At 59.7% G+C, this 56,763-nt stretch carries 52 protein-coding genes and 1 tRNA gene (2 of these 53 only partly in view); 31 read left to right on the top strand and 22 right to left on the bottom strand.

Translation table 11 applies throughout. The features are described 5' to 3' along the window. Positions 1 to 151 carry the 3' portion of a hypothetical protein gene (locus KGB25_RS10930; protein ID WP_223434937.1) on the top strand. It extends 446 nt beyond the left edge of the window, so only the last 151 of its 597 coding nucleotides appear in the window; the start codon falls outside the window, past its left edge; the stop codon is at positions 149 to 151. A gap of 20 nt (positions 152 to 171) precedes the next feature. Continuing rightward, a complete protein-coding gene (locus tag KGB25_RS10925) occupies positions 172 to 438 on the top strand; it encodes a hypothetical protein (RefSeq protein ID WP_223434936.1) in 267 nt (88 codons plus the stop codon). A gap of 81 nt (positions 439 to 519) precedes the next feature. Here KGB25_RS10925 and KGB25_RS10920 read toward each other — a convergent pair. Next, positions 520 to 596, bottom strand: a tRNA-Arg gene (locus KGB25_RS10920). Between the two features lie 348 nt (positions 597 to 944). Between KGB25_RS10920 and gabD the strand changes: the two genes are divergently transcribed. From gabD to KGB25_RS10905, 3 genes are all read left to right on the top strand, one after another. Next, positions 945 to 2,387 (top strand): NADP-dependent succinate-semialdehyde dehydrogenase, encoded by a 1,443-nt coding sequence (gene gabD, locus KGB25_RS10915; protein ID WP_008034642.1) that lies wholly within the window; start codon positions 945 to 947, stop codon positions 2,385 to 2,387. A gap of 197 nt (positions 2,388 to 2,584) precedes the next feature. Further along, positions 2,585 to 3,862, top strand: coding sequence for a 4-aminobutyrate--2-oxoglutarate transaminase (gabT, locus tag KGB25_RS10910; protein ID WP_008039680.1), 1,278 nt, complete (start codon positions 2,585 to 2,587; stop codon positions 3,860 to 3,862). 127 nt (positions 3,863 to 3,989) lie between these two features. Further along, positions 3,990 to 5,204: a response regulator gene (locus KGB25_RS10905; protein WP_223434935.1), complete on the top strand. Its 1,215-nt coding sequence runs from the start codon at positions 3,990 to 3,992 to the stop codon at positions 5,202 to 5,204. Positions 5,205 to 5,330: 126 nt separating this feature from the next. Here the strand turns inward: KGB25_RS10905 and KGB25_RS10900 are convergent, their stop codons facing one another. After that, entirely contained in the window at positions 5,331 to 6,320 is a 990-nt protein-coding gene (locus KGB25_RS10900; protein WP_008039684.1) for a GGDEF domain-containing protein, read from the bottom strand. Between the two features lie 143 nt (positions 6,321 to 6,463). Next, positions 6,464 to 7,651: a delta-9 fatty acid desaturase DesA gene (desA, locus tag KGB25_RS10895; RefSeq protein ID WP_008034081.1), complete on the bottom strand. Its 1,188-nt coding sequence runs from the start codon at positions 7,649 to 7,651 to the stop codon at positions 6,464 to 6,466. Positions 7,652 to 7,798: 147 nt separating this feature from the next. On the opposite strand from desA, the gene dibA reads away from it, so the two are divergent. The 6 genes from dibA (at position 7,799) to KGB25_RS10865 (ending at position 14,045) form a co-directional block, all read left to right on the top strand. Further along, positions 7,799 to 9,718: a phosphodiesterase DibA gene (dibA, locus tag KGB25_RS10890; protein WP_223434934.1), complete on the top strand. Its 1,920-nt coding sequence runs from the start codon at positions 7,799 to 7,801 to the stop codon at positions 9,716 to 9,718. Positions 9,719 to 10,015: 297 nt separating this feature from the next. Further along, the gene (gene oscA, locus KGB25_RS10885; RefSeq protein WP_008034086.1) at positions 10,016 to 10,198 is read left to right on the top strand and encodes a sulfur starvation response protein OscA; all 183 of its coding nucleotides are present in this window, start codon (positions 10,016 to 10,018) and stop codon (positions 10,196 to 10,198) included. Between the two features lie 69 nt (positions 10,199 to 10,267). After that, positions 10,268 to 11,281 carry a sulfate ABC transporter substrate-binding protein gene (locus KGB25_RS10880; RefSeq protein ID WP_008034089.1) on the top strand — a complete coding sequence of 338 codons (1,014 nt, stop codon included), beginning with the start codon at positions 10,268 to 10,270 and terminating at the stop codon, positions 11,279 to 11,281. A gap of 70 nt (positions 11,282 to 11,351) precedes the next feature. Next, complete coding sequence (gene cysT, locus KGB25_RS10875; RefSeq protein ID WP_007899634.1) at positions 11,352 to 12,170, top strand: sulfate ABC transporter permease subunit CysT; 819 nt, start codon at positions 11,352 to 11,354, stop codon at positions 12,168 to 12,170. 12 nt (positions 12,171 to 12,182) lie between these two features. Continuing rightward, on the top strand, positions 12,183 to 13,052 hold the full coding sequence (cysW, locus tag KGB25_RS10870; protein ID WP_008034093.1) for a sulfate ABC transporter permease subunit CysW: 870 nt from the start codon (positions 12,183 to 12,185) through the stop codon (positions 13,050 to 13,052). Positions 13,053 to 13,055: 3 nt separating this feature from the next. Further along, positions 13,056 to 14,045 (top strand): sulfate/molybdate ABC transporter ATP-binding protein, encoded by a 990-nt coding sequence (locus tag KGB25_RS10865; RefSeq protein WP_008034095.1) that lies wholly within the window; start codon positions 13,056 to 13,058, stop codon positions 14,043 to 14,045. Positions 14,046 to 14,152: 107 nt separating this feature from the next. Here the strand turns inward: KGB25_RS10865 and KGB25_RS10860 are convergent, their stop codons facing one another. After that, a complete protein-coding gene (locus KGB25_RS10860) occupies positions 14,153 to 14,671 on the bottom strand; it encodes a DUF962 domain-containing protein (protein WP_223434933.1) in 519 nt (172 codons plus the stop codon). Between the two features lie 84 nt (positions 14,672 to 14,755). Here KGB25_RS10860 and KGB25_RS10855 point away from each other — a divergent pair, with 84 nt between their 5' ends. Together KGB25_RS10855 and KGB25_RS10850 are read left to right on the top strand one after the other, a co-directional pair. Then, positions 14,756 to 15,442, top strand: coding sequence for a Crp/Fnr family transcriptional regulator (locus KGB25_RS10855; RefSeq protein ID WP_008034098.1), 687 nt, complete (start codon positions 14,756 to 14,758; stop codon positions 15,440 to 15,442). 1,023 nt (positions 15,443 to 16,465) lie between these two features. After that, positions 16,466 to 16,831 (top strand): response regulator, encoded by a 366-nt coding sequence (locus KGB25_RS10850; RefSeq protein ID WP_008034388.1) that lies wholly within the window; start codon positions 16,466 to 16,468, stop codon positions 16,829 to 16,831. A gap of 155 nt (positions 16,832 to 16,986) precedes the next feature. On the opposite strand, the gene KGB25_RS10845 is transcribed toward KGB25_RS10850, so the two are convergent. Then, the gene (locus tag KGB25_RS10845) at positions 16,987 to 17,991 is read right to left on the bottom strand and encodes an AraC family transcriptional regulator (protein ID WP_008034389.1); all 1,005 of its coding nucleotides are present in this window, start codon (positions 17,989 to 17,991) and stop codon (positions 16,987 to 16,989) included. A 100-nt stretch (positions 17,992 to 18,091) separates the two neighbouring features. Between KGB25_RS10845 and KGB25_RS10840 the strand changes: the two genes are divergently transcribed. Further along, positions 18,092 to 19,165: a fatty acid desaturase gene (locus KGB25_RS10840; protein ID WP_223434932.1), complete on the top strand. Its 1,074-nt coding sequence runs from the start codon at positions 18,092 to 18,094 to the stop codon at positions 19,163 to 19,165. A gap of 66 nt (positions 19,166 to 19,231) precedes the next feature. Here the strand turns inward: KGB25_RS10840 and KGB25_RS10835 are convergent, their stop codons facing one another. Beyond that, on the bottom strand, positions 19,232 to 20,152 hold the full coding sequence (locus tag KGB25_RS10835; protein ID WP_223434931.1) for a LysR family transcriptional regulator: 921 nt from the start codon (positions 20,150 to 20,152) through the stop codon (positions 19,232 to 19,234). Positions 20,153 to 20,351: 199 nt separating this feature from the next. Between KGB25_RS10835 and KGB25_RS30385 the strand changes: the two genes are divergently transcribed. From KGB25_RS30385 to KGB25_RS10785, 11 genes are all read left to right on the top strand, one after another. Then, positions 20,352 to 20,477: a hypothetical protein gene (locus KGB25_RS30385; protein WP_263286185.1), complete on the top strand. Its 126-nt coding sequence runs from the start codon at positions 20,352 to 20,354 to the stop codon at positions 20,475 to 20,477. 120 nt (positions 20,478 to 20,597) lie between these two features. Next, positions 20,598 to 21,407 carry an energy transducer TonB gene (locus tag KGB25_RS10830; RefSeq protein WP_223434930.1) on the top strand — a complete coding sequence of 270 codons (810 nt, stop codon included), beginning with the start codon at positions 20,598 to 20,600 and terminating at the stop codon, positions 21,405 to 21,407. 44 nt (positions 21,408 to 21,451) lie between these two features. Continuing rightward, entirely contained in the window at positions 21,452 to 22,177 is a 726-nt protein-coding gene (locus tag KGB25_RS10825) for a MotA/TolQ/ExbB proton channel family protein (RefSeq protein ID WP_008045247.1), read from the top strand. Position 22,178: 1 nt separating this feature from the next. Continuing rightward, a complete protein-coding gene (locus tag KGB25_RS10820; protein ID WP_003220570.1) occupies positions 22,179 to 22,580 on the top strand; it encodes an ExbD/TolR family protein in 402 nt (133 codons plus the stop codon). 285 nt (positions 22,581 to 22,865) lie between these two features. Then, positions 22,866 to 23,447, top strand: a complete 582-nt coding sequence (locus KGB25_RS10815; protein WP_223434929.1) for an alpha/beta hydrolase — start codon at positions 22,866 to 22,868, stop codon at positions 23,445 to 23,447. Positions 23,448 to 23,506: 59 nt separating this feature from the next. Beyond that, complete coding sequence (locus KGB25_RS10810) at positions 23,507 to 24,436, top strand: sigma 54-interacting transcriptional regulator (RefSeq protein ID WP_192226693.1); 930 nt, start codon at positions 23,507 to 23,509, stop codon at positions 24,434 to 24,436. 480 nt (positions 24,437 to 24,916) lie between these two features. Next, positions 24,917 to 25,699 carry a MetQ/NlpA family ABC transporter substrate-binding protein gene (locus KGB25_RS10805; protein ID WP_008040224.1) on the top strand — a complete coding sequence of 261 codons (783 nt, stop codon included), beginning with the start codon at positions 24,917 to 24,919 and terminating at the stop codon, positions 25,697 to 25,699. A gap of 584 nt (positions 25,700 to 26,283) precedes the next feature. Further along, entirely contained in the window at positions 26,284 to 26,949 is a 666-nt protein-coding gene (locus KGB25_RS10800; protein ID WP_008032519.1) for an amino acid ABC transporter permease, read from the top strand. Beyond that, the gene (locus tag KGB25_RS10795) at positions 26,930 to 27,589 is read left to right on the top strand and encodes an amino acid ABC transporter permease (protein WP_223434928.1); all 660 of its coding nucleotides are present in this window, start codon (positions 26,930 to 26,932) and stop codon (positions 27,587 to 27,589) included. Before KGB25_RS10800 ends, KGB25_RS10795 begins: the two co-directional genes overlap by 20 nt. Continuing rightward, entirely contained in the window at positions 27,586 to 28,368 is a 783-nt protein-coding gene (locus KGB25_RS10790) for an amino acid ABC transporter ATP-binding protein (protein WP_008032517.1), read from the top strand. Before KGB25_RS10795 ends, KGB25_RS10790 begins: the two co-directional genes overlap by 4 nt. Next, positions 28,365 to 29,246 (top strand): transporter substrate-binding domain-containing protein, encoded by an 882-nt coding sequence (locus KGB25_RS10785; RefSeq protein WP_008040217.1) that lies wholly within the window; start codon positions 28,365 to 28,367, stop codon positions 29,244 to 29,246. The genes KGB25_RS10790 and KGB25_RS10785 overlap by 4 nt, the downstream gene beginning before the upstream one ends. A gap of 133 nt (positions 29,247 to 29,379) precedes the next feature. Here the strand turns inward: KGB25_RS10785 and KGB25_RS10780 are convergent, their stop codons facing one another. Continuing rightward, entirely contained in the window at positions 29,380 to 30,576 is a 1,197-nt protein-coding gene (locus KGB25_RS10780) for an AAA family ATPase (protein WP_008032511.1), read from the bottom strand. Positions 30,577 to 30,688: 112 nt separating this feature from the next. Between KGB25_RS10780 and KGB25_RS10775 the strand changes: the two genes are divergently transcribed. The 3 genes from KGB25_RS10775 to KGB25_RS10765 are packed head-to-tail and all read left to right on the top strand — an operon-like array spanning position 30,689 to position 35,906. Next, positions 30,689 to 31,792 carry an efflux RND transporter periplasmic adaptor subunit gene (locus KGB25_RS10775; protein ID WP_207285573.1) on the top strand — a complete coding sequence of 368 codons (1,104 nt, stop codon included), beginning with the start codon at positions 30,689 to 30,691 and terminating at the stop codon, positions 31,790 to 31,792. After that, complete coding sequence (locus KGB25_RS10770) at positions 31,789 to 32,856, top strand: efflux RND transporter periplasmic adaptor subunit (RefSeq protein WP_008032507.1); 1,068 nt, start codon at positions 31,789 to 31,791, stop codon at positions 32,854 to 32,856. Before KGB25_RS10775 ends, KGB25_RS10770 begins: the two co-directional genes overlap by 4 nt. Continuing rightward, positions 32,853 to 35,906 carry an efflux RND transporter permease subunit gene (locus KGB25_RS10765; RefSeq protein WP_223434927.1) on the top strand — a complete coding sequence of 1,018 codons (3,054 nt, stop codon included), beginning with the start codon at positions 32,853 to 32,855 and terminating at the stop codon, positions 35,904 to 35,906. The genes KGB25_RS10770 and KGB25_RS10765 overlap by 4 nt, the downstream gene beginning before the upstream one ends. A gap of 114 nt (positions 35,907 to 36,020) precedes the next feature. Here the strand turns inward: KGB25_RS10765 and KGB25_RS10760 are convergent, their stop codons facing one another. After that, the gene (locus KGB25_RS10760; RefSeq protein WP_223434926.1) at positions 36,021 to 36,650 is read right to left on the bottom strand and encodes a class I SAM-dependent methyltransferase; all 630 of its coding nucleotides are present in this window, start codon (positions 36,648 to 36,650) and stop codon (positions 36,021 to 36,023) included. A 155-nt stretch (positions 36,651 to 36,805) separates the two neighbouring features. Continuing rightward, entirely contained in the window at positions 36,806 to 37,171 is a 366-nt protein-coding gene (locus KGB25_RS10755; RefSeq protein WP_008032502.1) for a DUF6124 family protein, read from the bottom strand. 509 nt (positions 37,172 to 37,680) lie between these two features. Between KGB25_RS10755 and KGB25_RS10750 the strand changes: the two genes are divergently transcribed. After that, positions 37,681 to 40,470: an RHS repeat-associated core domain-containing protein gene (locus KGB25_RS10750; protein ID WP_223434925.1), complete on the top strand. Its 2,790-nt coding sequence runs from the start codon at positions 37,681 to 37,683 to the stop codon at positions 40,468 to 40,470. A gap of 77 nt (positions 40,471 to 40,547) precedes the next feature. Here KGB25_RS10750 and KGB25_RS10745 read toward each other — a convergent pair whose 3' ends face one another. From KGB25_RS10745 to KGB25_RS10695, 11 genes are all read right to left on the bottom strand, one after another. Then, complete coding sequence (locus KGB25_RS10745; RefSeq protein ID WP_008032501.1) at positions 40,548 to 41,192, bottom strand: methionine ABC transporter permease; 645 nt, start codon at positions 41,190 to 41,192, stop codon at positions 40,548 to 40,550. After that, positions 41,182 to 42,303, bottom strand: coding sequence for a methionine ABC transporter ATP-binding protein (locus KGB25_RS10740; RefSeq protein ID WP_223434924.1), 1,122 nt, complete (start codon positions 42,301 to 42,303; stop codon positions 41,182 to 41,184). Before KGB25_RS10740 ends, KGB25_RS10745 begins: the two co-directional genes overlap by 11 nt. Positions 42,304 to 42,305: 2 nt before the next feature. Further along, positions 42,306 to 43,115: a MetQ/NlpA family ABC transporter substrate-binding protein gene (locus KGB25_RS10735; RefSeq protein ID WP_008040184.1), complete on the bottom strand. Its 810-nt coding sequence runs from the start codon at positions 43,113 to 43,115 to the stop codon at positions 42,306 to 42,308. A gap of 118 nt (positions 43,116 to 43,233) precedes the next feature. Next, positions 43,234 to 44,592, bottom strand: coding sequence for an LLM class flavin-dependent oxidoreductase (locus tag KGB25_RS10730; protein WP_207285576.1), 1,359 nt, complete (start codon positions 44,590 to 44,592; stop codon positions 43,234 to 43,236). Further along, on the bottom strand, positions 44,592 to 45,785 hold the full coding sequence (locus KGB25_RS10725; RefSeq protein ID WP_223415274.1) for an SfnB family sulfur acquisition oxidoreductase: 1,194 nt from the start codon (positions 45,783 to 45,785) through the stop codon (positions 44,592 to 44,594). The genes KGB25_RS10730 and KGB25_RS10725 overlap by 1 nt, the downstream gene beginning before the upstream one ends. Positions 45,786 to 45,808: 23 nt before the next feature. Next, positions 45,809 to 47,050 carry an SfnB family sulfur acquisition oxidoreductase gene (locus tag KGB25_RS10720; protein ID WP_192417251.1) on the bottom strand — a complete coding sequence of 414 codons (1,242 nt, stop codon included), beginning with the start codon at positions 47,048 to 47,050 and terminating at the stop codon, positions 45,809 to 45,811. A gap of 389 nt (positions 47,051 to 47,439) precedes the next feature. Next, on the bottom strand, positions 47,440 to 48,204 hold the full coding sequence (locus tag KGB25_RS10715; protein WP_223434923.1) for a hypothetical protein: 765 nt from the start codon (positions 48,202 to 48,204) through the stop codon (positions 47,440 to 47,442). 475 nt (positions 48,205 to 48,679) lie between these two features. Further along, entirely contained in the window at positions 48,680 to 49,435 is a 756-nt protein-coding gene (tcyN, locus tag KGB25_RS10710; protein WP_008040171.1) for an L-cystine ABC transporter ATP-binding protein TcyN, read from the bottom strand. A gap of 4 nt (positions 49,436 to 49,439) precedes the next feature. Then, the gene (gene tcyL, locus KGB25_RS10705) at positions 49,440 to 50,105 is read right to left on the bottom strand and encodes a cystine ABC transporter permease (RefSeq protein WP_008032482.1); all 666 of its coding nucleotides are present in this window, start codon (positions 50,103 to 50,105) and stop codon (positions 49,440 to 49,442) included. Next, positions 50,105 to 50,905 carry a cystine ABC transporter substrate-binding protein gene (tcyJ, locus tag KGB25_RS10700; RefSeq protein ID WP_008040169.1) on the bottom strand — a complete coding sequence of 267 codons (801 nt, stop codon included), beginning with the start codon at positions 50,903 to 50,905 and terminating at the stop codon, positions 50,105 to 50,107. Before tcyJ ends, tcyL begins: the two co-directional genes overlap by 1 nt. Before the next feature lie 307 nt (positions 50,906 to 51,212). Further along, positions 51,213 to 52,205, bottom strand: coding sequence for a D-cysteine desulfhydrase (locus KGB25_RS10695; RefSeq protein WP_008032477.1), 993 nt, complete (start codon positions 52,203 to 52,205; stop codon positions 51,213 to 51,215). 192 nt (positions 52,206 to 52,397) lie between these two features. Between KGB25_RS10695 and epsC the strand changes: the two genes are divergently transcribed. Both epsC and betT read left to right on the top strand, forming a co-directional pair. Further along, positions 52,398 to 53,324 (top strand): serine O-acetyltransferase EpsC, encoded by a 927-nt coding sequence (epsC, locus tag KGB25_RS10690; RefSeq protein ID WP_008032476.1) that lies wholly within the window; start codon positions 52,398 to 52,400, stop codon positions 53,322 to 53,324. A gap of 425 nt (positions 53,325 to 53,749) precedes the next feature. Further along, entirely contained in the window at positions 53,750 to 55,705 is a 1,956-nt protein-coding gene (betT, locus tag KGB25_RS10685; protein WP_177318179.1) for a choline transporter BetT, read from the top strand. Between the two features lie 2 nt (positions 55,706 to 55,707). Here the strand turns inward: betT and KGB25_RS10680 are convergent, their stop codons facing one another. Together KGB25_RS10680 and KGB25_RS10675 are read right to left on the bottom strand one after the other, a co-directional pair. Then, on the bottom strand, positions 55,708 to 55,968 hold the full coding sequence (locus KGB25_RS10680) for a hypothetical protein (protein ID WP_223434922.1): 261 nt from the start codon (positions 55,966 to 55,968) through the stop codon (positions 55,708 to 55,710). Between the two features lie 134 nt (positions 55,969 to 56,102). Then, on the bottom strand, positions 56,103 to 56,763 hold the 3' portion of the coding sequence (locus KGB25_RS10675) for an SDR family oxidoreductase (RefSeq protein ID WP_207285580.1). Its footprint extends 80 nt past the window's final position; the window shows 661 of its 741 coding nt (coding positions 81-741); the start codon falls outside the window, past its right edge — the gene reads right to left on this strand; it ends in the stop codon at positions 56,103 to 56,105.

Raw genomic sequence — 56,763 nt, 5'->3', positions numbered from 1 at the left:
GGTGAAAACCCTGGATGAGCAGTTGCTTGAAGTGGTTCGCCTGCAGAACGCCGGTCAGGCACGTGAGGCGGATGAATTGTTGGCGACATTACACAAACGCTTTCCCAAGGAAAATCTCGCGGCCCGGCTTAAGGAATTGAAGAAAAACTGAGGACGGCGGTGCTCTGCGATTTGGCATCCACCCCCGAAAGCGCGCACTATCGGCCTATAGCCGATGCGTTGGAGGATGCCGTGGCAAAAAAAATCGACCGCATCGCCCAAATGCTCAACTGCCCCGTCAAGGGCGAGGAACTGCGGCGAGCAGTGACCGAGAGTCGTAAGGAATTTCTTCTGGCCAAGCAGGCAGAAGAGGTTCTGGAGGAGGACGTCCTAGATGAAGAAGAGTTTGAGGACGACGAAGACGATGATTACGACGAGTTTGACTGGACGACTGAATGAAAAAACCGCTTGGGCGGTTTTTCATGGCCCACAAAAAAGCCCCAGACCCTACGGCCTGAGGCTTTCTCGTTTCTACTAATATGGTGCACCAGGCGGGATTCGAACCCACGACCCCTGCCTTCGGAGGGCAGTACTCTATCCAGCTGAGCTACTGGTGCAAGCGGGCGCCATGATACTCATATGCACTGCGGGCGTCCATGCTGCTGAATCGACTGCGCTTTTTCAAAGCGTAACCTGCGTTTGCTACGTTGATCAGAAAAATTGAGCAAATGCGGCGTTTTCGTTCTTTTTTTCGAACAGCCTATTGTCCTTTACCCCCTTTGATCCTAGGATTCGTTTGAGATTTCAAACGCTCTTGTCTGGGTGCTGAACCGCACGAGTACATTCCGTGCGCTATTTATGTGCTTCAGCCCGGTGAATGATTTCCCTGACGGCAGCCTTTGAGGCGCCTTTCTACAATCATAATTTGCTCCGCGCGTGCCGCGGTGCTGTTAAGGAAAGCCGACATGCAGCTTAAAGACACCCAGTTGTTCCGCCAGCAAGCCTTCATCGATGGCGCTTGGGTTGATGCGGACAATGGTCAGACGATCAAGGTCAACAACCCGGCAACGGGCGAAATTCTGGGCACCGTGCCGAAAATGGGCGCTGCCGAAACCCGCCGTGCGATCGAAGCTGCTGACAAGGCGCTGCCGGCCTGGCGTGCACTGACCGCCAAGGACCGCGCCAACAAGCTGCGTCGCTGGTTCGAGCTGATCATCGAGAACCAGGACGACCTGGCTCGCCTGATGACCCTGGAGCAGGGCAAGCCATTGGCCGAAGCCAAGGGCGAAATCGTTTACGCCGCTTCCTTTATCGAGTGGTTCGCCGAAGAAGCCAAGCGCGTCTACGGTGACGTGATTCCGGGCCACCAGCCAGACAAGCGCCTGATCGTGATCAAGCAGCCAATCGGCGTGACCGCTGCAATCACCCCGTGGAACTTCCCGGCTGCGATGATCACCCGTAAAGCCGGCCCGGCCCTGGCCGCCGGTTGCACCATGGTGCTCAAGCCTGCTTCGCAAACTCCGTTTTCCGCTTTCGCCCTGGCTGAACTGGCCCAGCGTGCCGGCATTCCTGCGGGCGTGTTCAGCGTTGTTTCCGGCAGCGCCGGCGACATCGGCAGCGAGCTGACCAGCAACCCGATCGTGCGTAAATTGTCCTTCACTGGTTCGACCGAAATCGGTCGTCAGTTGATGGCCGAATGCGCCAAGGACATCAAGAAAGTGTCCCTGGAACTGGGCGGTAACGCGCCGTTCATCGTGTTCGACGACGCGGATCTGGATAAGGCCGTCGAAGGCGCGATCATCTCCAAATACCGCAACAACGGCCAGACCTGCGTCTGCGCCAACCGCCTGTACATTCAGGATTCGGTCTACGATGCGTTCGCCGAAAAACTGAAAGTGGCTGTGGCCAAACTCAAGATCGGCAACGGTCTGGAAGTGGGCACCACCACTGGCCCGCTGATCGACGAAAAAGCCGTGGCCAAGGTGCAAGAGCACATCGCTGACGCCATTTCCAAAGGCGCAACTGTTCTGGCTGGCGGCAAGTCGATGGAAGGCAACTTCTTCGAGCCGACCATCCTGACCAACGTGCCGAACAACGCAGCCGTGGCCAAGGAAGAAACCTTCGGTCCATTGGCGCCGCTGTTCCGCTTCAAAGACGAAGCCGACGTGATCGCGATGTCCAACGACACCGAATTCGGTCTGGCCTCGTACTTCTATGCTCGCGACCTGGGTCGTGTGTTCCGTGTGGCGGAAGCCCTGGAATACGGCATGGTTGGCGTCAACACCGGGTTGATCTCCAACGAAGTCGCGCCGTTCGGCGGCATCAAGGCGTCGGGCCTGGGCCGTGAAGGCTCCAAGTACGGCATCGAAGATTACCTGGAAATCAAATACCTCTGCCTGGGCATCTAAGCTCGAGGGCATAAGCCCGGCAAGGCATTGCTTCAAACGCAAAGGGCACGAGAGCGCTGACCCTTTGCGTGCTTCAACCGGAATTTTCTCTGTGGCCGGGAACGCTGTGGCAGTCGATCATCGCATGCTGCCTCAGTTGCCTCCCCGCCGCATTTTCCTTGAACCACGCCGCCCGATGAGCGGTGAATGAGGACTTTATGAGCAAGACTAACGCTTCCCTGATGAAACGCCGCGAAGCCGCTGTACCACGCGGTGTTGGCCAGATTCACCCGATCTTCGCCGAGTCCGCGAAGAACGCCACCGTGACCGACGTTGAAGGTCGCGAGTTCATCGACTTCGCCGGCGGTATCGCCGTGCTGAACACCGGCCACGTGCACCCGAAAATCATCGCCGCCGTGACCGAGCAGCTGAACAAGCTGACCCACACCTGCTTCCAGGTACTGGCCTACGAGCCGTACGTAGAAGTGTGCGAAAAAATCAACGCCAAGGTGCCAGGTGATTTCGCCAAGAAAACCCTGCTGGTGACCACCGGTTCCGAAGCCGTTGAAAACTCCATCAAGATCGCCCGTGCCGCCACTGGCCGTGCCGGCGTGATCGCGTTCACCGGCGCTTACCACGGTCGCACCATGATGACCCTGGGCCTGACCGGTAAAGTCGTGCCTTACTCGGCCGGCATGGGCCTGATGCCAGGCGGCATCTTCCGCGCGCTGTACCCGAACGAACTGCACGGTGTGAGCATCGACGATTCGATCGCCAGCATCGAACGCATCTTCAAGAACGACGCCGAGCCGCGTGACATCGCTGCCATCATCATCGAGCCGGTTCAGGGCGAAGGCGGTTTCTACGTCGCGCCTAAAGAGTTCATGAAGCGCCTGCGTGCCCTGTGCGACCAGCACGGCATCCTGCTGATCGCTGACGAAGTGCAGACTGGCGCCGGCCGTACCGGCACCTTCTTCGCCATGGAACAGATGGGTGTTGCCGCCGACCTGACTACCTTCGCCAAATCCATCGCTGGCGGCTTCCCGCTGGCCGGTGTGTGCGGCAAGGCCGAATACATGGACGCCATCGCTCCAGGCGGCCTGGGCGGCACCTACGCCGGTAGCCCGATCGCTTGCGCCGCGGCCCTGGCCGTGATGGAAGTGTTCGAAGAAGAGCACCTGCTGGACCGCTGCAAGGCAGTCGGCGAGCGTCTGGTCACTGGCCTGAAAGCCATCCAGGCCAAGTACCCGGTAATCGGCGAAGTCCGTGCCCTGGGCGCGATGATCGCAGTCGAGCTGTTCGTCGATGGCGACAGCCACAAGCCGAACGCTCCAGCGGTCGCTGCTGTCGTGGCCAAGGCTCGTGAAAAAGGCCTGATCCTGCTGTCCTGCGGCACCTACGGCAACGTTCTGCGCGTCCTGGTACCGCTGACCTCGCCGGACGAGCAACTGGACAAAGGCCTGGCGATCATCGAAGAGTGCTTCGCCGAGCTCTGATCACCGAGTGTGACCTGATCGACAAAAAACCCGCTTCGGCGGGTTTTTTCGTGACTGCAGAACCTGCCGCACTTTTTCAAATGGCCCGCATTGACTAAGGTGCAAGCAGTGCAAATGGAGTATGCAGATGACCGCTGTAGTTTTGCCCGCCGTACCGCGTGTGCTGATTGCCGAAGCTGACCCCTGGTCCCGCGACTTGCTCAAGCAGGTGCTGTTGAAAGTGCGCTGTGACGCGCGGCTGGATCTTTGTGCCGACGGTCAACAGGCGTTGGAGCTGCTGGCGGAAAATCCGTATGACTTGGTGATCGTCGACTGGGAATTGCCCGGTGTCGATGGTTTGAATGTCTTGCGCAACGTCCGCCAGCGCAAACGCAATCCGCCGTTGCCTTTTATTCTGATGAGCACCCGCAACGACAGCGCCAGCGTGCGCGAAGCCTTGCCCCTGGCGCCCTCGGCGTACCTGACCAAACCCCTGAACATGGAAAGCCTGACCCACCGTCTGCAGGATCTGCTGCTGAACGCTGGGGAACAGGTCTCGTGTGAGGTGCCGGCGTTGGCGCCGGGCATGAGCTTGTCGGCGTACCTGGAGTGTCGTCGTGAGTTTACCGATGGTGCGCCGCTGATGACCGACGTGGAACTGGCGGTCAAGCGCAGCCTTAATCCCAACGGTCTTGACCTGAAGTTGCTCGAAGATGAAATCCGCGTTGATCCACAGATCACTGCCGTCCTGATCGCCGCCGCCAACAGTGCAGCCCAGCATCACGGCGCTGCGGTACAAACCCTGTCCCAGGCGCTGCATCGGCTGGGCACTGGGCAGAGCATGAATTTGATTTTGGGGTTGGCGCTCAAGCGCAGTGCGCGGCTCAGCGATCCGCTGCTGGCCGATTATGCCGAGCGCTACTGGAACCTCTCGCTGCACACCGCTGAATACGCCCGGACATTGGCACGCTTGCTGGATCTGGACCAGGAGCGCTGTTACTGCGCCGGCATGCTGCATCGCTTGGGTGACCTTGCGTTGCTGCGGTGTCTGCAGGAATGGAAGCAGTCCGGTGGAGAGCTGGATGAATGGGAGGAAGTCGGTGATGCACTGGCCGAGTTCGGTGCAGCCTATGGTTCGGCGTTGCGAACCCGCTGGCGCCTGCCTCTGGAGCTGCGAGAGCTGATTGCGGCGGTCTACCAGCTCGGTGGCGGGGTTTACTCCCGCGAAGCGCTGGTGATGAACATGGCGGCACAGTTGGCGCGATTGAATGAGCATGAGGGCATTGAGGAACTGGCCAAGAGCCGGACGGCGCGGCTGCTCAAGATTGGCTTGCCGGAATTGATACGTTTGCGCAAAAAATAAGTCCGACGCAGAACCCTTGTAGGAGCCGGCTTGCCGGCGATGGCGGTATCACAGCCAGCATCAATGTTGAATGTTATGGCCCCATCGCCGGCAAGCCGGCTCCTACAGGGATCTGTGTTGGGGCTGTCAGCCGGAGATGATCCGGTTCTTGCCCTGGCGCTTCGCTTCGTACATCGCCGCGTCCGCGCGGGCGAACAGGCTATCCAGGTTTAAATCTTCGGCCGTCAGGCTGGTCAATCCCTGGCTGACGGTGATGCCGAACGTCTGGTCGTCATGGCTGAAGCTCAACCGCTGAATCTCCCGTTGCAGGCGCTCGGCCACTTGCATGGCCATATCCGGTGCGCAACCGGGGAACACCGCCGCAAACTCCTCGCCACCAATGCGTCCGAACACATCGCCGCGCCGTAAAGCCGCTTGCCCGCATTCGGCGATCCGTTGCAGCACGTTGTCGCCTTCCGGATGGCCGTAGGTGTCGTTGATCAATTTGAAGTCATCGATGTCCAGCAACAGAAACGCCAACGGCGTGCCTTTTTTTCTTGCCTGTTCGAATTCAAGGTGGGCGCAGTCGAAGAAGTGGCGGCGGTTGCTGCTCTGGGTCAGGACATCGGTGGTAGCCAGGCGATGCAACTCGCTTTCCATCTGCTTCTTGTCGGTGATGTCTTCGGCAATGCCGACGATGATCACCGGTTGACCCGGTTCGGCTTGCCGGTTGATGAAGCACTTGTCGCTGAGCCAGCGCACCTGGCCGTCGGCGGTAATGATGCGGTACTCACGGTCTTCGACGGCGCCTTTGACCAGCACTTCGGCGAGGCTGCGCTCGGCGTACTCCAGATCGTCGGGGTAAATGCTGTCGCGCCACTGGTTGGCGTCGGCCAGCAACAGGCCGGCGGGCCGACCGAAAATCCGTTCATAGGCAGGGCTCACGTAGAGCACCTGGCGGGTTTCCCAGTTGAACGCCCAAAGTACCGCGTTAACGCTCACCAGCAGCGAGCTGAACAGCTGTTCGCGTTCGCTCAGGCGCGCGACTTCGCCTTGGGCATGCATCAGCGCCATCAGGGTTTGCGCGGCTTCCGGCCACTGGGGTAGGGATGAGTCTTGCAGGTTCTTATTGACCATCGACACAAATCTCAAGGACGTGCCGCGTGTTCGACAGCGGCCACAACAAAGCCCGCCGTAGTGGCGAAGTGTCTTTGAGATAGGGGATTTGGAGCTAAGTTCCGAAGGGTGCGCCCGCAAACGGGGCGCACCGATCAACGGTGTCAGGCGGTAGCGGCAGGGCGCAGGGAATAGGTCTTCAATTGGTCGGCGAAGTCGCGCAGGGACTGAATTCCGCTGGCTTCGGCTTCGTGTACCCAATCCTTGATGGCCGCCAGCATGTCGTGACCATTTGAGCTGGTCTTGACCCAGATCTGCTGCAAGGCCAGTCGTTTCTCGTAAATTACCTTCAGCGCCTGACTGTGCTCGAGCATGGTCTGGATGCGCAGGTGGTGTTTGTCATCGAGCAGGCTGGTTTCCCGCGAGAGCAGGCGTTTGGCCCTGTGGAATTGGTGACGGACCGAGTGATCGACCTTTTCCAGCTCTTGTTTGACCAGCGGCGCGATCACCAATTTGCGGTACTGGGCCATGATCTGGAAGCGGTTGTTGAGGATGGCCATGGCGGTGTCCATGTCCAGGTTGCCTTTGCCTTCGACCCGGTGGGCAATCGGCGCAACTCGTTGAACCTTGGCCAGGCGCAGGAAACTGAAGACCTGGATCCAGGCCCAGCCGAGGTCGAATTCCCACTTCTTCACCGACAGTTTTGCCGAATTAGGATAGGTGTGATGGTTGTTATGCAGTTCTTCACCGCCGATCAGGATGCCCCAGGGCACCAGATTGGTCGCCGCATCGCGGCATTCGAAGTTGCGGTAGCCGACGGCGTGGCCCAGGCCATTGACCACACCGGCGGCCCAGACCGGGATCCACATCATCTGGATAGCCCAGATGGTGATGCCGATGGTGCCGAACAGCAGCAGGTCGATGACGGCCATGATCGCCACGCCCAACAGCGGGTAACGGCTGTAGAGGTTGCGTTCGATCCAGTCTTCGGGGCAATTCTTGCCGTAGATGCGCAGGGTCTCGGGGTTTTCCGCTTCGGCTCGGTACAGCTCGGCACCTTTGCGCAGAACGGTGGACAAGCCCTTGATGACCGGGCTGTGCGGGTCATCGACGGTTTCGCATTTGGCGTGATGCTTGCGGTGGATGGCGGTCCACTCGCGGGTGTTCTGCGCCGTGGTCAGCCACAGCCAGAAGCGGAAGAAATGTTTCAGGCCGGCATTGAGCTCAAGCGAGCGATGGGCTGAATAGCGATGCAGATAGACCGTCACGCCGATAATCGTGACGTGGGTCATCAGCAGGGTGACTGCCACCAGTGACCAGGGCGACAAGCCGAGAAAACCTTCGTACCACATAGGCTATAGCGCCCTCGATAAAGAAAAAAACAGCCGTTGCATTATCACTAAGCCCACAGATAAAACCAGTCGCCCTTTCAGATAAGAGTGGCTTGATGTTTCATTAACCTATAATTCCAACCCTTTTGTAGGGACATGGACGGCCGAATGTCTGCCACCTATCGCGATGCCATGCGTGCATCGCTGCTTTACCTGCTGCTTTCCGTCGTCTGGCTGGAGCTCAGTGGTTATTTATTGAACAGTTTCTTCGATAGCTCCGATGAGTTACTGCGATGGCAACTGATCAACGGTTACGTTTGGGTGGTGCTCAGCGCCGGGCTGATCTTCCTCGCTCGGGCGCGATTGTTCCGTTGCCTGGGGATCGGCGCCAAATTGCGTGAGCGCAATGAAGACCGGGAGCGCCTGCGTCAGGCCGCCGCCGTGTTCGATTGCACCCGTGAAGGCGTGCTGGTCACCGACCGTAATGGGGTCATCGTCCATGTGAACCGCGCCTTCATGGAAATTACCGGCTACCAGTGCGAAGAAGTGTTGGGCCAGCAACCCAGCCTGTTCAAATCCGGCCACCACCCGGCGAGTTTCTATCAGACGATGTTCGCCACGCTCAACCGTTGCGGCGAGTGGAGCGGCGAGATCTGGAACCGTCGCAAAAACGGCGGGATCTACCCGCAATGGCAGACGATCCGCCTGATTCATGACGACCACGGCAAGCTCAGCCACTACGTCGCGGTGTTTTCCGACATCAGCGCGATCAAGGATTCCGAGCACGAACTCAAGTACCTGGCGCATCACGATCCACTGACCGATCTGCCCAACCGTCTGCTGTTCACCGACCGTGCCGAGCAGGCATTGGCGTCGGCGCAGATCCAAAAGCGCGGCTGTGCGTTGCTGATGATCGATCTGGATCATTTCAAGATGATCAACGACAGCCTCGGGCACACGGTCGGTGACCAATTGCTCAAGGCCGTGGCCGAACGCTTGAAAGCCATGTTCGGCCCGGGCATCACGCTGGCGCGGCTGGGCGGCGATGAGTTCGCCGTACTGGCTGAAAGTTGCCCGCAACTGGTGCACGCCGCGGCACTGGCCCAGCGGATCGTCGACGGTCTCAAGGAGCCGTTCCACATTGACGGTCATCGGCTGTTTATCAACGCCAGCATCGGCATCAGCCTGTTTCCCGGTGATGCCTTGAGCGCTGAACAACTGCTGCGTAACGCCGACTCGGCCTTGTTCAAGGCCAAAAGCGCTGGTCGCGATGGTTACGCGCTCTACACCGAAGAATTGACTGCTCATGCGCAACAGCGGGTCGAGACGGCATCCGAATTGCGCCGTGCGCTGGAACAGCAGGAATTGCGCGTGTATTACCAGCCGGTTCACGACCTCAAGACCCGTCGCCTGGTCGGTGTCGAGGCGCTGGTGCGCTGGGAGCACCCGCAGCGGGGGTTGGTGTCGCCGGCGGAATTCATCCCCATCGCCGAGCGCACCGGATTGATCGCCGAGATCGATGCCTGGGTCATGCAGCAGGCTTGCCGGCAGATGTGCCACTGGCAGCAGGCCGGGGTGGCGTTGTCGTTTGTCGCGGTGAATGTTTCATCGCGCTTGTTCGCGCGCCGTGAGCTGTATCAGCAGGTGGCGCAGGTGCTGCGCGACACCGGGCTGGATCCCGCGTATCTGGAGCTGGAAGTCACCGAGAGTGCGGTGATGGATGACCCGGAAGTGGCCCTGGAGCAGATGCATCGTTTGCGCGAGCTCGGCGTACGGCTGGCCATCGATGATTTCGGTACCGGCTATTCGTCACTGTTGCGACTCAAGCGTTTGCCGGTGCAGAAACTCAAGATCGACCAGGGCTTCGTCGCCGGATTGCCCTGGGATGACGACGACGCGGCCATCGTGCGCGTGATCATCGCTTTGGCGCAAAGCATGGGCATGCAGGTGCATGCCGAAGGGATCGAGCAGGTCGAGCAGGCGGGTTTCCTGCTGGAGCACGGTTGCGATCTTGGCCAGGGCTACTGGTTCGGCCGACCGGTGCCGGCGGGGCAGCTGGACTGGATGCACGCCCCCCAATCCTACTAACAACTCGATCCCCTGTAGGAGCCGGCTTGCCGGCGATGGCTGCCTCAAGTCCTGCGTAAATATCGAGGGCCTCATCGCCGGCAAGCCGGCTCCTACAGGGATCGCGTGGGGGCTGATTTTTGGATCCTTGATCCGTCGCGCAGACGTAAACCCTCGTTCCGGCAAATAATTTTTTTTGGTTATATAAACATTCTTAAATAGTCTTTTTAAGAATATCCGCACCTATCTACTATTGGCCTCACGCCGCAAGCAGTGCCGCCCACTGCCAGGCAACCTCTCAGTTGAAGGAGCAGCACCATGAGCGCATCCCTACGTAGCGTTGACGGTCAAGACGAAGCCACCATCTTGCGTGAGATCCAGAGCGCCCTGCGCGATCTGCGATTTGGCGCCGTGGAAATCACCGTACACAACGCTCAAGTGGTCCAGATCGAGCGTAAAGAGAAATTCCGTTTGCAGAACCCGAGCACCAAGTCGAGCTAAGCAACCGGCAACCGATTCCAGCACTTCATAAAAAAAGCCAACACACCAAGAATTCCAGGAGCTTTCACCATGTCGTCGATTCGTCATTTCGCTTTGGCCGCGCTGGCCAGTGCCCTTTTTGCTGGTTCTGCGGTTGCCAAGGATTATGAGCTGCTCAACGTGTCGTACGACCCGACTCGTGAGCTGTATCAGGATTACAACGCCGAGTTCGTCAAGTACTGGCAGAAAGACCATGCTGGCGACACCGTGAAAATCCAGCAGTCCCACGGTGGCTCGGGCAAGCAGGGCCGTGCGGTGATCGACGGTCTGCGTGCCGACGTAGTGACCCTGGCCCTGGCCGGTGACATCGATGAAATCGCCAAGCTCGGCAAGACCCTGCCGGCGGACTGGCAGAAGCGTCTGCCGGAAGCGAGCACGCCATACACTTCGACCATCGTGTTCCTGGTGCGTAAAGGCAACCCTAAAGGCATCAAGGACTGGGGCGACCTGATCAAGAACGACGTGTCGGTCATCACTCCGAACCCTAAAACCTCCGGCGGCGCACGCTGGAACTTCCTCGCGGCGTGGGCCTATGGCCTGAAAGCCAACGGTGGCAACGAAGCCAAGGCCAAGGAATACGTACAAACCCTGTTCAAGCACGTACCTGTGCTGGACACCGGTGCTCGCGGTTCGACCATCACTTTCGTCAACAACGGTCAGGGCGACGTGTTGTTGGCCTGGGAAAACGAAGCCTTCCTGGCGCTGAAAGAAGACGGCGGCGCCGACAAGTTCGAGATCGTCGTGCCTTCGCTGTCGATCCTGGCCGAGCCTCCAGTGGCGGTCGTCGACAAAAACGCCGAGAAAAAAGGCAACGAGCAGATCGCCGAAGCGTACCTCAAGCACCTGTACAGCCCGGCCGGCCAGGAAATTGCCGCGAAAAACTTCTATCGTCCACGTGACAAGGAAGTCTCCGCCAAGTACGCCCAGCAGTTCCCGAAACTGGAACTGGTGACCATCGACAAAGACTTCGGCGGCTGGAAAACCGCGCAACCGAAATTCTTTAATGACGGTGGCGTGTTCGACCAGATTTACTCGGCGCAGTAATCTGCAATAAGCCATAAACGAGCCCCGGATATACGTTCGGGGCTTTGTGCGTTCTCAACCAAGGACTTTTATGTCGCGTCGTATCTCCCCCGTCATACCCGGCTTCGGGCTGACGCTGGGCTACACCTTGGTGTACCTCAGCCTGATTGTGCTCATACCACTGGCGGCGATGTTCGTGCATGCCGCTCAACTCACCTGGGATCAGTTCTGGGCGATCATCTCGGCGCCCCGCGTGCTGGCGGCGTTGAAGCTGAGCTTCGGCACCGCGCTGTACGCCGCGATCATCAACGGCATCATCGGCACGCTGCTGGCCTGGGTGTTGGTGCGCTATACCTTCCCGGGTCGCAAGGTCATCGATGCGATGATCGATTTGCCCTTCGCTTTGCCTACTGCCGTGGCCGGTATCGCGCTGACTGCGCTGTACGCGCCGAATGGTTGGGTGGGTCAGTTTGCTGCGGACCTGGGTTTCAAGATCGCGTATACCCCCCTCGGCATCACGCTGGCGCTGACTTTTGTAACGCTTCCATTCGTAGTACGTACGGTACAGCCAGTATTGGCCGATATCCCGCGTGAAGTGGAAGAAGCAGCGGCGTGCCTTGGTGCAAAACCACTGCAGGTTTTCCGCCATATCCTGGTGCCCGCGCTGCTGCCTGCCTGGTTGACCGGTTTCGCGTTGGCCTTTGCCCGCGGGGTCGGCGAGTACGGTTCGGTGATTTTCATCGCCGGCAACATGCCGATGAAAACAGAAATTCTGCCGCTGCTGATCATGGTCAAGCTCGACCAGTACGATTACACCGGCGCCACCTCCATTGGTGTACTGATGCTGGTGGTTTCCTTCGTCCTGTTGCTGCTGATCAACTTGCTGCAACGCCGTATTGAAACCCCATAAGGAGGCGCAGAAATGTCCCAATCATCTATTGCTGCTGCTTCCTCGAACGCTGCCCGCCGTGGCAGTGCCACGTCACGGCGAATCCTGATCGGCCTCGGCTGGCTGGTGTTTGCCCTTTTCCTGTTGCTGCCGCTCGTGATTGTGGTGTCCCAGGGTTTGAAGAATGGTCTGGGTTCGTTCTTCACCGCGATCCTTGAACCCGACGCGCTGTCGGCGCTGAAACTCACGGTCATCGCCGTGTTGATTTCAGTCCCGTTGAACCTCGTGTTCGGCGTCAGCGCCGCGTGGTGCGTGAGCAAATACTCGTTCCGCGGTAAAAGCATTCTGGTGACCCTGATCGACCTGCCGTTCTCGGTATCGCCGGTGATCGCCGGTCTGGTCTACGTGCTGATGTTCGGCGCCCAGGGGCTGTTCGGCCCGTGGTTGCAGGATCACGATATCCAGATCGTCTTCGCCTTGCCGGGCATCGTGCTGGCGACGATTTTCGTCACCGTGCCGTTCGTGGCGCGTGAACTGATCCCGCTGATGCAGGAACAAGGCACGCAGGAAGAAGAAGCCGCGCGCCTGCTGGGTGCCAATGGCTGGCAGATGTTCTGGCATGTCACCGTGCCCAATATCAAATGGGGCCTGATCTACGGCGTGGTGCTGTGCACGGCGCGGGCGATGGGTGAGTTCGGGGCGGTGTCGGTGGTTTCCGGGCACATTCGCGGGGTGACCAACACCTTGCCGTTGCACGTTGAGATTCTCTACAACGAATACAACCACGTGGCCGCGTTCGCTGTGGCGAGCCTGTTGCTGATCCTGGCGCTCTTCATCCTGCTGCTCAAGCAGTGGAGCGAAAACCGTATTAACCGCCTGCGCGCCAGCGCCGCGGAGGAATAATTCATGTCGATCGAAGTGCGTAACGTCAGCAAGAATTTCAATGCGTTCAAGGCCCTCAATGACATCAGCCTGGACATTCAAAGCGGCGAACTCGTGGCGCTGCTCGGCCCGTCGGGTTGCGGCAAGACCACGCTGCTGCGGATCATCGCCGGTCTGGAAACCCCGGATCAGGGCAACATCGTGTTCCACGGTGAAGACGTTTCCGGCCACGACGTGCGTGATCGCAACGTCGGGTTCGTGTTCCAGCATTACGCGTTGTTCCGCCACATGACGGTGTTCGACAACGTCGCGTTCGGCCTGCGCATGAAACCGAAAAACCAGCGCCCGACTGAAAGCCAGATCGCGGTGAAGGTCCACGAGCTGCTGAACATGGTGCAACTGGACTGGTTGTCGGATCGCTACCCGGAACAACTTTCCGGCGGCCAGCGTCAGCGTATCGCGCTGGCTCGTGCCTTGGCGGTTGAGCCGAAAGTGCTGCTGCTCGACGAACCGTTCGGTGCCCTCGACGCCAAGGTCCGCAAGGAGCTGCGTCGCTGGCTGGCACGGCTGCACGAAGACATCAACCTGACTTCCGTGTTCGTGACCCACGACCAGGAAGAGGCGATGGAAGTGGCCGACCGTATCGTGGTGATGAACAAAGGCGTGATCGAGCAGATCGGTTCACCGGGCGACGTCTACGAAAACCCGGCCAGCGATTTCGTTTATCACTTCCTCGGTGATTCGAACCGTCTGCATCTGGGCGAAGATAAACACGTGCTGTTCCGTCCGCATGAAGTGTCGCTGTCGCGGCATGAACTGGAGGATCACCACGCGGCCGAAGTGCGCGATATCCGTCCGCTGGGCGCGACGACCCGGGTGACGTTGAAGGTCGAAGGGCAGAGTGATTTGATCGAAGCGGAAGTGGTGAAGGATCACGACAGCCTGATCGGTCTGGCGAAGGGCGAGACGTTGTTCTTCAAGCCGAAGGTCTGGCAGAAAGTCGCCAACATCTAAAGCAAAAACTTCGCGGGCAAGCCCGCTCCCACAGTGGTTGGGGTTGTACACAAATTATGTGATCGACCCAGAACCCTGTAGGAGCGAGGCTTGCCCGCGAAGGCGTCTTACGCAGCAGCGCGCTTCGGATTGACCCGAACACCCCCTACCCGCGCCTCGATCAGCTCTTTCAAATCCCGTCGCATCCCCAGCAAAAACGCCAGTTCAACCACCACAAACAACGGCCCGACAATCAACCCCGTCACATCATCGACAAACGCCGGTTTGCGTCCTTCGTAATGATGCCCGACAAACTGAATCGCCCAGCCGATCACAAACATCCCGACGCCGCTCGCCAGCCACACCAGCGTGCTTTGCTGTGCCAGCACATGACCCGCCCAAACGCACAGTCCGAGCAGCACCGTCATCAGCACGCCTAAACGCAGTTCCAGGCGCAGGTAGAACCACGCCGATGCCAGCGAGACCAGCACCGCCGGCGAAAGCCAGCCTGCGGCCCATTGCGGCCGCGACAGCAACACCGCGACAGCGACCACAATCAGCGGAATACCGATAAAGTGGCTGGCAATATTGCGCGGATCACGGTGGTAGGCGGCGTATTGACTGAGATGGTCAACGAGGCTTTTCATTGTTATTCCTCCTGTAGGGTGATTGATCATGCCCCGGGTTCACCGCTCGCTCTGTCAGCCAGGCGACAATCTCCAGGAGTTTTCATGGACATGCAGGTTTGGCGTTCGCGCCTGGAAACGGGGCAGTGGTTCAGTCATCTACCTGTTCCTCTACAGAATAGTCTGTTGGCCAGCGCCAAGGTACGGCGGCTGGCGTCGGGGCAGCGGCTGTTCAAGCGCGGCGATCCGCCGTGCGGCTTGTACGCGGTGCTCGAAGGTTCCGTTCGAATCGGCGCTGTCAGCGAGCAGGGCAAGGAAGCGTTGTTGAGCCTGGTGGAGTCACCGCACTGGTTTGGCGAAATCTGTCTGTTCGACGGCCAGCCACGTACCCATGATGCGTTCGGCGTCGGCCAGTGCATCCTGCTGCACATCCCGCAAGCCGCGCTGCTGGCTTTGCTGGATGAGCAACCGGTGTACTGGCGGCAACTGGCGTTGCTGATGAGCCAGAAACTGCGCCTGACCTTCATCAACCTCGAACAGTTGAGCCTGATGCCGGCGCCTGCACGGTTGGCGCATCGCTTGCTGATGATCGCCGACGGTTACGGCGAAATCGCCCCGCCGCGGCGCGTGCTGCAACTGCCGCAGGAACAGCTGGCCTCAATGCTGTCGCTGTCACGCCAAACCACCAATCAGCTGCTCAAGGAATTGCAGGGGCAGGGGATTTTGAATTTGAAGTACGGTGAGATTGAGATTCTGGATGCTGAGCGGTTGCGGGCGTTGGCGATCTTTTAACGCTGCCCGGCGATTGGGGGATATCCGTTATTTTTGGTATGGCGGCTGGTGGTTTCGCCCTTACGGCGAGTCACTTTGGAAAAGCCCCAAAGTAACCAAAAGGCTCTTGCCCCTTTCGTTCGGTGCCTCGCTAATGCTCGCCATGCCCTCGCTCCGGTCCTGCTCCGTGGGCCCGCCGCGATCGGCCATCCTTGGCCGTGCGCGGCTAACCCGGCATCCATGCCGGGTTGCCCACTGCGCAGAACCTCCACTCAGCCTCTCGAGGGGGCGACCACCGCCACAGCCGCCGAGGCGGCCTGAAAGCCGACCTGGCTCTTCGGTCGTGTGCACACTCCTGCACTGTGGTGGCCGCACTAATTTTGGATTTTTGCACATTCCCCTGTAGGAGCCGGCTTGCTGGCGATGGCGTCGGCCCAGCCAATACACACGTTGACTGACCCACCGCTATCGTCGGAACGCCGCCCGCAGCAAGCCGGCTCCTACAGTTGATCGTATTTATCCAAACGCATATGCATTTCCACTGTAGGAGCCAGCTTGCTGGCGATGGACGTCAACGATAACGCGTGCTGTCTGAATGAACGCGTTGTCCGGTCGTTTTTCGCGGGCAAGCCTCGCTCCTACAGGGAATCGCGTTTGCTTTTGCTTCTCACCACTCATCAGGTCGAGCGTTAGCTCGCCTTCAGCTTTTGATCTGAGCGCCCCCTCGAGAGGCCGAGTGGAGGTTCTGCGCAGTGGGCAACCCGGCATGGATGCCGGGTTAGCCGCCCCCGGCCATGGATGGCCGATGGCGGCGGGCCCACGGAGCAGGACCGGAGCGAGGCACCGAACGAAAGGGGCAAGAGCCCTTGGTTACTTGGGGCTCTTCCAAGTGACTCGCCGTAAGGGCGAAACCAATAGCCGCCCTCACCGCAGAAACGGATATGTACCCCAACCCGCCGCTACCGCTGAACCGAAGCATCACAGTAAAGGTGGGCTTTGCCCGCGAAGGCGCCTAGCCTGTGACGATGACAATCGAGGTGTGCCATGCGTGTGCTGTTAGTGGAAGACGAGCCGGAGACCGCCAAACTCCTGGCCAACGGCCTGAGCGAAGCGAGTTACTCGGTGGATGTGGCGCTCAACGGCATGGACGGCCGTCGCTTCATCGAGACCGGTGAATACGAGCTGATCATTCTTGACGTCATGCTACCGGGGTTGAACGGCTGGCAATTGCAGCAACAGATCCGCAAGCTCGGCGAGACGCCGGTGCTGTTTCTCACCACCAAGGATGGGATTGAAGATCGCCTGCGCGGGTTGGAGCTGCATGAGGACGATTATCTGCTCAAGCCGTTTGCCGTGAGCGAGTTGGTGGCGCGGGTGCGCAAGTTGGTGCGGCGGGATCGGGGGCGCTGAAGCTTCTGCGGTGCCTGGGCAATTGCCTTCGCGAGCAGGCTCGCTCCCACAGGGGGCTGCGTTGCCAGGAAATTTTTGTGTTCGCTGAAGATCCATTGTGGGAGCGAGCCTGCTCGCGATGAGGCCGGAACATTCAGCACACCTTTAGAATCCTGTCACCGCAACCCATCCCGAAACTGCCCCGGCGTCATCCCCGTCCAGCGCTTGAACGCGCGGCTGAAACTGCTCGTATCCGCAAACCCCAACAGATAACTGATCTCGCTCAACGAACATTGCGGGTCGCGCAGGTGCAGCAGCGCAAGGTTTTCACGGCTTTCATTGAGCAGCGTGTCAAACCGGCAACCCTCGTCTGCCAAATGCCGTTGCAGGCTGCGCAAGCTCAAGTGCAAGGCCTTGGCGATGTGTTCTGCGCTGGGCTCGCCCTCGGGCAGTTGCTCTTCAATGGCGTCGCGGACCTTGCGCTCCCAGGTCAGCGGTTTGAGCTGCGCCAGCGTGCGTTTGAGTACGGTTTCGTTGTGTTCGGCCAGTTCCGGGTTGGCGTCGTCCAAGTGACTGTCGAAGTCCACCAGCGCAAACTCCAGCCGGTCTTCGTCGGCCGAAAAGTGCACCGGTGAGCGGAAGACTTTGTGCCATTGATGCGCGTCGGCCGGTTCCGGGCGACGCAGGTACACCGCGAGCGGCGCGTAGTCGCGGCCCAGTCGGTTGCGGCAGGTGCGCACGTAAATCGCGGTGAAAGCGTCGATGGCTTCGAACGCTGGCGCCGGGTTGCCTGGCGGGATTTTCAGGCGGAAGCGATAGCGATCCTCGGTGCGGCTCAATTCAAGATCCAGGGCATCGCTGACCACCTGGTGATAACGCACGATGCGCTCGAACACTTCGCGCAAACTGCCGCTGGCCACCAGCGCATAGCCGAGTGCGTGAAAGGTGGTCGGGCTGACGAATCGCGATACCCGCAAGCCGATCGCCGGATCGCCGCTGACCTGCACCGCGATTTCCCACAGCCGCGTAGTGCCGGACAACGGGTAACGGGCGTTCGGGTCGTCCATCAATTGCGGGTCGAGCCCCGCCTGGTGGCACAGCGCGGTGCTGTCGAGGCCCAGCGCATCGAGTTGCTTGCGCAGGGCGCGGGTCCAGCTGGCGAGGGAGGTCGGTTCAGTCATGCTGATTGGCGCTTCCAGTCAACAGGTTGGCGTCCAGGGCTACCGCCTTGTGAAGGTTCACACGGCAGGATGCGAACATCAATAACCAGAGGATGGAAGCATGGACGGTATTTCTGCAAGTCCCCAGCGACTGAATGCAGCTCAGCGATCTGCGCATATTCGCGAAGTGGTGCTGGCCAAAGGCGTCGAACTGCGTAAACGCTACCCGATTCTCAACCATCAGGACGCCTTGGGCGCGGGCATTCTGGCCTTTGCTTTGGCGGGAATGATCGGTTCGGCAGCGCTGTACATCAGCGGATACATGGCCTGGTGGGCATGTCTGCTGCTCAACGCGTTCTTTGCGTCGCTGACCCACGAGCTGGAACACGACCTGATTCATAGCATGTACTTCCGTAAGCAGCGCGTGCCGCACAACCTGATGATGGGCCTGGTGTGGCTGGCGCGGCCTAGCACGATCAACCCGTGGATTCGTCGGCATCTGCACCTCAATCACCACAAGGTGTCCGGCACTGAAGCCGACATGGAAGAGCGCGCGATCACCAACGGCGAGCCTTGGGGTTTTGCGCGGCTGTTGATGGTCGGCGACAACGTGATGTCGGCGTTCATCCGCATGCTGCGGGCCAAGACCTGGACCCACAAGTTCAGCATCATCAAGCGTGCGCTGAAGGTCTATGCGCCGCTCGCGCTGGTGCATTGGGGCGCCTGGTACTTGTTTCTCGGCTTCCACGCCGCTAACGGCGTCGCCCATCTGCTGGGAGCACCGATTGAATGGTCGGCGACCACGCTCTCGGTGATGCAGGTGATCGATATCGCGGCAGTGGTGATCATCGGCCCGAATGTGCTGCGCACGTTTTGCCTGCACTTTGTCAGCTCGAACATGCATTACTACGGCGATGTGGAGCCGGGGAACGTGATCCAGCAAACCCAGGTACTGAACCCGTGGTGGATGTGGCCGTTGCAGGCGTTCTGCTTCAATTTCGGCAGCAGCCACGGGATCCATCACTTTGTGGTGAAGGAACCGTTTTACATCCGTCAGTTGACCGTGCCGGTGGCGCACAAGGTGATGCGCGAGATGGGTGTGCGGTTTAATGATTTCGGGACGTTCGGGCGGGCGAACCGGTTTGTGCGTAAAGAGGAGATTGAGGCGCAGGCTGTAGAGGGGGTTCGTGTCTGAGGGCCTCTTCGCTGGCAAGCCAGCTCCTACAGGGGGGTGGCTTGCCGGCGAAAGCGGTCGTTCTGTTCAAACCGCGACGCTGACATCCTGCTTATCCACCGCCACCAACGTCTCGATCATCGCCCGCGCAGCCGGTGACAACCGGAACCCCGTGCGGCTGACAATCCCGCACCGCACGCTCATGCTCTCGATGTGCGGCGGCAGGTTTCGCCAGTGCAGCAGCACCAGTGAACCGTCGGCAATGTCGTCGACAAACGCTTCTTCCGTGCCTACTCCGATGGCGTTCGATTGCAGCACGATCCTGGCCAGCGCCGGAAAATGCTCGGTCTCGATGGTCGGTGAAAAATCGATCCGGCCACTGAGGTTCGCCAGCAGTTTGCGAATACCCGGCGGGATCTGCGTGGTCGCCAGCGGGTAATCGAACATGTCGTTGGTCGACAGGCTTTCCTTGGCCAGCAGCGGATGCCCCGGACGGCAGAAAAACACACCGCGTTTGGGTGTCAACGCTCGGGTCTGGAAGTTCGGATCCGCTTCGAAATGGCGGATGTCGGCGATGAAAAATTCGATCTCTTCACGGCTCAGGGCGCGGCTGAGTTTTTCCCAGTTATCCACCTGAAAACAGGTGCGTATTTTCGGGTGGGCACCGATGAATTGCGCCACCGCATCCGGCACCAGTTTTACCGCCGGTGCCGGGCCGCAGCCGAACCGCAGTTCACCGGCGTCGAGCTTGGTCATTTGCGTGACTTCGGCGTTGAGCAGTGCCGCGCCCTGTACCAGCGTCAGCGCATGTTGCAGCACCACCTGACCTTCCGGCGTGGGGCGCAAGTCCTTGTTGCCACGGTCCACCAGTGCGCAGCCGAATTCCTGTTCAAGCCCTTGAATGCTACGACTGAATGCCGGCTGAGTGATGCCCATGGCGTCGGCTGCCCGTACGAAACTTCGGTGTTCGGTGAGGGCAATGAAGTAACGCAGCTGACGAAGATCCATAGGTTTTTCCCGGCATCCTGAAACGACCTCGATGGCATGTGCGACGAGCGTGGTTGAGGTTTTTTAAAGGTAATCGCTTATTCCGTCAACGAAGCAATCAAATAACTATTAGATGATAAAAGAATATCAATAGAGCGTTGTCCCTGCCGCCCGATTGCCGGCGCCAAGGCCTCGTGGCCGTGAAAATGGTCCCGAAATCATGCCTTTGGTGAATATTTTCGATGCCTTAAAAGCATGTGATTTCCGCCTGTTGCCCGCAGCCCTTGCCGGGCAAGGCCTGGAGTCGATGGGCGGTCTTTTATATTCGTTTTTGGTCTATGCATAACTTTAAAGATTACTTTCTGAGATAAGCGTCTGCCTCAATGATTCACCCATCGATACGTCGTCGGGGGATGTCTGGCACGACGTTTCGGTTATCCGCAAAGAGACCGCAGGGAGTTAAGCAATGGGCAATGTCCAGACCGCCGCCAGCGCACACGAGGTGCTGTGGCGCCAGGCGCCGGGTGGCGAGTTGGTCGACCTCGGCCGGGTGCACCGAGTGCCCTTGGGGCAGCTGCGTTTGCAGCGTGCGCCCAAGGGCATTCTGAGTCGCCGGGAAACGATTCTGCTCGGTGTGCTGGCGCTGCTGGTACATGGCGCAGTCATCTATTGGGTCAATCAGCAGCCGACCAAGGCATTGCCGATCGTGCCGCCGGAAATTCCGCCGATGACGATTGAATTCTCGCGTCCGGCGCCGCCCGTGGTCGAGCCGCCACCGCCGCAGCCGGTGCAACCCGTGGTCGAGCCACCGCCGCCGGTGGAAGACGAGCTGGCCGTGAAGCCGCCGCCACCGAAACCGATTCCCAAGCCAAAGCCGGTCGCCAAGCCTGTGCCGAAACCGGTGCAAAAAGTCGCCCCGCAACCGCCTGCGCCGCCACAACCGGCAGCCCCTGTCGCGGCCTCGACGCCACCTGCACCACCGGCGCCCGCGCCGGTGACGCCTGCCTCGGCCAATGCCGCGTACCTGAAAAACCCGGCGCCGGAATACCCGTCGCAAGCCGTGCGTCGCGGTTGGGAAGGCACGGTGTTATTGCGGGTGCATGTGTTGGCCAACGGCAAGCCTGGTGAGATTCAGATCCAGAAAGGCAGTGGTCGCGATTCCCTCGACGAGGCGGCGATCAATGCCGTGAAACGTTGGAGTTTCGTGCCGGCCAAGCAGGGTGAGGTCGCCCAGGACGGGTGGGTCAGCGTGCCCATCGATTTCAAGCTTCATTAAACCGCAACCAAATTCGCGCGAAACGTTTACACGAGGAACTCATCATGACGTTACTGGCATCTCCACTTGAATCCATCGAAAGCGCGGTGATTTGGCTGCTGGTGGTTTTTTCCGTTGCAACTTGGGGCCTGGCGCTGCTCAAAGGCGTGCAGTTCGGCCGTCTCAAGGTGCAGGACCGAAAGTTTCATAAGCAGTTCTGGGCGGCGTCGAGCCTTGATTCGGCGGCGGAGCTGGCCGAGACCCAGCCCGGCGCGGCGGCCCGAGTGGCCCAGGCCGGCTATGCGGCAATACAGGTAGGGGAGGCGCCACAAGCGGCGGATTTGAGCCAGGCGATCAACCATCAGGATCGTCTTGAGCGTGCTTTGCGTCAGCAGATCGTGCGTGAGCGCCGCTCGCTGGAAACAGGTTTGGCGGTGGTCGCAAGTATTGGCAGTACGTCGCCGTTCATTGGTTTGTTCGGCACTGTGTGGGGAATCATGGAGGCGTTGAAAGGAATCAGCGCAGCGGGCTCCGCCAGCCTGGAAACCGTGGCCGGGCCGATTGGCGCGGCGCTGGTGGCAACGGGTGTGGGGATCGCCGTCGCGGTACCGGCGGTGCTGGTTTACAACTACTTTTTGCGTCGTCTGAAACTGACGGCGGCGGACCTGGATGACTTCGCCCATGACTTCTACAGCCTGGCGCAGAAGAGTTCGTTCCGTGTGCTGATTCATCCGACGGCGCATAAAACCGCCGCATCGGGCAGCGCGCAGAAAGTGAAGGAGGCGTCCTGAGATGGCTTTCTCCACGCAAGACAGCGATGAGGTGCTGAGCGAGATCAACGTGACACCGCTGGTGGATGTGATGCTGGTGCTGCTGGTGGTGTTTATCGTCACCGCGCCGCTGCTGACCAACGCGATCCCGATCAACCTGCCCAAGACCGAGGCCGTGGCGCCGGTGGAGCAGAAGGACCCGCTGGTCGTGAGCATCGACGGTGCCGGAAAACTGTTTATCAACAAGGACGAAATTCAGCCGGACTTGCTGGAGTTCAACCTCAAGTCGGCGAAGGCCAAGGATCCCGAAGTGCGTGTGCAATTGCAGGCGGACGACGGGGTGAATTACGGCGAAGTGGCGCGAGCCATGGCGTCGATTGAGCGGGCAGGGATTACCAAGTTGTCGGTGATTACCGCACGCTGACCGATTTTCGATTTTCCGGGGCCGTCTCCTTGGCAGGGTGCGGCCCCTTTTTTATGCCTCAAGAAAACCCACGGTCCTGTAGGAGCCGGCTTGCTGGCGATCGCGTCCTTCCAGCCAATGAAAATGTTGTCTGACACACCGCCATCGCCAGCAAGCCGGCTCCTACAGGTCGTGCGCCTCTCATATTCTTTATGGGTCTTAATAAATAGCTTCTTATTCCTTAACGAATATAACTCTCCTCCCTATACTCGATCAGGAACAGACACGCAGCAGGAGAGTTCCCCCATGCGCAACGAATCAATTCGCTATCTGATTGTGCCGGGCTGGCAAGGATCGCCAGAAGATCATTGGCAAAGCCACTGGCAGAACAGCTTGCCGAACAGCGCGCGGGTGGAGCAGGCCGATTGGCTGACGCCCCGTCGTGAAGACTGGGTGGCGGCATTGGCCGAGGCGATTGCCGCTGACAGCACGCCGGTGATTTTGATTGCCCATAGCCTGGGTTGCATCACGGTCGCGCATTGGGCGGCCACTGCCCCGCTGATTTTTTTGCGCCAGGTGCGCGGTGCCTTGCTGGTTGCACCGGCAGACGTCGAGCGGCCGGCCTGCGCGCCAGCCTTGCGCAACTTCGCACCGATTCCGACGAGCCTTTTGCCGTTCCCGAGCCAGGTGGTCAGCTCCGACAACGACGCCGCTGTCAGCGCACCGCGTGCGCTGGAACTGGCACGTAACTGGGGCGCCGAGGCAGGAATACTGTCGGGTGCCGGACACATCAACGTGAAGTCCGGTCATCAGCGCTGGGAGCAGGGTTTTGCTTATCTGTATCGCCTGCAAAACCGCATGGAACATCACGCCCTGCGCCGCGCTTGAACCTTTTCTTTTTTTAACATCGCCCCCCGTCTCCCGGCGGTTTTGGGCGGGAGTCTGCCATGAGTTTTGAAGCCTTCGGTCAGCCACTGCTGACCTTTCCCGACGCAGAAAAAAGTCCGCTGAGCATCCGCGCCAAGGCGCTGGTGTTCGTCGATCCGCGCTCGCGTCAATTGCGCGCCGAGCTGGAGCAACTGGCCCCACGTTCGATCTCCGTGTTGATCCGTGGCGAAACCGGTAGTGGTAAAGAACTGCTGGCGCGGCACATCCATCGCGCCAGTGATCGTGGTGGGTTGTTCGTGTCGGTCAATTGCGGCGCAATCAGCCCGACCTACGCCGACGCCGAATTGTTCGGTTATGCCGCTGGCAGTTACACCGGTTCGGCGAGCAGTCGTGCTGGCTGGTTCGGTTCGGCCAATGGCGGCACGCTGTACCTGGACGAGATCGGCGACTTGCCGCTGCCGATCCAGATCAAGTTGCTCGCCGCACTGGAAAACCACGAAGTCACCCGCGTCGGCGCGCATCAACCGAGCCCGGTGGATGTGCGTCTCGTGGCCGCGACCAGCATTGATCTGGCGCAAGCCGTGGCTGCCGGGAAATTCCATGAGCGGCTTTATCACTACCTCAGCGAAGGTCAGCTGGAACTGCCGGCGTTGCGTGAGCGGGTGGGCGATATCCTGTCGTTGTCCGAGTACTTCCTGGGCATCTACAGCCAGCGCCTGGACCTGCCGGTGCCGCTGATCAGCGAAGCTGCGCAGCAGTTGCTGGAACAGCACAGCTGGCCGGGCAACACCCGGGAACTGGAAAACGTCATCCACTTTGCATTGCTGGTCAGCACTGGCGACGAGATCCTGCCCGAACATTTGAACCTGCCCGAAGCACCAGCGCCGCTGACGCAGATCGAGCAGCAGCTCCGGCACATCCTCACCAAAGGCACTGCCACCGAACAAGCCGCCCTCAAACAACTCCTCAAAAACACCGCACTCTTGTAGGAGCGAAGCTTGCTCGCGAACCAGGCGACACGGATTTTCTGGAAGGACGCCTTCGCGGGCAAGCCTCGCTCCTACAGATCGCGAACACACCGAGCTCTTGTAGGAGCGAAGCTTGCTCGCGAACCAGGAGACACGGATTTTCTGGAAGGACGCCTTCGCGGGCAAGCCTCGCTCCTACAGATCGAGAACACACCGAGCTCTTGTAGGAGCGAAGCTTGCTCGCGAACCAGACGACACGGATTTTCTGGAAGGACGCCTTCGCGGGCAAGCCTCGCTCCTACAGGTGGGTGTGGCGAAATGCAGCCAACACGTGAGTTAGAGCTGTATGAACAAAATGGAATATGAAAGTGAATAAAAGATATTGTTCGGGAATAAAAAATCCCGGTATTGTCCGCTTCACGCCAGCGATAGCACTTCACTGGCACTCGTACTAAACAAGCCGTCGTCGATGACGACCGTGATTTTCGATAAGGACACTGCATGAAAAAGGTTCTGTTGTTCACCGCATTGGCGGCTGCCCTGACCGCGGGCCTGGCCCAGGCTGGCGAGAAACTGGTAATTGCGGCGACCCCGGTCCCACACGCCGAGATTCTGGAGCTGATCAAGCCAACCCTCGCCAAAGAAGGCGTGGACCTGGAAATCAAAGTGTTCACCGACTACGTTCAGCCAAACGTACAAGTTGACCAGAAGCGTCTGGACGCCAACTACTTCCAGACCCTGCCGTACCTGAAAAACTTCAACGAAGGCAAAGGCACCAACCTGGTGACCGTGATCGGCGTTCACGTTGAACCGTTCGGTGGCTACTCGAAGAAGTACAAAAAACTGGCTGACCTGCCAAACGGCGCGACCATCGCTCTGCCGAACGAAGGCAGCAACAGCGGTCGTGCTCTGCTGCTGTTGCAGAAGGCTGGCCTGATCGAGTTGAAAGACCCGAAAAACGCTTTGGCTACTCCGAAAGACATCGCCAAGAACCCGCACAACTTCAAGTTCAAGGAACTGGAATCGGCCATGTTGCCGCGCGTTCTGGACCAGGTTGACCTGGACCTGATCAACACCAACTACGCGCTGGAAGCAGGTCTGAACCCGGCTAAAGATGCGCTGGTGATCGAAGGTGCTGATTCGCCTTACGTGAACTTCCTGGTGGCTCGTCCAGACAACAAGGACAGCGTAGCCATCCAGAAACTGGCCAAGGCGTTGACCAGCCCGGAAGTGAAAGCCTTCATCGCCAAGAAATACAGCGGCGCCGTACTGCCGGCGTTCTGATTGGACGCAGCATTAAACCCCTTCAAGGTTTCGAACGCCGACGGCTAGCAATAGCGTCGGCGTTTTTTATTGCGCGTGCACATTCCAAATGTAGGAGCGAGCCTCTTGTAGGAGCCGGCTTGCTGGCGAATCAGACAACGCGGTGTATCAGGCCGGACGCCTTCGCGGGCAAGCCTCGCTCCTACAGGGGGTAGGCGTGCTCCGGAGGCTTAGGCCGCCCTGGCCTTCAATGCCCTGCGCAACGCCACCAGCAGCTTCACGATGTCTTGCGGATCAAGCCGTTGCGGTACTTTTACGTCAGCCATGTTCTCTTCCTTGTGATGGTTCGGCCGGGAGTCTGGCCAAAAGCTGTGCGTCCTTGGAGGGCTATTTCGAAAAAAAGATCCTTCCTACAGCGAAAAGGAAAATAGTCGTCTTCCTCCTTCTCGGCAAATTCACCGGATAGTTTTTTGCGTGATATCAATATGCTTTAACGGTATTTAAATTCCGATTCTTATACCTTTAAAGTCGGTGCCTGCCGGGAGGTTATCCACCGCCCATGGACTGCGCCACCGTCGCTTACCGAGCGGCGTCCAGGATGTTTAATGAACTTCGATTACGCTTTTATCCTCAGCACCCTGCCGGCGTTTCTCAAGGCCGTGGGCGTTACGTTGCAGGTAGGCTTCATCGCCATCGGCACCTCGCTGCTGGTGGCCTTGATCAACGCGACGATCCTGGTGTTCCGCACGCCTTACCTGCAACGCCTGGTCGGGTTGTACGTAGAACTGGCGCGCAACACGCCGCTGCTCATTCAACTGTTCTTCGTGTATTTCGCCTTGCCGGCGCTGGGCATCAAGGTGTCAGGCTTCACGGCGGCGATTATCACCATGACGTTCCTGGGCGGCGCTTACCTCACGGAAGTGCTGCGCGCCGGGGTGGATGCGGTGCCCCAGGCGCAGCTCGAATCCGGTCGCTCCATCGGCTTGTCCCACGGGCAATTGCTGCGCTACGTGATCCTGCCGCAGGCCGGCATCCTCAGCCTGCCGTCGCTGTTCGCCAATTTCATTTTCCTGCTCAAAGAGACCACCGTGGTCTCGGCCGTAGCGGTCCCGGAAATTCTCTACACCACCAAAAGCTACATCGCGCTCTACTACAAAACCTACGAAATGCTCGCCGTGCTGACGCTGATTTGCGTGCTGCTGTTTTTGCCGCTGTCGCTGCTGCTCAGCCGTCTGGAAAGGAGGCTCCAGCATGGCCAGTTCGGGTCTTGAGTTGTTGTGGGTGTCGTTGCCGCAACTGAGCAAGGGCGCTGCGCAAACCCTGTCGATTTCCTTTCTGAGCATCGCCATCAGCACCGTCGGCGGTGTGCTTTACGGCGTTTTGCGTACGCTGAATTCGAAATGGCTGAACGCGATTTTGCGCGTGTATCTGGAGCTGTTTCGGGCGATCCCGGTATTGGTCTGGTTGTACCTGCTGTTTTTCGGTCTGCCGATTATCTTCGGCCTGAGCATTCCGAGCTTCTGGTGCGCGGTGCTGGTGCTGTCGCTGTGGGGCGCCAGCGAGGTCGGTGAAGTGGTGCGCGGCGCGCTGCATTCGTTGCCACGCGGCCAGCGTGAAGCGGGCCTGTCGATCGGCTTGAACGGCCCGCAACTCTACGGCTACGTGCTGCTGCCCCAGGCGCTGAAACGCATGACCCCGCCGACCATCAACGTCTACACGCGGATCATCAAGACCAGCTCCCTGGCGGTGCTGATCGGCGTGGTGGACGTGATCAAGGTCGGCCAGCAGATCATCGAACGCACCTACGAATCCGTGCTGATCTACGGCGCGCTGTTCCTGTTTTTCTTTTTCATCTGCTACCCGCTCTCGGCCGCCTCGCGCGTGCTGGAGCGGCGCTGGACGCAAGCATGAGCGCATTGATCGAGTTCAAGGGTTTCAACAAGTTTTTCGGCGAGCAACAAGTGCTCGACGGCATCGACCTGAAGGTGAAATCAGGCGAAGTGATCGTCATCCTCGGCCCCAGCGGCTGCGGTAAAAGTACCCTGTTGCGTTGCCTCAACGGGTTGGAAGTCGCGCACAGCGGCAGCCTGACATTTGCCGGCCGCGAGCTGCTGGACAAAGGCACCGACTGGCGCGAAGTGCGCCAGCAGATCGGCATGGTGTTCCAGAGCTATCACCTGTTCCCGCACATGAGCGTGCTCGACAACCTGCTGCTCGGCCCGGTCAAGGTGCAAAAGCGCGAGCGTCGTGAAGCCCGGGATCAGGCCGAAACCTTGCTGGCGCGCGTGGGCCTCTCGGACAAGCGCGACGCCTTTCCTCGCCAGCTCTCCGGCGGCCAGCAGCAACGCATCGCCATCGTCCGTTCGTTGTGCATGAACCCCAAAGTCATGTTGTTCGATGAAGTCACCGCCGCCCTCGACCCGGAAATGGTCAAGGAAGTGCTGGAAGTCATTCAGGGCCTGGCCCGCGAAGGTATGACGCTGTTGATTGTCACCCACGAAATGGCGTTCGCCCGCGCCGTGGCTGACCGCATCGTGTTCATGGATGCCGGGCGAATCCTTGAGCAAAACCCTCCCGAGATTTTCTTTACGAACCCGCAAACCGCACGAGCGCAGCAGTTCCTGGAGAAGTTCTCCTACGTCGCCGCACTACCCAAAACGACTCAAACAAAGGAACTGGAACTGCCATGAAAACTGCCAAGTCTTCTCTACTGCTATTGCCACTGCTCGGCCTCGCGTTGCTGGCCGGCTGCAACAAAACCGAAGAACCCGCGAAGCCGAAAGTCGCCAGCGAAAGCACTGCGCCGGCCAGCTACCTGGACAAAATCAAGGCGCGGGACAAGTTGATCGTCGGCGTTTTCACTGACAAACCGCCGTTTGGTTTCGTCAATGAAGCGGGGCGTTACGTTGGTTTCGATACTGACATCGGCCGCCAATTTGCCAAGGATCTGCTCGGCGATGAAAACAAGGTCGAGTTCGTCGCGGTGGAACCGGCGAGCCGGATTCCGTTCCTGCAAAGTGACAAGGTCGACCTGATCCTGGCCAACATGACCGTGACCCCGGAGCGCAAGGAAGCGGTGGACTTCACCAACCCGAACCTGAAAGTTGCAGTACAGGCATTGGTGCCACAGGCCAGCGAAGTGAAGAACCTCGATGACCTGGCGACCCGCACCACCATCGTCACCACCGGCACCACGGCGGATATCTGGCTGACCAAGAATCACCCGGACTGGAAACTGCTGAAGTTCGAGAAAAACTCCGAGTCCCTGCAAGCCCTGGCCAACGGTCGTGGCGATGCGTATGCGCAGGACAATCTGGTGCTGTTCAGCTGGGCCAAGCAGAACCCTGGCTACCGCGTGCTGGATCAGAAACTCGGTGCAGAAGCGCCGATTGCGCCGGCGGTGAAGAAAGGCAACATCGAGCTGCGTGACTGGGTGAACGCCGAGTTGGCGAAGCTGGGTGAAGAGAAGTATCTGCTCAAACTGTACGACCAGTATGTGCGCAAGGAATTGAGCGATGACACCAAGCCTGAGAGCGTGATTGTCGAAGGTGGGAAGTGGCAGGGGTGATTCTTTAACTTTTGCGGCGGTCTCACCGCCGCCATCGCGAGCAGGCTCGCTCCCACATTGGACCGCGTCCGTCGGGACACCTCGGTCAACTGTGGGAGCGAGCCTGCTCGCGATTCGGTTTATCGGACGCCGCTCAATCCGGCCAGTACCACGCCGGCTCATCCAGCATCCGCTGCCCGACAATCCCGGTCTGGCCCAGATTTTTCTCCAGCACGATGCAGTTGCACTCGGGATCTTCCTGTAGCGCCGAAATCAACCGCCGGGCATGGGACACCACCCACACCTGACACTGCTCCGACGCGCGGATAATCAAGCGCGCCAACGCCGGCAACAGGTCCGGGTGCAGGCTGGTTTCCGGCTCGTTCAGCACCATCAGCGTCGGTGGGCGCGGCGTCAGCAGCGCCGCCACCAACAGCAAGTAGCGCAACGTCCCGTCGGACAACTCCGCCGCCGACAACGGCCGCAATAACCCTTCCTGATAAAACTCAATGGCGAACCGGCCGCCCGCCAGCGGCTCGATATGCAGACGCGCACCGGGAAATGCATCGCTGATGGCGTTGCGCAAAGCTTCGGGGTCGCCAATCTCGATAATGGTCTGCAACGCTGCCGCCAGGTCTCTGCCGTCGTGGTGCAGCACCGGGGTGCGGGTGCCCAGTTGTGGCTGACGCACCGGCGCGTCGGCGTCGCTGCGAAAGTGATCGTAGAAGCGCCAGCGGCGGATGAACTCACGCATCTCCAGCACCTCCGGCGAGGTCCGCAAGCTGCCAACCTGATCGAACAGGCTGTCGAAAGTCGGCGTGTGCTGAGCCAGCACGTCCCAGCTGCGGTTGGCTCGGGTGCGGATCATCGGGCCGTCGCGATCCACCAGCAGGCTCGCCGGACGATAATGCGCCCCGGCCCACAGGCATTCACGCTTGATTTGCGGATCGAGGCTGAACCGTGACGCAATGGGGGTGCTGTGCCCGGGCAACATGAAATGACCATTGGAATCGGGCAGCCCCAGGCTGATCGAGTAGCCGAAGTCGTCCCCGGCAAACCCCAGGCGCAAGCGTTTGACGCCGTGGCGAACGGTCGCCTCGATCGGCACTTCGCCGTTGCGCATGCGCCGGGTGATGGTTTCAGGTCCCGCCCAGAAGGTCGAATCCAGGCCGCCTTCGCGGGCCAACGCATTGACCACGCCGCCCTGAGCGGTTTCCGCCAGCAGGCGCAACGCCCGGTAGAGGTTGGATTTGCCACTGCCGTTCGGCCCGGTGATCAGGTTCAGACGACCCAGTGGAATCACCAGTTTATTGATCGAGCGGTAATTGGCCACCGCGAGGGTTTTGAGCATTGGAAGCTTCCTTACTGCTATGAGTGCAGCAAACCTGTGCACCTGTTGAACCCTGTTCTAAGCTCACAGTCGTATCGCCATTGGCACGTTCGTACGACGCAAAGGAGTCTGCATGGCTGGTCCCGGATTGAAAAGAGTGGTTGGCCTGAGTCTTCTTGTCCTGCTGGGGGCCTGCGGGGAAAAACCCCAGGTCGAAAAGGATCGTCCGCGGGTGTTCGTGCAAGTCGTCAACGCCGCGAATTACGCCGCGTCCGTGACCCTCACCGGTGATGTTCAGGCGCGGGTCCAGACAGAGCTGTCGTTCCGTGTCGGCGGCAAGATCATCCAGCGCTCGGTCGATGTCGGTGACCGGGTGTCGGCCAAGCAAGTGCTCGCCAGGCTCGACCCGAAAGACCTGCAAACCAATGTCGACTCGGCCCAGGCGCAGGTCGTCGCCGAGCAGGCGCGGGTCAAACAGGCCGCCGCCGCCTTCGTCCGCCAGCAAAAACTCCTGCCCAAGGGCTACACCAGTCAAAGCGAGTTCGACTCCGCCCAGGCCGCATTGCGCAGCAGCCAGAGCGCGCTGACGGCTGCCCAGGCGCAACTGGCCAACGCCCGCGAGCAACTGAGTTACACCGCGCTGATCGCCGACGCGCCGGGAGTGATCACTGCCCGGCAGGCCGAAGTCGGCCAGGTGGTGCAGGCCACGATGCCGATTTTCAGCCTGGCGCGCGACGGTGAGCGCGACGCGGTGTTCAACGTCTACGAGTCGCTGCTGACAGAGGATCCTGAGGGCAAAACGATTGTGGTGAGCTTGCTCGATAACCCGGCCATCAAGACCACAGGCACGGTTCGGGAAGTCACCCCGGCCGTTTCCGCGCAGACGGGTACGGTGCAGGTCAAGGTCACCCTTAACGGTCTGCCGGAAGGCATGCAACTTGGCTCGGTGATCAGCGGCACGGCGAAGACGCCGAGCAAAGCCGCAATCGAACTGCCATGGTCGGCGCTGACCAAAAACCTCAGCGAACCGGCCGTGTGGCTGGTGGATGACGAGGGCAAGGCGCAATTGCATACGGTGACGGTGGGTCGTTACCTGACCGGCAAAGTCATTATCAGCGATGGCCTGAAGGGCGGCGAAAAAGTCGTCATTGCCGGCGGTCAGTTGCTGCACCCCGGCGTCAAAGTGGAAATCGCCGAAAACACCTACAAGGATTTAGCAGCGGGAGCCCAGCCATGAAGCGCGTATTGCTGGTGTTCGCCGGAATGTTGCTGGTGGCCTGCTCGAAAGAAGAACCGCCGCCAGAGCCGGTGCGTCCGGTGCTGTCGATCAAGGTCCAGGCGCTGGGCGAGGAGAGTCTCGGCCGCTTCGCCGGCAGCATCCAGGCCCGATACGAAACCAATGTCGGCTTCCGCGTACCGGGGCGCATCGCCAGTCGCAACGTCGATGTCGGCGCCGAGGTCGAGAAGGGCGCCTTGCTCGCGACCCTCGATCCCACCGATCAGCAAAACCAGCTGCGCTCGGCTCAGGGCGATCTGGCGAAGGTCCAGGCACAACTGATCAACGCCCAGGCCAACGCCCGGCGTCAGCAGGAGCTGTTCGATCGCGGGGTCGGTGCGCAGGCGCAACTGGACATCGCCCAGACCGATCTGAAAACCACTCAGGCTTCCCTCGATCAAGCGAAGGCGGCGGTCGATCAGGCCAAGGACCAACTCGATTATGTCGAGTTGCGCACCGACCACAAAGCCATCGTCACCGCGTGGAACGCCGAAGCCGGGCAAGTGGTGACCGCCGGCCAGCAAGTGGTGACCCTGGCGCAGCCGGACATCAAGGAAGCGGTAATCGACCTGCCCGACACGCTGGTGGATCAGTTGCCCGCGGATGTGGTGTTTCAGGTCGCCGTGCAACTGGAACCGAACATCACCACCACCGCCATCGTCCGCGAAATCGAACCCCAGGCCCAGAGCGCCACCCGCACCCGGCGCGCCCGCCTGACCCTGACCGACACACCACCGGGGTTTCGCCTGGGCACGGCAATCAGCGTCACCCTCAGCTCTGCGATCAAGCCACGAATCGAGTTGCCCCTGACCGCGCTGCAAGAGGTCGATGGCAAATCGCGGATCTGGGTCATCGACCCTCAGACCCAAACCGTTTCCCCGCGTGACATCAGCCTGATCAGCCGCACCGATTCCACCATGGTCCTGGCCAGCGGCGTGAAGTCCGGTGAGCGTGTCGTAAGTGCCGGTGTGAACAGCCTGAAGCCTGGGCAGAAAGTGAAAATCGATGAGGACAGCCCACAATGAAAGGGAGTTTCAACTTATCCGAATGGGCCCTCAAGCATCAGTCGTTTGTCTGGTATTTGATGTTCATCGCGCTGCTGATGGGCGTGTTCTCGTACATGAACCTCGGCCGCGAGGAAGACCCCTCGTTCACCATCAAGACCATGGTCATCCAGTCCAGCTGGCCGGGTGCGACCCAGGAAGAAACCCTCAAGCAGGTCACCGACCGCATCGAGAAAAAGCTCGAAGAACTCGACTCCCTCGACTATGTGAAAAGCTATACACGACCCGGTGAGTCCACGGTCTTCGTGAACCTGCGCGACACCACCAGCGCCAAGGACATCCCGGAAATCTGGTACCAGGTGCGCAAGAAGATCAACGACATTCGCGGCCAGTTCCCCAAGGGCCTGCAAGGGCCGGGGTTCAACGACGAATTCGGTGATGTGTTCGGCTCGGTGTACGCCTTTACCGCTGACGGCTTGTCGATGCGCCAGTTGCGCGATTACGTCGAGCAGGTGCGCGCCGAGATCCGTGAAGTGCCGGGGCTGGGCAAGGTCGAGATGGTCGGCGAGCAGGATGAAGTGCTCTACCTGAACTTCTCAACCCGCAAACTGGCGGCGCTGGGGATCGATCAGCGTCAGGTCGTGGATAGCCTGCAATCGCAAAACGCGGTGACGCCGGCCGGGGTCATTGAAGCCGGTCCCGAGCGGATTTCCATTCGCACCACCGGGCAGTTCGCGTCCGAGAAAGACCTGGAAAACGTCAACCTGCGGCTCAACGATCGTTTCTATCGCCTGGCCGACATTGCCGACATCAGTCGGGGTTATGTCGACCCGGCAACCCCGGAGTTTCGCTACAACGGCCATCCGGCCATCGGCCTGGCCATTGCCATGAAGAAGGGCGGCAACATTCAGGATTTCGGCAAGGCGCTGCACCAGCGCATGATCGACCTGACCGCCGATTTGCCGGTGGGCGTCGGTGTGTACAACGTTTCCGACCAGGCCGCCGTGGTGGAAAAAGCCGTTGGCGGCTTCACCAGCGCGCTGTTCGAAGCGGTGGTGATCGTGCTGGTGGTCAGCTTCGTCAGCCTCGGCGTGCGCGCCGGGTTAGTGGTCGCGTGCTCGATTCCGCTGGTACTGGCGATGGTCTTCGTCTTCATGGAATACAGCGGCATCACCATGCAGCGGATTTCCCTCGGCGCGCTGATCATCGCCCTAGGCCTGCTGGTGGACGACGCGATGATCACGGTCGAGATGATGGTCACCCGGCTGGAGATGGGTGAAACCAAGGAGCAGGCGGCCACGTTCGCCTACACCTCGACCGCGTTCCCGATGCTCACCGGTACGCTGGTGACGGTGGCCGGTTTTGTACCGATCGGCCTGAACGCCAGTTCGGCGGGCGAGTACACCTTCACGCTGTTTGCGGTGATTGCCGTGGCGATGCTGGTGTCGTGGGTTGTCGCGGTGTTGTTCGCGCCGGTGATCGGCGTACATATCCTCAGCGCCAACGTGAAACCTCACGATGAAGAACCTGGTCGCATCGGTCGCGCCTTCAATTACGGCATGCTCTGGTCCATGCGCAATCGCTGGTGGGCCATCGGCATCACCATTGCCTTGTTCGTGGCGTCGGTGTTTTCCATGCAGTTTGTACAGAACCAGTTCTTCCCGTCCTCGGACCGGCCGGAAATTCTCGTCGACCTGAACCTGCCGCAAAACGCTTCGATTGCCGAAACCCGCAAAGCCGTCGACAAGCTCGAAGCGACGCTCAAGGACGACCCGGACATCGTGCGCTGGAGCACTTACATCGGCGAAGGCGCGATCCGTTTCTACCTGCCGCTCGACCAGCAATTGCAAAACCCGTACTACGCGCAATTGGTCATCGTCAGCAAAGGCCTGGAATCGCGAGAAGCCCTGAGTCAGCGTTTGCGCGAACGCTTGCGCAAGGATTTCGTCGGCATTGGCAGTTACGTCCAGGCGCTGGAAATGGGCCCGCCTGTCGGGCGGCCGATCCAGTACCGGGTCAGCGGCAAGGACATCGACCAGGTGCGCAAACATGCCATCGCCCTGGCCACCGAGCTGGACAAGAACTCGCACATCGGCGAGATCATTTACGACTGGAACGAGCCGGGCAAAGTCCTGCGCATCGACATCGCACAGGACAAGGTGCGGCAACTGGGGTTGTCGTCGGAAGACGTGGCCAACCTGATGAACAGCATCGTCGTCGGTGCGCCGGTGACGCAGGTTGATGACGATATCTACCTGATTAACGTCGTGGGCCGCGCAGTGGACGCGGAGCGCGGTACGCCGGAAACGTTGCAGAACCTGCAGATCGTCACGCCCAGCGGCACCTCGATCCCGCTGCTGGCTTTCGCCACCGTGCGCTATGAACTTGAGCAGCCGCTGGTGTGGCGCCGCGACCGCAAGCCGACCATCACCATCAAGGCTGCGGTGCGGGACGAGATTCAGCCGACCGATCTGGTCAAGCAACTGAAGCCGGAGATCGACAAATTCGCCGCCGCTTTGCCGGTGGGCTACAAGGTCGCCACGGGCGGTACGGTTGAGGAAAGCGGCAAGGCCCAAGGGCCGATTGCCAAGGTGGTGCCGTTGATGCTGTTCCTGATGGCGACCTTCCTGATGATTCAATTGCACAGCGTGCAGAAGCTGTTCCTGGTGGCGAGCGTCGCGCCGCTCGGCCTGATCGGCGTGGTGCTGGCGCTGATTCCCACCGGCACGCCGATGGGCTTCGTGGCGATCCTGGGGATTCTGGCGTTGATCGGCATCATCATCCGCAACTCGGTGATTCTGGTGACGCAGATCGACGCCCTGGAGAAAGAAGGGCTGTCACCGTGGGATGCGGTGGCGCAAGCCACGGAACACCGTCGCCGGCCGATTCTGCTGACGGCTGCGGCGGCGAGCCTGGGGATGATCCCGATTGCCCGGGAAGTGTTCTGGGGGCCGATGGCCTACGCGATGATCGGCGGCATCATCATCGCGACGTTGCTGACGCTGCTGTTTTTGCCGGCGCTGTATGTGGCCTGGTACAAGATTCGCGAGCCGAAAAAAGAGGTGCATTAAGGTCGAGCGCTGCGCGCTCATCGCCGGCAAGCCAGCTCCTACAGGGGATCGCGTCCATCAGGACAACTCGGTCTACTGTAGGAGCTGGCTTGCCAGCGATGGCGCCGGACCTGCCTACACCGGCTTACGCCAGACACTCGCCAACCAAGGCTGCTGCTCCCGCGGCAACCCCGCCGGCCGGTAGTAATGCTCCAACTCCACAAACCCCGCAGCGGTCAGCAAATCCTGCCACGCCTGAAGATCGTGATAAGCCCCATACCGCGGCCCATTCCACCCCTCCTGATTCTCACCACGCGGATTGGAACTGAACAACACCCCACCGGGCCTCAACGCCCCGCGCAATTCCTTCAACACCCGTGGCAATTCCTGACGCGGAATATGAAACAGCACCGCGTTGGCAAAAATCCCGTCAAAGCGTTCAGCCGGCAAATCAAGCTTCAGAAAATCCTGCTGCCACACCTCGCAACCACTGTCTTCACGCGCCATTTGCGCAAACTTTTCCGAACCGTCGAGGCCGACCGCGGTGTGGCCCATGCGCGTGAACGTCTGCAAATCCCGCCCCGGCCCGCAGCCAAAGTCGAGGATGTCGAACGGCGGCTCACCCTGAATATGCCGCAGCAGCGCATCAATGTTCTGGCTGACATCGTGATCGCGCGTCCCTTCGCGAAAACCTTCGGCCACCGAGTTGTAATGACCGAGGGTGGTGGAGGTGATTTTCTCAAGGTCGTCTGGGGTTTGTTTCATGGCGGGCTGCGCAGGCAATTGGGATTTGCCGAATATACGCCATCAGGTTCGAGGCTGCTTCGCAGCCATTCGCGGGCAAGCCTCGCTCCTACAGAGGAGCACATTTTCCTGTAGGAGCGAGGCTTGCCCGCGAAGGCGATTTAATTGCCGGCCTATTATTCAGGCCGGTTTCCGGTGTGCTTCATCCCCAAACATTCAATGGACCGGTCAACCATCGCCTTGGCAATTTCCAACAAATGCCAAATAGAGAACACCATGGCCCTGTCGGCACCTTTCAGTTGATCGCCACACCGATAAGCGGTGACCGAGGCGCAGCGCAGAAGGTCGGCGACATAGAGTTGCGTGTCTTCGAAGTTCACGTCCTGGCTGACGTTGTAGAAGCGCAGTTCGTCCGGCGCGCCGGTATGTTCGCGGGTGAGGTAAAAATCGATTGCGTGGTAAAGCGCTGAACGACCTTTAAGCGGATCGTCGTTGTCTTTGCTTGAGGTTTCGGGAGGTGGATCGGGGACTGGTTTTTTCACTTGTGTTGCTCCTATTGATGCATGGGAGCCGCCACTTTTCGCCTACTAAAACGATGGGTGGCGGCTGCGCGCAGGTTAGTAGACCGGTCAATAGGCAAACCGGCGCACCCGAAGGTGCCCCACGCACAGCCACCATATTCAGCATCCGGCAAATTGCCAGACATGATCATGAACACGCTATGCACCTATCGATCCGGGCTACTAATCCCGATCACTGATGAGCAGTGACGGACCGAGACTAGCCAGCGGATTTGCCAGGCGCAAGCGTGCGGAATCATCTAGGAAACGTCCTGCAAATGAAAGGGATTGGCCTTGTAGGAGTGCTGATTTCTCTGTGGGAAAACTTCCCGATTTGTAGTGAATTTCCTACCACTAACCTTGATTCAGCGCTTGTTCAACCTCCGCCCCCCCCAACAGTTTCGGTGCGGCTACCTGTTACTTCTTACAGTATCGGCCCGGCCAAAAAAGGCTCAGTCTTATCTCCACTCGAGCGAAGGACCGTCGATACCGTGAACGCTCACCCACACACACCGACGCTGTCGGTCATGGACCCGCGAGCCTTGGCAATTCGCGGCGTGGGCTATTGCCGGCACCCGGACGAGAGCGTCATTACTTCGCGCATCACCCGGCAAGGCTTCGATGCTGCGGGGCGTTTGGTCGAGTCGTGGGATCCCCGTTTATGGGCGTCTGCGCAGAAGCCGAATCTGACGACAATCCATGGGTTGAGTGGCCAATCGTTGCTGACGGACAGCGTCGATGCCGGCTGGCAACTGAGCCTGTTGAATCAGGCCGGTTCGCTGCGATCGTTCTGGGACGCCAGAGGCAGTCAGCGTCACATCGCCTATGACGATCAGCAACGTCCGATAGCCGTTACGGAACAGGCCGCTGACGCACTACCGCACGTGGTTGAGCGATTGACCTACGGCGGCTCTGCCCCGGCATTCGCTGTGCATAACCAATGTGCAGCGGTGATCCGCCACGACAATCCAGCCAGTACCCGCTTCGTCCCCGACTACGGTTTGGCCGGTTCGCAATTGAGTGAAAACCAATGCTTCCTGATCGACCTTGAACCACCCGATTGGCCCAGCGAGTTAGAGGCTCGGGACGCGTTGCTGGAAGATCAGTCGTTCGTCACGCGGCACGTCTTCTCTCCCACGGGCGAGATTCAGCGCCAGACCGATGCCATGGGCAATCACCGTACCTTTGCCTATGACGTGGCAGGCAAGCTGAGTGAAACCTGGCTGCTGATGGCTGGAGAGGGCAGACAACCGCAATGCCTGGTCAGCGACATCCGCTACAACGCCCACGACCAGGTCGAAAGCGAAATCGCTGGCAATGGTGTGAAAACGCAAGCCGAGTACGGTGCCGATGACGGTCGGTTGATTCGGTTGGTGGCCGCCGTCGGAAGTCAGAAGATGTTGCAGGACCTGAATTACACCTACGATCCGGCGGGCAACATCATCAAGCTGGAAGACAAGGCCCAAGCCGTTACCTGGTTCAACAACCAGCGCATCGAACCGATCAATCGTTACCGCTACGACAGCCTGTCCCAACTGGTCGAAGCCAGCGGCTGGGAAGTCGCCAACTCAAGCCACGGACCCACATTGCCGGACTTGCTGCCCACACCACTGGACCCCAATCAGCGACGTAATTACACCCAACGCTTCGAGTACGACGCGGCGGGTAATCTGATCACCCGCCAGCACAGTGGCGCGCCGGGTTTCTCGATGTTCACCTCCGCCCGAAGCAACCGAAGTCTGGCACAGCGGGACGATGGTTCATTGCCCGGTGAGTCGGAAATCGAGTCAGGCTTCGATGCCTGCGGCAATCAGCTGGAGTTGCAGCGCGGCCAAGCCATGACCTGGGACATCCGCAACCAGTTGAGCCGGGTGACCTTGGTCAAGCGCGGCGATGAACCCGACGATTACGAAGGCTACGCCTACGACCGGCCCGGCCATCGGCTGCGCAAAGTACATTTCAACCAGACCAGTGGCCGGACAGGGCGTACTGAAGTCCGTTACCTGCCCAACCTGGAAATCCACCGCCAGGCCGATGGCGAAGAGCGCCATGTCATCAGCGCCGAAGCAGGACGTTGCAGTGTTCGGGCCTTGCATTGGCCTGAAGGCGCCCATGCCGATCAACTGCGTTACAGCCTCTGCGACCATCTCGGTTCCAGCACGTTGGAGTTGAATCACGAAGCCGGCGTGCTGACCCAGGAACACTATTACGCCTTCGGCGGCACCGCATGCTGGGCTGGTAAAAATGCGTTGGTGGCGAAGTACAAAACGATTCGCTATTCCGGCAAAGAGCGGGATGCGACAGGGCTCTATTACTACGGATTCCGGTATTACGCGCCGTGGTTGCAGCGTTGGATGTGCCCAGACCCGGCAGGAGACAAGGATGGGCTGAATCGCTATGCGATGGTGAGGAACAACCCGATTAATTTCTACGACTGGCAAGGCACGTTATCGATTCCAGTCGATATTTTTATCGCCGATATCGTCAACCTAATGAATAAAGATATTGGCACTGGATGGTTCGAGGAGCTGATGTGGGATCAAGAGAAAAACACGTTCATGAGAACCGACGCGGTTTATACCCGAGGAATGGACGTGATCAAGGGGGCGGATCCCGAGTGGGAGCCTTCTTCGAGCTGGCATGCCATTGCTGCATTTCGTGATCAGGGCGGCAAGCTGCGTCTGTTTGCCAATATGTATTTTCAGCACATGGGCATCCAGCCCGAGATGGGCCTTCCAGTTTTTGCCGGACGGTTGAAAATCGACGAACACGATTCATCAAAATTCATCTTCGACAATCATTCCGGCCACTACAAACCCGAATCCTCAATTGACGTTGAGGCGATGATTCGCGAGATTGCTCCGCAGCAACAATCAGTGAGCTATGCCCCGATTCCCGAGAGCTCGTCGTTTGATTCAACACTTCGAATCAATTCTATTGACTCGCCCGAAACGTATGCGCGCCTGGTGAACACGTACAAGCGAGATTTCAACGGCTTGATCACCTACCTGAAAGAACAAGGTGTCTGGGACGCCGCCAAAGCGAAATTTGGCGAAAGTGAAGGCCTGAAGATCATTTTCAAGATGGAGGCTGAAGGGAAGACTGCCCAGCAGATCTACAATGAAAAATCTATGTTGGGACTTGCCAAACCATTGGCTGAGCCCGTGCAACCGTCCATTGGCACCAGCCGAGTCACACGTCCACTCGTTCAGAATAAGACCAAAAAAACTTCATTTTTCCGATCTCTTGGTCACCGATTGGGTCAGCTATATGCGAAGTGACAGCTAGTTGTTTATTGCTAGAACGGGAGGGGCAGGTGTTTGCGAACTGCTCCCCTCGTTGAGGTCCTTCATTTGCTTCAGCGCTTGTTCAACCCCCGAGCCAACCGATCCCCACCCAACTGAATCACCGCCACCAACACCACCAGCAACACAATCACCGTCAACATGATCTGGCTATCAAACCGCTGATATCCATACCGATAAGCAATGTCCCCCAACCCACCCGCACCAATCGCACCGGCCATGGCCGACGAGTTGATCATGGTCACCAAGGTGATCGTGAAACCACCGACAATCCCCGGCAACGCCTCTGGCAACAACACATGCCAAACGATGTGCCAACGCCGGCATCCCATCGCCTGCGCTGCTTCGATCAAACCGTAATCCACCTCACGCAAACTGACTTCGGCGATACGCGCAAAGAACGGCGTGGCCGCAATCGTCAGCGGGACCACGGCCGCCCATACGCCATACGTGGTGCCAACGATCAACCGGGTAAACGGAATCAACGCCACCATCAAAATCAAAAACGGAATCGAGCGGAACAGGTTCACGAACCCACCCAAGGCGCGGTTCAGCGCCGGTGCTTCGTAGATCCCGCCCTTGGAGCTGGTGACCAGGATCACCGCCAGCGGAATCCCCGCCAGCAGCGCGATCAACGACGACACGCCAACCATCAAAAACGTGTCGATGAAACCTTGCAGCAATCGATCAAACCACATAACCCAGCACCTCCGCCTGTTGTGCCCAGTTGCCGGCGCGTTGACGCAGTTCTTCCGCGCCCAGCGGCGAGCCGGTCACCGCCAGCAGCAATTGCCCCAGCGCATGGCCCTGAATCCGTTCCACGCCGCCTTGCAGCAAGCGCACGCGACCGCCGAGGGCGGCGAACAACGCGGCCAGATCCGGTTCGTCGGTGGCGCTGCCGGTGAATTGCAAACGCAGGACCACGGCGGCGTCGGACGACTGTGGTTGCGCCTGGAGACGACTTTGCAGCTCCTGCGGCAACGCGTGTTGCAACGGCGCCAGTAAGGTCTTGCTGACCTCATGCTGCGGGTTGCCGAAGACTTCCCACACCGGGCCTTGCTCAACGATGCGGCCATGCTCCAACACCACGACGCGGTCGCAGATGTCGCGGATCACCGCCATCTCGTGAGTAATCAGCACGATGGTCAGGCCCAGGCGCTGATTGATCTCGCGCAGCAGGCCGAGGATCGATTGCGTGGTCTCCGGGTCCAGCGCCGAGGTGGCTTCGTCGCACAACAGAATCTCCGGGTCGTGCACCAGCGCGCGGGCGATGCCGACGCGCTGTTTCTGCCCGCCGGAAAGCTGCGCCGGGTAGGCCTTGTGCTTCTCTTGCAGGCCGACCAGTTCCAACAGCTCACGAACTTTCTGCTCGCGTTTCTCCTTGGGCACGCCGGCGACTTTCAGCGGCAACTCGACGTTCTGCCAAACGGTCTTGGCCGACATCAGGTTGAAGTGCTGGAAGATCATGCCGATGCGCCGACGCAGCGCCACCAGGCGGTCTTCATCGAACTCGCCGATGTCCACCTGATCGATCAGCACGCGCCCGGTGCTCGGTTGTTCGAGACGGTTGATGGTGCGGATCAGTGACGACTTGCCGGCACCGCTGCGGCCGATGATGCCGAACACTTCACCGCGCTGGATGGCCAGGTCGATGCCGTGCAGCGCCGCCACCGGACCTTGCTGGCCGTTGTAGGTTTTACCCAGGCCGATGAAGCGTACGTGAGCACGATTCAGGTCCGGGTGCAGTTCGGTCTGTTTAGCTTGCTGAGGCTCTGGAATATCCAGTCGCCGTTGGATCGCGGCCGTCATTCTCAGCTTTCCCAACCGGCTTGATAGAGTTTGCCGTGGGCCTTATCCAACGCTGCGCGAACGGCTGGCGAATGCTGGTAGATGTCGACGAATTTGATCAGGCGCGGGTCGGCTTTGTTTTTCGGCTGGATCACGAACTGGATCACGTATTCCTTGTGATCGAGGCCGTCGAACAGCAACGCGGAACCGGCATCGAAGGTCTTCGCCAGGCGGATGTAGGCCGGGTAGCCCTGCACCAGATCGGCGTCGTCATAGGCGCGCACCAGTTGCACCGCTTCGACTTGCAGGATTTTGATCTTCTTCGGGTTGGCGATGATGTCTTCTTCGGTAGCCTTGTAGCCGACACCCGGCTTGAGCGTGATCAGGCCGGCCTTGGCCAGCAGTTGCAGGCCGCGACCGCTGTTGATCGGGTCGTTGGCGATGGCGACGCTGGCGCCTTCCGGCAGTTCGTCGAAGCTTTTGTATTTCTTCGAGTAGAGGCCGACGTTGTTGATGATGCCCGGTGCGAACGGCACCAGGTCAAAACCGGCGGCAGCCTTGGCGTTTTCCAGGAACGGCACGTGCTGGAAGTAGTTCACGTCGATGTCGCCGGCGGCGAGGCTGACGTTGGGCGCGATCCAGTCGGTGAACTCGACGAGTTCGACTTTCAGGCCTTGTTTATTGGCTTCTGCGACGGCGGCTTCCAGCGGGATGGCGAAGGCGGCGGTGGTGCCGACTTTCAGCGGCGCGTCGGCGGCGAAGGTGATGGAGCTGAAGAGGCCGAGGGCCAGGGCCAGTGCTTTGACTGGGTGAGAGAGGTAGTTCTTTTTCATGATGTTTTTTCCAGTCAGTGCATAAATTTGGGGTGTTTGTCAGGGCCTCATCGCCGGCAAGCCGGCTCCTACAAGGGCAACGCGATCCCCTGTAGGAGCTGGCTTGCCAGCGATGCTTTTAACGGCGAAACGCGGAGCCGGTGTGTTGCTCAGGTAAATGCGCCTCTGCGTGAAACAGCTTCTCCCGCAGGCTGCCATCGTCATAAGCGGTCTTGTACGACCCACGACGCTGCAACTCCGGAATCACCAGTTCGATGAAATCCACATAGCTTTCCGGCGTGACAATTCGTGTCAGGTTGAAGCCATCCAGCCCGGTCTCGGCGATCCACGATTCCAGCTCATCGGCCACTTGCTCCGGCGAACCCACCACGGTGATGTAGCGGCCACCGAGCGCGTGTTGCTCAAGCAATTTGCGCCGGGTCCAGTCGTTGTTTTGCAGGTTTTTGGTTGCCGATTGGATCGCGTTGCTCTTCACGTACTGGATCGGTTCGTCGATGGCGTACTCGGAAAAATCGATCCCGGTCGATGCCGAGAAATGCGCCACGCCGGCCTCGGCACTGGCGTAGCTCAGGTACTCGGCGTGCTTGGCCCAGGCCAGCTCTTCGGTGGCGCCGACGATCACGTTCAGCCCCATGAACACCTTGATGTCCTCAGGATTGCGCCCGGCCTCGACGGCGCTGGCGCGCACCTTGTCCACCTGAACCTTGGTCGACGGTTTGTTCTGGCCGCTGATGAACACGCATTCGGCGTGGCGCCCGGCGAACAGCAAACCGCGATCCGAACTGCCGGCCTGGAACAGCACCGGCGTGCGTTGTGGCGAAGGTTCGCAGAGGTGATAACCCTCGACTTGATAGAACTCGCCCTTGTGTTCGACCTTGTGCACTTTGTCGGGCTGCGCGTAGATCCGTTGCTGCGGATCGTTGAGCACCGCGCCGTTTTCCCAACTGCCTTCCCAGAGTTTGTAGAGCACTTCGAGGTATTCGTCGGCCTGGTCGTAACGACGGTCGTGCTCGACTTGTTCGCTCAGGCCCATGGCTTTGGCGGCGCTGTCGAGGTAGCCGGTGACGATGTTCCAGCCGACCCGGCCGCGACTCAGGTGATCGAGCGTCGACATGCGTCGGGCGAACAGGTACGGCGGTTCGTACGTCAGGTTGGCGGTCAGGCCGAAACCGAGGTTTTTCGTCACCGCCGCCATCGCCGAGACCAGCAGCAGCGGGTCGTTGACCGGCAACTGGATCGATTCTTTCAGCGGTACGTCCACCGAGTTCTGGTAGACGTCGTACACGCCGACGATGTCGGCGATGAACAAGCCGTCGAACAAGCCGCGCTCCAGCAACTGCGCCAGTTCGGTCCAATACTCGATGGTCTTGTATTGAGTCGAGGTGTCCCGTGGGTGCGTCCACAAGCCATGATTGATGTGCCCGATGCAGTTCATGTTGAACGCGTTGAGCAGGATCTTCTTTTTCTCACCGGCCATCAGATGGTCCCTCGCAACGGAGGGTTTTCATCGTTGAGGTAGTAGTTGCCCACGGCGTGATACTTCCAGCGCACCGGGTCGTGCAGCGTGTGCACCCGAGCGTTGCGCCAATGGCGATCCAGTCCGTGTTCGATCAGGGTCGCCTGGCTGCCGGCCAGTTCAAACAGCGTGCTGCCGGCGGCAAGGGAGATTTCGGTGCTGATGGCGCGGGCTTCGGCGACGGCAATCGACGCGGCGGCAACGGTCTGTGCGTTGGTGTCGGCTTGAGCCTTGTCGAGGAATTCACCGGAGCGTTCCAGCAGGGCTTCGGCGGCGTGCAGACGAATGCTCAGGTGGCCGAAGCTCTTGATGGTCAGCGGGTCGTCGATGGCTTTTTCATGCGTGGCGTCGATCCATGGCCGGGTTTTGGTCCGCACGAAATGCAGCGCGTCTTCATAGGCAGCGCGGGCGATGCCGGTGTCGATGGCGGCGTGAAGAATCTGCGCCAACGGGCCTACCGGGGTCGGGCGTTCGAAGGCGCTTTGAAACGGGATCACGTCTTCGGCGGCCACAAAGACGTCTTCGAACACCACCGAACCGCTGCCGGTGGTGCGCTGGCCGAAACCACTCCAGTCGTCGATGACTGTCAGGCCTTTGCTGTCGCGTGGTACGAATGCGAGTTGCTGCACGCCGTTTTCATCCACCACCGAGGTCGGGATGCGCTGCGCGTAGATCGCGCCTGTTGCGTAGAACTTACGGCCGTTGATGCGATAGCCGTCCCCGTCGCGGGTCAGACTGGTGACGCGGTCGTGGGCGGTTTTGGTGCCGAGTTCGGCGAGTGCATTGCCGAAACGCTGGCCGGCCAGCACTTCTGCATAGAGACGTTTTTTCTGCTCGGCGCTGCCGTTCACGCGCAGCACTTCGAGGGCGTAAAAATGGTTCTGCGGAATTTGCCCGAGGGAGCCGTCAGCCTGGGCGATCAAGGCGATCACCTTGGCCAGCGTGACGTTGGAAACTCCGGCGCCGCCGTACTCTTTTGGCACGCTGATGCCCCACAGGCCCGAGCGGGAAAACACTTCCAGTTCCGGGTGCGGCAAACGGCGTTCACGGTCGCGCAGGGCGCTGTCGCGTTTGAAGTCTTCGGCCAGGTCACTGGCGACGATCAGGGCTTGCTCATCGCTGGTTATGACCGCGACGTGGTGAGAAATTGTCATGTGTTTCTCCAGGTGTCTGGTCGTTAAATCCAGGAGTGGCGAGCGGGGAGCGTGCCGTTGAGGTGATAGGCGCCGACGGCGTGATACTTCCAGCGCACCGGATCGTGCAGCGTGTGCACGCGGGCGTTGCGCCAGTGGCGGTCGAGGTTGAATTCGGCGAGGGTGGCGCGGCTCCCGGCCAGTTCGAAGAGCTTTTCGCTGGCCTGCAGCGAGATCTCGGTGGTCAGCACCTTGGCTTCGGCCACGGCAATCGAGGCACGGGCGGCGGACTCGGCGGTGAGCGGTGCGGCGTTGACCTGATCGAGTACCTGCCCGGCTTTGCGCAGCAGCGCTTCAGCGGCGTGCAGTTCGATTTTCAGTTTGCCGATGTCGGCGATCACATAAAGATCATCGCTGGCGCGTTCGACCTTGGCGTCGATCCATGGGCGAGCGCGGGTTTTCACGAATTCGATGGCGTCGTCGATGGCGCCGCGAGCGATGCCGGCGTCGATGGCCGCTTGAATCAGCTGCGAGACGGCACCCTGGATGTTCGGCTTGTCGTTGATCTTCCAGTTGTCCACCACCAGCTCGGCGTCGACCCGCACGTTATTGAGCAAAATGGTGCCGCTGGCGGTAGTGCGCTGGCCGAAACCGGACCAGTCATCAACGATCCGCAAGCCCGGTGTGCCGCGACGGACGAAGGCCAACACTTGCTTGCCGTCGTCATTCAGCGCCTTGACTGCGACCCAGTGGGCGAAGAGGGCGCCGGTGGAGTAGAACTTCTGCCCGCTGATGACAAATCCGTCGCCGTCGGCGGTGATCCGTGCCTTGAGTTCCAGGGTGTTCCTGGTGCCGCGCTCCGGCCCGGCATTGCCGATGCGCCAACCTTCGAGCACGCTTTTGAACAGCTGTTTTTTCTGCGCTTCGGTAGCGCTGCCGAGTACCAGGTTGAGAATGCCGAACTGGTTCTGCGGGATCTGCCCCAGTGCCGGATCGGCTGCGGAAATGATCGCAAAAACATCGGCCAGGGTGACGAACGAAACCTGCGGGCCGCCGTATTCGCGAGGGATGGCAATGCTGCCCAGGCCGCTGCGGGTGAACTGTTCGATTTCCGACCACGGCAGCTTGCGCTGACGGTCGCGTTTAGCCGCTTGTTGGCGGGCGACCTGCGCCAGCTCATGGGCGGCCTTGATTGCTTGTGCGTCGTTGCGCAACACCTGCGCGGGCAACAACAACGGGGCGATGTCCAGATCACTCTGGACGATTGCATCTGCCAGACTGGACATCAGTGCCGCTCCTTGGCTGCTGCACGCAATGCCCTGGCGATCTGCACTGGGGTGATTGTGTTCCGGACCATACCTACCTCACATCTCATGGAACGCCGCGATGGATGCGGCGAAGTAAAAACAAGAATGTCCGGTGGTCCGGTTTATATACCCTAAGCGTGTATAAAAATTAAATAAACTAACTTTTAGGAATATGGATAGAAGTGTGTCGTGAGCAACTGTACGCAGGACAACACTTTGTTCTTGTAGCAACAGAAACACCCAGCGATCGGCTTTTGTAGGAGCGAACGGTGCGGCGATCCGACTTGCTCGCGAAGAACGATAACCCGGTGTGTCAGAACCGACGCCTTCGCGAGCAAGCTTCGCTCCTACAAGGGGGGGGGCAGATCTCAATTTTTTCGGGGTTCGGCGGCCATGAGCACTTCCCTCTGCGGGATTTTGAGATACGGATTGGCACAACCAATCTTCAACGTACGCGCCGGCGCCCAGCGAGAGTTATTACCCACGCGGTCGAGGATGCAGTAGGTCACTTCCAGCCGCAGGTCTTCGCCGGCTTCAAGAATGATCGCCGGCGGCACCCAGACCTGAATCGGCTGGCCCACATCGCCGGCCTTGAGCCGTGGCAGGTCCATGCGCACATCGCCCCAGCGCAGGGTGATTTCATCGTCGATGGCCATGTTCAGGTACGGCTCGATGGTCAAGGGAACGCCGCGCTTGATCTGGTTCGGGTTGACGCCCTGACGGCGGATGGTTTCGGGAATGCTCACCGGCGCCAGGCTCTGGATTTCATCGCCGTACAGGGCAGAAGGTTGGCCTCCCGGGCAGTCGAGCTTGACCTGCACGCGGGTTGTCGGTGACAGCGCGGGCCCATGGCCGACCTGCATCAGCCGGTAGTGAATGCGAGAGGAGCCGTTGGCGATGAAGCTTTGCGGCACGCGCAGGCTGACGGATTTGCCGACGTCCAGGGTGTTAAGCACCCTGGAGGCCACGTAGCAGTCGTCCCAGAACAGTTCGATCAAGTCGCCTTCGTCCATGCCGGGATAAGGCGCGACGGCGATCAGCAGGTGAGAAGCCGAGGTGATGTTGATGCCGCTCCGGTGGGATTGCTCCACGGTCGGTGCCGCAAGTTCGGGTTTTTTCGAAATATGTTTCATGGGTTTCTCCTTGAAGTCTTGCAGCGAAGTCCGTTTCTGAAAGAACTGATTGGCCGAGCCACAAACGACTCATTACTTGCGTATGAACAACGATTGAACGTGATGAGTTCGTTTGCCGGAGACTAGATAAGAGTGCGCTGGAATAAGTGTCAATAGAGTTGGTTAGTTAAGTAACGAATCTTTCGTTATTCAGAAAGCTCCTACGCTTTCAGGTCCGGAAGCCGCATCGACTTGTCGAACATACCCACCGAATCAGCGGTTTTTGCGGTGGGAGGCGCCGGTTGTTCGTGTGGCAGTGCGCAAGTGTTTTGTGGATTTTAGGCGAGGATAATCTGTCGCAGGACATATATATGTACCGCACGCGATTATTGAAAGAGGGTTAAATTGTAAGAGTGGTTTGAGTGGCGGTTGAGGGGGGATATGAAATTTCGATGTAACTTCCATCCGTGGAAGTTTATATCGCTGTCATGGCGGCTCAGTGTTGAGCGTTGTTCAGGAACTTGCTGAGAAACTGTTTTGTCCGTTCTTCTTTCGGATGGGCAAACAATTCTTTGGCTTCGCCTTGCTCGACAATCACACCCTTGTCGAAAAACACCACGCGGTTGGCCACGTCGCGGGCAAAGCCCATTTCGTGGGTCACGATGACCATGGTGCGCTTCTCCTCGGCGAGGCTGCGGATGGTCGCCAGCACTTCCCCCACCAGCTCCGGATCGAGTGCCGAGGTGGGTTCGTCGAACAGAATCACTTCCGGTTCCATCGCCAGCGCACGGGCAATCGCCACACGCTGTTGCTGGCCACCGGAAAGGCGTCGCGGGTACGCGTCTTCCTTGCCTGCCAGGCCAACCCTGGCCAGCAGCTTTTTACCCAGGGCAACGGCTTCGGCGTGCGGGACCTTCTTGACGATGATCGGGCCTTCGATGACGTTTTCCAGGGCGGTGCGATGCGGGAACAGGTTGAAGTTCTGGAACACGAAGCCGACGTGCTGACGCAAGCGCCGCACCAGGCCCTGCTGCTGGTTCAACGGGCGGCTGCCATCGATCTCGATGTCACCGACCTTGATCCGGCCGCTGGAGGGTTCTTCGAGAAAATTCAGGCAACGCAGGAACGTGGTTTTCCCCGAGCCGCTCGGCCCGATGATTGCCACTACCTCGCCTTCCTTCACTTCCAGATCAATGCCGTTAAGCACTACTTGACCCTTGAACTGCTTTGTCAGTTTTTCCACGACAATCATGGGGTCAGGACTCCTGGTCGTGCCGATTGACCCGCTCTTCCAACTTGTTCTGCAGGTGCGAGAGCACCGTGGCCAGAACCCAGTAGATCAGCGCGGCGGCAAGATACATGGTGAAGATTTCGAAAGTCCGGGCGGTAATCAGCTGCGCCTGACGGAACAGTTCCGGCACCTGAATGGTGGCGGCCAGCGCCGTGTCCTTGACCAGCGAGATGAAGCTGTTGCCCAGCGGCGGCAATGCCGTGCGCATCGCTTGCGGCAGGATGGCCCGGCGCAATGTCTGCGCGCGGGTCATGCCGATACTCGCGGCGGCTTCCCACTGGCCACGCTCGATGGAGCTGATCGCGGCACGCAGGATTTCGCAGGCGTAAGCAGCCATGTTCAGCGAGAAGCCGATCAGGGCCGCCGGCAGCGGATCAAGTTCGATACCCAGTTGCGGCAAGCCGTAATAGATCACGAACAGTTGCACCAGCAACGGCGTGCCGCGAAAGAACGACACGTAGATGCGGGCCAGCCAGCTCACCAGTTTGAAGCGCGACAGGCGCATCAACGCCAGGCCGAACCCCATCACCAGGCCGAAAAACATCCCGCCCAGGCTGAGGATTACCGTGTAGTACGCGCCCTTCAGCAGGAAGGGCGCGGAGTCCAGCGCAAGTTGGAAAGCCTCTCCCATTATTTGGTGACGTCAGCGCTGAAGTATTTTTCCGAAAGCTTTTTCAGCGTACCGTCGGCACGCAGCTTGTCGATGGCCTTGTTCACTGCTGCCAGCAACTCAGGCTCGCCTTTGCGCAGGGCAATACCGGCTTCCTGACGGGAGAACGCTTCGCCGGCGGCGGAAGTGTCCTTGGCCTTCTTGGCGTATTCCAGTGCGGCGAGGCGGTCGATCAGGATGGCGTCGGTGCGGCCGTTACGCAGGTCTGCGAATTTGCTCGGATCATCTTCGTAGGTGCGCACGTCAGCGGTCGGCACGTTGGCTTTAACCCACTGCTCGTAGTTGGTGCCCAGGCCTACGCCGACTTTCTTGCCAGCCAGGTCGGCGGCAGACTTGATGTTCAGCTCGGCAGCTTTTTTGGTCAGCACCAGCGCCTGAATCCCGGAAACGGTGTACGGCTCGGAGAAGTCATACTTCTTCTTGCGCTCTTCGGAGATGGTCACCTGGTTGACCACTGCGTCCAGACGCTTGGATTCCAGCGCCGCGAGGATGCCGTCCCATTTGGTCGGTTGCAGTTTGACCTTCACGCCCAGCTCTTTGGCCAGGGCTTCGGAGAACTCGACTTCGAAGCCGGTCAGTTTGCCGTCGGCGTCAACGAAGCTGAACGGTGGGTAAGTGCCTTCCAGGCCGACGTTGATCACGCCAGCGTCCTTGATTTTTTGCAGTTGCTCACCGGCAACCGCTTGCCCCAGCAGACCGGCGCTCAGCGCCAGGCCCAGCGAACCCACCAGCAGATTTCGACGTAGTGCGGAAAAATTCATGACAAGCCCCTGTGATTTCTTATGAAGACGCTTTTAGGAATGTTGGCAAAATCGGGATTTGGACGACTGCGATATCCTGCCCTAAAGCAGCGTATGCGTCTCGCTGCAAATTCGCCTGCGGCGTGACTATATGACGGTGCTTATAGATAGGAAAATAATAAATATTGTGTTTGTTATTCCTTAAAGGAATATGTATCGGTTAGACCGCTATCGCCGGCAAGCCGGCTCCTACAGGGGCGTGCACGATTTTTTATTCAACACGAACCCTGTAGGAGCCAGCTTGCTGGCGATAGAGCGCGCAGCGCTCTCAGAACGCCGAATCGTAGGCAAACAACGCCGGCGCCCCACCGGTGTGCAGGAAAATGATCGGTCCTTCATCAAAACGCTGACGCCCAATCCCGTCCAGCAACCCCGCCATCGCCTTGCCGGTATACACCGGGTCCAGCAACAAACCTTCCTGGCTCGCAACCAGTTTTACCGCCGACAACGTCCCGGCATTCGGCTCGCCATAGCGCGGGCCGAAATATTCGTCCCACAACTCAACTTTGAAGCTCGCTGGCAGGCTGACGCCCAACAGCGCTGCGGTACGCTCGGCGAGGCCTTGAACCTTCGGCCGCTGATCTTCTTCGCTGCGCGAAACCGTCACGCCAATCACTGGCAAATCCGGCAGTGCTTCGCTCAACGCGAGCGCCAGGCCGCTGTGGGTCCCGGCGCTGCCTGAGGCCAGCACCACGGCGGCGAAGGTCAGGCCGGTGTCCTTGATCTGTTCGGCCAATTCCAGCCCGGCGCGCACATAACCCAAGGCGCCCAACGCATTGGAGCCACCAATCGGCACCAGATACGGCTTTTTGCCGTTGCTGCGCAGGCGTGCGGCCAATGCTTCCAGTTGCTCGTCAGCGTTGTCGAGGTTGTCCACCAACTCGACCTTGGCATCGAACAGGTCAAGCAGCAGCCGATTGCCGTTGCCGACATAGTTGGCGTCTTCGGTGCCCAAAGGATTTTCCAGCAACGCTACGCATCCCAGGCCCAGTTTGGCGGCGAGGGCGGCGGTCTGGCGCACGTGGTTGGATTGCAGCGCGCCGGCGGTGATCAGCGTGTCCGCGCCCTGGGCCAGCGCATCGGCGCCCAGGTATTCGAGTTTGCGCAGCTTGTTGCCGCCCATCGCCAGCGGCGTCAGGTCATCGCGTTTGACGTACACGTCGCGGCCCAGCCAGGCTGACAGGCGTTCGAGTTTTTCCAGAGGGGTCGGGTGGCCGAGCAGATCGAGGCGGTCAAAACGGGCGAGCTGTTGTTTGATCATGGGTCCGTACTGGCGGTGAGAGATGTCAGGACTATAGGCACGCCCAAATGCATGGGCAACCGGCAAGATTACTTATAGCCAAAAGTGCTGAGCACAGCACAATCAGTTCTTAATTCGGTTTCCAGACCTTGCCGTAAAGTAATCGCCGTCAGTGCGGCCAGACAGTCCGGCCGCCCGTGTGGAGTTTTTACCGTGAGCGAGCGTTCCAGCCATTGGCAATTGCAGACCATCGTCAGCCAACTGCGCACGGCGCGCGACGAGTGGCGTGCGCAAAACGGCCGCGCCAGCGGCGAGCAGGGTGGCCGCGAGTTGCCTTCCCGAGCGGCCATGGCGGAGATTCTTGAAGCGTTGTGCGGGGCGTTGTTCCCGATGCGCCTGGGGCCGGTCGACCTGCGTGAAGAGAGTGAAGATTTCTACGTCGGTCACACGCTGGACGTCGCGTTGAATGCATTGCTGGGACAGGCACGGCTCGAACTGCGTTACGCCGCCCGCCACAGTGCCTCGGCCGACACTGAAGTCGAAGCCAAAACGATCCAGATCATCCAGGACTTCGCACTCGCCCTGCCGGGCCTGCGCAGCCTGTTGGACACCGATGTGCTGGCGGCCTATCACGGTGACCCGGCGGCCCGCAGCGTCGATGAAGTGCTGCTGTGCTATCCGGGGATTCTGGCGGTGATTCACCATCGCCTCGCGCACCATTTGTACCGTGCCGGGCTGCCGCTGCTGGCGCGGATCAGTGCAGAAATCGCGCATTCGGCGACGGGTATCGACATTCACCCGGGCGCGCAGATTGGCCGTAGTTTCTTCATCGATCACGGGACCGGCGTGGTGATCGGCGAGACCGCGATCATTGGCGAGCGTGTGCGGATCTATCAGGCCGTGACCCTGGGCGCCAAACGCTTCCCGGCGGATGAAGACGGCCAGTTGCAGAAGGGCCATCCGCGACATCCGATTGTTGAAGACGATGTGGTGATTTATGCCGGCGCGACCATTCTGGGGCGGATCACCATCGGCAAGGGTTCGACCATTGGCGGCAACGTTTGGCTGACGCGTAGCGTTCCGGCAGGGGCCAACCTGACGCAGGCGAATTTGCAGCATGATGATGGGACGCAGAAGTAAGGCCCGGGATCTCTAGCAATAATTCTGACGCCATCGCCGGCAAGCCGGCTCCTACAAAGTTTGTGCCGTACTCGGGATTACCGTTCGACATAAAACCCTGTAGGAGCCGGCTTGCCCGCGAATGGTTTCAAGCCGATCCGAGACAATGGCATCCAGCCAATTCCCCACTGAACAAATCCCCAAAACCCCACGTCATACCCATCCTTGAGCTAGCGTACGAACACGACCGCCGAGCCCTGCGATTAGTCCTTAGCCCCCTATCCATGTTTAACTTGAACGCTCATTCAAGTTAAACCGTCGGTTTGCTGCCCGCTCACAACAGGAGGCTTGCCCTTGCCGAGTCCGTTATTGATTGCCCGGTTTCACCCCCTCGAGGTGCACCTTTCATGAGTGCATCGTCCACCCCCGCCAGCGGCCAGATCCGCATGAATCCGCCGGTGTTTTACTTCGCGGCGACGTTTATTTTTCTGTTCGGCATCGTCGTTATCGCCATGCCTGAACAAGCCGGCGCCTGGCTGTTGCAAGCGCAAAACTGGGCGGCCAATACGGTCGGCTGGTATTACATGCTCGCGATGACGCTGTATCTGGTCTTCGTGGTGGTCACCGCCTTGTCCGGCTACGGCAAGATCAAGCTCGGTGCCGACCACGACGAGCCCGAATTCAGTTACCTGTCCTGGGCCGGCATGCTGTTCGCCGCCGGGATCAGCATCACGCTGTTCTTCTTTTGCGTGTCCGAACCACTGACCCATCTGTTGCAACCGCCGCAAGGCGAGGCCGGCACAGCGGACGCGGCGCGCCAGGCGATGCAGATTTTGTTTCTGCATTGGGGCCTGCACGGCTGGGGCGTGTTTGCCTTCGTCGGCATGGCGCTGGCCTACTTCGCTTACCGCCACAATCTGCCGCTGGCCTTGCGTTCGGCGCTGTACCCGCTGATCGGCAAACGCATCAACGGCCCGATCGGTTATGCGGTGGATGGCTTCGGCATCATCGCCACAGTGTTCGGCCTCGGTGCCGACATGGGCTTCGGCGTGTTGCACCTCAACTCGGGCCTGGATTACCTGTTCGGCATCGCTCACACCCAGTGGATTCAGGTCGGCCTGATCACGCTGATGATGGGCGCGGCGATCATCGTCGCGGTGGCCGGCGTCGATAAAGGCGTGCGGGTGATGTCCGACATCAACATGCTGCTGGCCTGTGCGCTGCTGCTGTTCGTGTTGTTCGCCGGCCCTACGCAGCACCTGCTCAATACCCTGATCCAGAACCTCGGCGACTACCTCGGCGCCTTGCCGATGAAAAGTTTCGACCTCTACGCCTACGACAAACCCAGCGACTGGCTGGGCGGCTGGACGGTGTTCTACTGGGCATGGTGGATCGCGTGGTCGCCATTCGTGGGTCTGTTCATCGCGCGGATTTCCCGTGGCCGTACCATCCGCGAATTTGTCTTCGGCGTGCTGTTGATCCCGCTCGGTTTCACCCTGGCGTGGATGTCGATTTTCGGCAACAGCGCCATCGACCAAGTGCTCAATCACGGCATGAGCGCGCTCGGCATGTCGGCCATCGACAACCCGTCGATGACTCTCTATTTGCTGCTGGAAACCTACCCGTGGAGCAAAACCGTGATTGCGGTCACGGTGTTCATCAGCTTCGTGTTCTTCGTCACCTCGGCCGATTCCGGCACCGTGGTGCTGTCGACACTCTCGGCCAAGGGCGGCAACCCGGATGAGGACGGGCCGAAATGGCTGCGGGTGTTCTGGGGCGCGATGACCGCGCTGGTCACCAGTGCGCTGCTGTTTTCGGGCAGCATCGATGCGCTGAAGTCAGCGGTGGTGCTGACTTCGTTGCCGTTCTCGATGATCTTGCTGCTGATGATGTGGGGCCTGCACAAGGCGTTTTATCTGGAGTCGCAGAAGCAGATCGCGCAGCTGCATTCCCTGGCACCGGTGTCCGGATCGCGGCGCGGCGGTTGGCGTCAGCGTTTGAGTCAGGCGGTGCATTTCCCGTCGCGGGATGAGGTCTATCGCTTCCTCGACACGACGGTGCGCCCGGCGATTGAAGAGGTGTCGGCGGTGTTCGTCGAGAAGGGCTTGAACGTGGTCACTCAACCCGATCCGGCGAACGACAGCGTCAGCCTGGAAATCGGTCACGGCGAGCAGCATCCGTTCATCTATCAGGTGCAGATGCGTGGCTACTTCACGCCGTCATTCGCCCGTGGCGGCATGGGTCCCAAGCAACTCAACAATCGCCGTTATTATCGGGCCGAAGTGCACCTGAGCGAGGGCAGTCAGGACTACGATCTGGTGGGCTACACCAAGGACCAGGTCATCAACGACATCCTCGATCAGTACGAGCGGCACCTGCAGTTTTTGCATCTGGTGCGTTGAACTCAGGCCTCGCTGCTCATCACCATGAACAACACCAGCGCCGCCACCGGGATGCTGAACACGATGCTGCCGACCACCAGCTCCGTGGTCACGGACTGGCCGGCGGTGACCACGCCGATGGCGCCGTTGATCATCGTCAGGGCCAGCCACAACACGATGAAGCTGTAGGTCAGCGTCTGGCGGCTGAAGCCGATGTTCTCGCCGATGAACAGCATCAGCGCCAGGAGGGCCAGGCCGAAGGTGATGATGATCGTGGTGTGCATGATGCGTTCCTCCCTTCAGGTGTAGTGCGTCTTTAAGACCGCCTTCGCGGGCAAGCCTCGCTCCTACAGTTTTGTGTCGCTCCTGTAGGAGCGAGGCTTGCCCGCGAAGGCGTCAATCCTGCCTACATAGCAGCTTAAACCAACCCGCCATTCACCCGCAGAATCTGTCCATTGACCCACGCCGAATCCGGGCCGACCAGGAAAGACACAACGCGCGAGATGTCTTCCGGCTGCCCCAGGCGCTCCAGCGGCGGCATCTTGGCGAAGGTCTGGATTTGCTCTTCACTCTTGCCGTGCAAAAACAGATCGGTCGCCACCGGGCCTGGGGCGACGGCGTTGACGGTGATGTTGCGACCGCGCATTTCCTTGGCGAACACCTGAGTCAGGGACTCCACCGCGGCTTTGCTGGCGATGTACACGGCGTAGCCCGGCAGGTTCATGCCAACGGTGCTGCTGGAGAAATTGACGATCCGGCCACCGCTGTTCAAACGGGTCGCCGCTTCACGCAGCGTGTTGAAAGTGCCGCGGGCGTGGATGTTGAAGTTCTGGTCGAACAGTTCGTCCGTGTGCTGCGCCAGCGGCATCACTTTGAGAATGCCGGCGTTGTTGATCAGCACATCGACTTTGCCCAATTGCGTTTCGGTTTCATCGAACATCCGGCGTACATCGTCGGCATTGGCCACGTCAGCCTTGATCGCTATGGCTTGATGGCCGGCCTGACGCAGTTCAACGACCAGCTTTGAGGCTTCTGTGGCGCTGCTGGCGTAGTTGATGGCGACGGCGAAACCTTCGCTG

The organism is Pseudomonas sp. BF-RE-21 (genome assembly GCF_019947305.1).
Taxonomy (GTDB): domain Bacteria; phylum Pseudomonadota; class Gammaproteobacteria; order Pseudomonadales; family Pseudomonadaceae; genus Aquipseudomonas; species Aquipseudomonas migulae.
Note: the sequence above shows the minus strand (reverse complement) of the source record. Positions and strands in the feature narration are given on the sequence as shown.

Bases quoted from the DNA above. Each gene is read 5' to 3' on its own strand.
- KGB25_RS10715 (WP_223434923.1), bottom strand. From the start codon at position 48,204: ATGAAACATATTTCGAAAAAACCCGAACTTGCGGCACCGACCGTGGAG.
- KGB25_RS10860 (WP_223434933.1), bottom strand. From the start codon at position 14,671: ATGAAAAGCCTCGTTGACCATCTCAGTCAATACGCCGCCTACCACCGT.
- betT (WP_177318179.1), top strand. From the start codon at position 53,750: ATGAATCCGCCGGTGTTTTACTTCGCGGCGACGTTTATTTTTCTGTTC.
- KGB25_RS10765 (WP_223434927.1), top strand. From the start codon at position 32,853: ATGAAAGGGAGTTTCAACTTATCCGAATGGGCCCTCAAGCATCAGTCG.
- dibA (WP_223434934.1), top strand. From the start codon at position 7,799: ATGTCTGCCACCTATCGCGATGCCATGCGTGCATCGCTGCTTTACCTG.
- KGB25_RS10810 (WP_192226693.1), top strand. From the start codon at position 23,507: ATGAGTTTTGAAGCCTTCGGTCAGCCACTGCTGACCTTTCCCGACGCA.
- KGB25_RS10880 (WP_008034089.1), top strand. From the start codon at position 10,268: ATGTCGTCGATTCGTCATTTCGCTTTGGCCGCGCTGGCCAGTGCCCTT.
- tcyL (WP_008032482.1), bottom strand. From the start codon at position 50,105: ATGGGAGAGGCTTTCCAACTTGCGCTGGACTCCGCGCCCTTCCTGCTG.
- KGB25_RS10735 (WP_008040184.1), bottom strand. From the start codon at position 43,115: ATGAAAAAGAACTACCTCTCTCACCCAGTCAAAGCACTGGCCCTGGCC.
- KGB25_RS10835 (WP_223434931.1), bottom strand. From the start codon at position 20,152: ATGGATCTTCGTCAGCTGCGTTACTTCATTGCCCTCACCGAACACCGA.
- KGB25_RS10795 (WP_223434928.1), top strand. From the start codon at position 26,930: ATGGCCAGTTCGGGTCTTGAGTTGTTGTGGGTGTCGTTGCCGCAACTG.
- KGB25_RS10785 (WP_008040217.1), top strand. From the start codon at position 28,365: ATGAAAACTGCCAAGTCTTCTCTACTGCTATTGCCACTGCTCGGCCTC.
- KGB25_RS10825 (WP_008045247.1), top strand. From the start codon at position 21,452: ATGACGTTACTGGCATCTCCACTTGAATCCATCGAAAGCGCGGTGATT.
- gabD (WP_008034642.1), top strand. From the start codon at position 945: ATGCAGCTTAAAGACACCCAGTTGTTCCGCCAGCAAGCCTTCATCGAT.
- tcyJ (WP_008040169.1), bottom strand. From the start codon at position 50,905: ATGAATTTTTCCGCACTACGTCGAAATCTGCTGGTGGGTTCGCTGGGC.
- tcyN (WP_008040171.1), bottom strand. From the start codon at position 49,435: ATGATTGTCGTGGAAAAACTGACAAAGCAGTTCAAGGGTCAAGTAGTG.
- KGB25_RS10845 (WP_008034389.1), bottom strand. From the start codon at position 17,991: ATGACTGAACCGACCTCCCTCGCCAGCTGGACCCGCGCCCTGCGCAAG.
- KGB25_RS10840 (WP_223434932.1), top strand. From the start codon at position 18,092: ATGGACGGTATTTCTGCAAGTCCCCAGCGACTGAATGCAGCTCAGCGA.
- KGB25_RS10905 (WP_223434935.1), top strand. From the start codon at position 3,990: ATGACCGCTGTAGTTTTGCCCGCCGTACCGCGTGTGCTGATTGCCGAA.
- KGB25_RS10720 (WP_192417251.1), bottom strand. From the start codon at position 47,050: ATGTCCAGTCTGGCAGATGCAATCGTCCAGAGTGATCTGGACATCGCC.
- KGB25_RS10820 (WP_003220570.1), top strand. From the start codon at position 22,179: ATGGCTTTCTCCACGCAAGACAGCGATGAGGTGCTGAGCGAGATCAAC.
- KGB25_RS10805 (WP_008040224.1), top strand. From the start codon at position 24,917: ATGAAAAAGGTTCTGTTGTTCACCGCATTGGCGGCTGCCCTGACCGCG.
- desA (WP_008034081.1), bottom strand. From the start codon at position 7,651: ATGTGGTACGAAGGTTTTCTCGGCTTGTCGCCCTGGTCACTGGTGGCA.
- KGB25_RS10780 (WP_008032511.1), bottom strand. From the start codon at position 30,576: ATGCTCAAAACCCTCGCGGTGGCCAATTACCGCTCGATCAATAAACTG.
- KGB25_RS10770 (WP_008032507.1), top strand. From the start codon at position 31,789: ATGAAGCGCGTATTGCTGGTGTTCGCCGGAATGTTGCTGGTGGCCTGC.
- KGB25_RS10695 (WP_008032477.1), bottom strand. From the start codon at position 52,205: ATGATCAAACAACAGCTCGCCCGTTTTGACCGCCTCGATCTGCTCGGC.
- KGB25_RS10850 (WP_008034388.1), top strand. From the start codon at position 16,466: ATGCGTGTGCTGTTAGTGGAAGACGAGCCGGAGACCGCCAAACTCCTG.
- KGB25_RS10680 (WP_223434922.1), bottom strand. From the start codon at position 55,968: ATGCACACCACGATCATCATCACCTTCGGCCTGGCCCTCCTGGCGCTG.
- KGB25_RS10815 (WP_223434929.1), top strand. From the start codon at position 22,866: ATGCGCAACGAATCAATTCGCTATCTGATTGTGCCGGGCTGGCAAGGA.
- cysW (WP_008034093.1), top strand. From the start codon at position 12,183: ATGTCCCAATCATCTATTGCTGCTGCTTCCTCGAACGCTGCCCGCCGT.
- KGB25_RS10900 (WP_008039684.1), bottom strand. From the start codon at position 6,320: ATGGTCAATAAGAACCTGCAAGACTCATCCCTACCCCAGTGGCCGGAA.
- KGB25_RS10865 (WP_008034095.1), top strand. From the start codon at position 13,056: ATGTCGATCGAAGTGCGTAACGTCAGCAAGAATTTCAATGCGTTCAAG.
- KGB25_RS10760 (WP_223434926.1), bottom strand. From the start codon at position 36,650: ATGAAACAAACCCCAGACGACCTTGAGAAAATCACCTCCACCACCCTC.
- KGB25_RS10745 (WP_008032501.1), bottom strand. From the start codon at position 41,192: ATGTGGTTTGATCGATTGCTGCAAGGTTTCATCGACACGTTTTTGATG.
- KGB25_RS30385 (WP_263286185.1), top strand. From the start codon at position 20,352: ATGCCTTTGGTGAATATTTTCGATGCCTTAAAAGCATGTGATTTCCGC.
- KGB25_RS10830 (WP_223434930.1), top strand. From the start codon at position 20,598: ATGGGCAATGTCCAGACCGCCGCCAGCGCACACGAGGTGCTGTGGCGC.
- KGB25_RS10730 (WP_207285576.1), bottom strand. From the start codon at position 44,592: ATGGCCGGTGAGAAAAAGAAGATCCTGCTCAACGCGTTCAACATGAAC.
- KGB25_RS10725 (WP_223415274.1), bottom strand. From the start codon at position 45,785: ATGACAATTTCTCACCACGTCGCGGTCATAACCAGCGATGAGCAAGCC.
- KGB25_RS10800 (WP_008032519.1), top strand. From the start codon at position 26,284: ATGAACTTCGATTACGCTTTTATCCTCAGCACCCTGCCGGCGTTTCTC.
- gabT (WP_008039680.1), top strand. From the start codon at position 2,585: ATGAGCAAGACTAACGCTTCCCTGATGAAACGCCGCGAAGCCGCTGTA.
- KGB25_RS10855 (WP_008034098.1), top strand. From the start codon at position 14,756: ATGGACATGCAGGTTTGGCGTTCGCGCCTGGAAACGGGGCAGTGGTTC.
- KGB25_RS10775 (WP_207285573.1), top strand. From the start codon at position 30,689: ATGGCTGGTCCCGGATTGAAAAGAGTGGTTGGCCTGAGTCTTCTTGTC.
- KGB25_RS10740 (WP_223434924.1), bottom strand. From the start codon at position 42,303: ATGACGGCCGCGATCCAACGGCGACTGGATATTCCAGAGCCTCAGCAA.
- KGB25_RS10790 (WP_008032517.1), top strand. From the start codon at position 27,586: ATGAGCGCATTGATCGAGTTCAAGGGTTTCAACAAGTTTTTCGGCGAG.
- cysT (WP_007899634.1), top strand. From the start codon at position 11,352: ATGTCGCGTCGTATCTCCCCCGTCATACCCGGCTTCGGGCTGACGCTG.
- oscA (WP_008034086.1), top strand. From the start codon at position 10,016: ATGAGCGCATCCCTACGTAGCGTTGACGGTCAAGACGAAGCCACCATC.